Below are 56,138 nucleotides of genomic sequence, written 5' to 3'. Positions count from 1 at the left end.
GCGGCCGGGACCTCGGGCGCGGGCGCCCGCAGCTCCTCCAGCGCCGTGTGTGCCGCCTCCTCCAGCGCCACGGCGGCCCGCTGAGCGGTCCGCGCCGGGGACAGGCGGCGCCGCCGGCGTCGCAGCGCCAGCCCGGCGGACACCGCCAGCAGACACAGGACGGCCACCCAGACAGGGCGCCGCTCGGCGGCCGAGGCCGCTGTCCGGGCGGCGAATCCCAGGACGCACAGGGCGAGGGCGAGGACCGCGAAGAACAGGGCGGTCACGCGCAGATCGAACGGCCGGCGAGTCCAACCGGTGGGACGGCTCATGCGGCGTACGGGCATGGTCACGGTGGTGACGCCCCTCTCTCCCGGCTGGATACGAAGATCACCAAGCACGTGTGCCCGCGATCCGCCGGTTCATCAACCCCCGTGACGCCCGAGCGCGTTACGGACTTCGGGCTGATCAGACTGACGCCCTTCGGGCTCAGCGGCTCACGGCGGTCTCCCGCTCGACCCGTGACAGCTTCTCAGGATCGCGCACGGCGCGGAGCCCGGTGCTGAGGCCGTCGTCGACGCGCACCGGCAGGACGGTGTCGGGCATGCGAGACCGGTCGGGCGGCGGGCCGCCCGACCGGTCTCGTGCCCCGCTCAGGGGGCGTCACCGTCATGCGAGAGGGGTGGGCCGGCAGTGCCGTGCCCAGCCGACCGGATCAGACCGGACGGATGTTCTCCGCCTGGGGACCCTTCTGGCCCTGGGTGACGTCGAACTCCACCTTCTGGCCCTCCTGGAGCTCACGGTAACCCTGGGTGGCGATGTTCGAGTAGTGGGCGAAGACGTCGGGGCCACCGCCGTCCTGCTCGATGAAGCCGAAGCCCTTCTCGCTGTTGAACCACTTGACCGTACCGCTGGCCATCACTGTCTCCTTCGAGCGAACCGGGCCCGCGTTCTCGGGCCCCGGCAGGAGCCGCCCTGGTTCGGAAAGACGCTGAACAGCAAGAACGCCCGTGGTTTGCGATCACGGGCGAACGGGACTTCGGAACCACGACTGCTGGATTCCGACGCTACACCCGAGTCCCGTCCGCCGCCACCGCAAAGCGCCGACGCGCGTGTTGACGAACCGGACGGCCCCGTCCCGGGCCGACGTGCGGAGGCCGACCCCCTGTGCGCACGATGCACCTGTCGGCCGGCCCGGCACGACGGGTGCCGAGGCCGAAGCCCTCAGGACGGCAAGGAGACCGCCATGGCGAGCATCAGCCCGATCGACCTCCAGAAGGCCCTGAAGGGCGCCAACTACCCGGCCAGCCGGGACGACCTCGTCACGCTGGCCAAGGGCAACGGCGCGGACGACACCCTCGTCGAGAAACTGTCCGACGCCCCGACGGACGAGTTCGACGGTCCCAACGACGTCCAGAAGGCCGTGTTCGACAACGAGTAGTCCGCGCGGCCGTCCGGCCGGACGGGTGGTCCCGCCGGCCCCGGCGGTTGCCCTGCGCCCCACCGGGAACCCGCCCGCACTGTGCGCGGACAACTGCCGGGAACACCCCCGGACACACGCCGAAGACTGTTGCTGACCGGATGGTTCAGCTTCCTGCACGGCGAGGTGACCGCCGGGGACGTGCTGGCCCTGGACCGGGTCCGGGACGTGCTGGGGCGCGCGGGCGTCGCTCACGACGTCGCCTGGAGTCCCGGCTTCCGTCCCGGGGCCCTCCATCTGGAGGACGTGCGCCCGGAGGACTACTCCCACCTCGTCTTCGTCTGCGGCCCTCTGCACGGCCGGCAGATCGAGGAACTCCACCGGAGGTTCGCGCACTGCGTACGGATCGCCGTCGGAACCTCCGTGATCGCCCCGGACGGCCCCGCCGTGACCGGCTTCCACCGGGTACTGGCCCGGGACGCCGGCAACGCCGAGCCCGGCCGGGATCTGGCCGCCCGTGCCCCCGCGCTCCCGCCGCGGCCGGTCGTCGGCGTGGTGCTCACCCACGGCCAGCACGAGTACGGGCGGCAGCGGCGGCACGGCCAGGTCGCCGAGCAGGTCACCCACTGGCTCGCGGCCAAGGACTGCGCCCGGCTGGAGATCGACACCCGCCTCGACATCCGCGACTGGCGTCTGTGTGCGACGCCCGCCCAGTTGGAGGCCGTCCTCACACGGCTGGACCTCGTCGTCACGGACCGCCTGCACGGACTGGTCCTCGCGCTGCGCGCGGGCGTACCGGCACTGGCCGTCGACCCGGTCGAGGGCGGGGCGAAGGTCACCGCGCAGGCACGGGCCTGCGACTGGCCGGCCCTGCTGCCCGCGGAACGGCTGGACGAACCCCGGCTCGAACGCTGGTGGCAGTGGTGCCTGACCGCCGGGCGGGTGACCGCGGGCCAGATCGCCGCCGAGTTCCGCGCGGGCGTCGTCGGAGACGGCGCCGACCGCCTCCTGGAGGCACTGCGGACCCCCGTCGCCGACCGGGCCGGTCAGGCCGGGTGGTGAAAGTGCTGGTCACAGGGGCCCGGCGGTTCCCGTCGTCCGACAGGCGGCTGTGCTCTCGGGACCCTCCGGACGGGTGACAGTGTCGACGGCTGCGTGGCTGTCGCGGGCTCCGCCGCCATTTCCGCTCCCACCCTCCGAGATCACGGCACTGGATTATTGTGCACGTTCCGTGCTTATCTAATTACGCAACGTCACTATTTCGAAGGGGTCCGTCCATGAGCGAGCCGCAGGCCACCGAGCAGCAGATCCGCGAAGCCCTCGCCGCCGCGCCCATCATCCTGGCCCCCGGCCCCAAGGAGCAGCCCACCCGGACTCCGCCGGTCCCGAGCGATGTGTGGGACCTCCCGGGCGGCACCGCCTGGGTCTACTACGCCGAGGGCGGCGACCGGCTGACCAAGCCCGTGATCGCCGCTGACGGGTTCAACATGGGGCCGAGCAGCATCGACATGCTGTGGCAGGGCCTGGACTGGGGGGAGTACGCCTTCTTCAGCGAGCTGCGCCGCCGCGGGCATGACGTCGTCGTCCTCGGCTTCCACGAGCGCAGCGCCGCGATCCAGCGGAACGCGGATGCCGCGATCGAAGCGATCACGCGCGCCGGCGCCATGCGCCAGGGTGACCACCGGCTCGCCGTCGGCGGCTTCAGCATGGGCGGCCTCGTCACCCGCTACGCCCTCACCAAGATGGAGTCCCAGCGGATCGACCACCAGACCGGCCTCTACTGGTCGTACGACACCCCGCACCGCGGCGCCTGGATCCCCCTCGGCCTTCAGGCCTTCGCGCACTACTCGCGGGACCTCAATGACGGCTTCTCCCGCCAGATCAACAGCCCGGCCGCCCGGCAGTTGCTGGCCCGGCACCTCGATGCGTGGGACGGCAAGCCCCGCGTGGACGAACTGCGCGAACAGCTCCTCGCCGAGCTGGACCGGATGGGCGACTGGCCCGCGATCCCCTTGAAGATCGGCGTCGCCAACGGTGTCGGAACCGGTCAGGGCAACGGCATCAAGCCCGGCGAACACGCGGTCGACGGCAAGGGCCTGGCGATCCTGGGCACCGACCTCTACGCCCAGCGCGGCGGCGACAACCAGCTCGTCGCGAACCTGCGGCTGGTGACCCTGCCGCCGGCCAAGGAAGTACGGACCGACGACCTGCCCGAGATCGACGGGGCCCCCGGCGGCACTCTGGAGGGCTTCGGCATCCTGGCCGACAGGCTCAACGAGCAGCCGCCCATCCTCGGGCTCAGGACCGAGGCCCATATCCGGCACCACTCGTTCGTGCCTTCCGTCAGTGCCGTCGCCGTCCGCGACGTGATGACCGACGCCGACCTGTACGTCGAAATCGACGGCCTCGAACCGGAGACGAGCGACCTCGACGACTTCAGGCTCGCCTCGCAGAACCAGCCGCATACGCTGATGACCACGGAGCTCGGTGGCTGGATCATCGAGCAGATCGAGAACCTGGGCTAGGGTCTGCTGGAGAAATGCTGGTCACAGCCACTCGTTGGGGACTGCGACCAGCACGCTCGCCTCGTGGCGGACGGTGAGCCTGTCGCATCTCGTGGCCACGGCCCGGTGGCGCTCGGCCCGGTACCGTTCCGGCCCATCAAGCCGGCGAGCACCGGTCCGGGACCGCCACCGTATGCCGTCCATCGACTGCCGTCGCGTCCACATCGGCGGACGGCCCGGCCGACCGGCCGTTTGCCCCAGGGCCCGCAGGGGACCCGGCCGGCACAGGGGGCGTTGATCGTGCCCGAGCCCGGAGGGAGGCGTGCCGAGTCACGTGGGCCGGCCCGGATTCCATGCGGCGGCGGTCGCCGTACAGTGCTGAACTCTCCTCGCCTGCCTGCGCCGTGCGCGCTCCCGCACCCGGGGACAGCGCGGCCGAGGCCCCCGCAGGTCTGCGCAAACAGGTGTTTACAGGGCGCGATGGAGGCAAGTCGGTCCCGTGTCGTCGTACAGGATTCGTCGTACGGAAAAGGAGTCGTCATGACCGTTCCCGAGGAGAACCGGCCGAAGACCGGGTCGACCGATGAGGTCCTGCGGGACACGGACGCCACCAACCGGCCCGCCGCGGGCGCGACGGGCCGGACGGTCGAGGAGGCACTGGAGGAGGCGGGGATCAGCCCCGACGACTTCGAGGAGAAGTAAGCGCCGACGGAGGGGAAAGCGTGCATCTGTCCTCCCCGCGACCGCTCTTCCACCATCCCGGCCCGTACGCCACCGCCTGCTTCGTCCCGGCCCACAGCGACGGGTCGGGCGCCGAGGAGCCCGCCCCGGCCGGCCACGGCAGCCCGTGCGTACCGGTCCCCGGTGAGGGCGTCGCCCACGGCGGGTGGGGCGGACATCGCCGCACCGCGGCCCGCCGGCCGAGCACCGTCACCCCGCGGGCCGGCGCGGCGGGGGGTGTCGCGCGCCGGGCCCGGACCCGTTGAGCCGCTGGGACAGCCACGAGTTCACGGCCGCCGCCGGCACCCGCGTCCACGCCGCCGCGCTCGGGCCGTACGACGCCCCCGAGGTGGTGTGCGTCCACGGCCTCGGCTGCTCCTACCGCTACTGGCTGCCGTTCGCCCGGGCGCTCGCGCCGCGGACCAGGACCGTCGCAGTGGACCTGCCCGGCTTCGGCCGTACCCCCGGGCCGGACCAGGCCCTCGACGTGCGGCAGCTCTCCCTCGCACTGGCCGACTGGCTCCGCGCCACCGGCCGTGGACCGACGGCGCTCGTGGCCAACTCGATCGGCTGTCAGATCGTCGTCGACCTCGCCGTCCACGCACCCGAACTGGTGGGGCCCGTGGTGCTCAACGGGCCGACCTTCGACCGGGGCGCCCGCTCGCTGCTGACCCAGGCGGCCCGACTGCTGCGGGACGTCCCGTGGGAGCGACCGTCCCTCGCACCACCGCTGATCACGAGCTACGCCGAATGCGGCGCGCGCCGCGCCCTGCACACATGCCTGTACGCGCTGCGCGACCCCGTGGAGGACAAGCTGCACCGGCTGCGCACGCCCGCGGTGGTGGCCCGCGGGACGAGGGACCCCATCGTGCCGGAGGCATGGGCCAGGGAGCTCACCGCACTGCTTCCCCAGGGCCGTCTGGTCTCCGTACCGGGAGCCGGGCACGCCATGAACTTCTCGGCACCGGAGGCACTCGCCCGTATCACCCTCGACCTGCTGCGCGGGACGGGGTGGGGCGGGACGAGCGGGGCTGCCGGCACGTCGCCGTGAAGCCGGCGCGCCGGGCCGCCGCGCTCACCGGTTCTCCTGCCCCGCGACGCCGGGCCAGTCGGCGGTCATGGCGTCGGGCACCCCTGCCAGCGCCGCGCTGTCGGTCGTGGCATCGACTCGGGGGCCGAGCCATTCGCACAACAGGATCGTGGCGTCGTCCCGCAGCCGGCTGTGGTGCAGATGCGCCTGGATGAGCCGGCGCAGGGTCTCCGGGACGGACAGGCCGTCGATGTGATGGCGGACCAGGAAGTCGACGAAGCGGGCGAGCCCGAACTCCTCACCGCCGGGGACCCGGGCCTCGGTGATGCCGTCGGTGTACAGGACGAGGCGGTCACCGGGCTGGAGCTGCTCGCGGCAGAGCGTGCTCGGCAGCCGCAGATCGGTTCCCAGGGGATGCGCCGGCGGACACCGCAGCAGGGTGGACCAGCGCCCGTCCCGGATCACGACAGGCGGATGGTGGCCGCGGTTGACCCAGGTCAGCATGCCGGTTGAGGTGTCGAGGTCGGCGAGGACGCCGGTGACGAAGCGGCTCCGGCCGAACTGTTCGATCAGCACCCGCTCGATGGCGTCACCGAGATCGCCCAGGCCCGTTCCCTGCCTGCGGTGGTTGCGGCAGGCGCCCATGGCGAGGGCGGCGGTGAGACCGGCCGAGGTGTCGTGTCCCATGGCGTCGAAGATCGACAGATGGACGACGTCGGCGGCGGTGGCGTAGTCGTAGGCGTCCCCGCTCACCTCGTACGCGGGCTCCATCACGGCACCGATGACCACCCGGCTGTCGGCGTAGGTGCGGGGCGGCATCAGCGTCCACTGCATCTCCGCGGCGATGTTCATGGGCCGGATACGGGTCAGCCGGGCGTAGGAGTCACTGGTGTCCCGGCTGCCGGCCACCAGCATGGCGACCAGGGAGGCCAGCGCCAGCATGTCCTGGCGGACGTCCTCCCCGTCCTCGGCGGAGGCCAGATGCAGCACGCCGAGGCGTTCGGTGCCGTCCAGGAGCGGCAGCCACCATCCCGGGACCCCGTCCCCGGTGTCGGCGGCGGGCACGACGCGCCCGTACTGGAAGGCACGTCCGGCGACCGTCCCCTCCACGGACAGCACCGCCTTGCCCTCGGGCGCGCCCGCGTGGGCGTCCAGACCTCTGCCGGTGAGCAGCCGCAGGGCGTCGCGCCGCAGGTCGCCCAGGTAGATGAGCACGTGGGAGAAGCCGGCCGTCGCGGCGTGCTCGGCGACCCGTGACGGCAGGCGTTCGAACGAGAGCACATGACTCTCGGCCAGCAGCCCCGCCAGCATGCACCGCACCGCTCGGTCTCGCTCTGTCACGGCACACCTCCCTACGTCCCACCGGGTCCTGATATGTGCGCCCCCTCACCGCTGGCGAACGCCTCGTCGGCCCGGCAGTGCTGCCTGCCCATGATCACGTCGATCGCCTGGTCGATGACTGCGCGGGACTCCGTCGCGGTGTGCACTTCGTCGGCGTACTGCCGCGCGTCGGCGAGGCGCTGCGCGAGGGCGATGGCTCCGGTGGCCTGCGCGGCGAGCGCGCGCAGACCGGTGAGATCGGCGTCGGCGAAGCCGGGCACCTTCTGCGAGTACAGGTTGAGCGCGCCGGCCGTGTGGATGTGGGTGGCGATCGGCAGCGAGAGCGACGAGCGGATCCCGCAGGCGGCTGCGTAGGCCGGATACGGACCCCAGCGGTCCTCGTCCAGCATGTCCGTCACGAGGATCTCCTCGCCGGTGCGCAGCGCCTGGAGACAGGGCCCGTCGTCCTGCCCGTACTGGGCCTCGTCCAGGTCCGAGGCGCCGGCGCCGGAGCCGGCCACGGTCAGGTGTCGCCCCTGCCGCTCCAGGGTGATCCCGGCCCCCTGGGCGGCGGGCGCCAGGACCTGCGCCCGGTCCGCGAGCACCTCGAGGAAACGTTCCACGGAGTCGGTGCTCAGGAGGAGGGAGGCGACGTCGGGAGGTAGAGGCGGCTGTTCGGTCATGATGCTGTGTCCTTCCGGACCCGTGCCCGAGGGTCGGCATCGTGTGCGCCGCCGGGACCACGGGGATCCACCCCGAGGCGACACCTCCGGCGCAACCGGCCGGCCCGCCTCGGAGGAACGGAAGTTACGGCCTTGCGTCTCCCAGTATCCCCGCATTCCCGGCCCCGGGGTCCGGCCCCGCCGGCACACATCCGGCGGTCGGCATGAATCCGGGTGGCCGGTAGGCGCCAGGGCGGCCGGTATGCACGCACCCGTTCCGTCCGGTATACGTCCGGTCCGGACGGAGGCCGTCTGGGAGGCCGTGCGCCGGGGCGAGGCGCGCCTGCTGTACCTGTCGCCGGCGCAACTGGCCAAGGAGGAGGTGGCGGAGCGACTGGCAGAGGCGCGACCGGCCCTGTTCGTGGTCGACGAGGCCCAGTGCGTGTCGTCTTGGGGCCACGACTTCCGCCCTGACTACCTGCGCCTGGACCAGGCGGTACGCCGGGTGGGCAGGCCGCCTCTGCTCGCGCTGACCGCCACCGCCGCGCTGCCCGTGCGCAAGGAGATCGCCGAGCGGCTCGGCATGCGCCGGCCACGGCGTCTGGTGACCGGCTTCGACCGGCCGAACATCCGGCTGGAGGTCCGCCGCTTCCTCGACGACGACGACCGGCGCCGGGTCGTGGTGGAGCGGGCAGCCGCCGAGCCCAAGCCGGGCATCGTCTACGCCGCGACCCGTAAGGACAGCGAGTACTACGCCGCGGAACTCGCCTCCCTGGGCCTGGCCGCCGAGGCCTACCACGCCGGCCTGCGGCCCCCGAACGCGCCCGCATCCACGACGCCTTCCTCTCCGGCACGGCGGACGTCGTCGTGGCGACCTCGGCGTTCGGCATGGGGATCGACAAGGAGGACGTGCGGTTCGTCCTCCACGCCTCGCTCCCGGGGTCCCTGGACGCCTACTACCAGGAGATCGGCCGCGGCGGCAGGGACGGCCGCCCGTCTCTCGCCGTACTGCACTACCGGCCGGAGGACACGGGCATGCAGACCTACTTCGCCGGCCGCGCCCCGAGCCACGACGTCCTGTCCGAGGTGGCCGACGCCGTCCACGACCACGGGGACGACCCCGCCGACCTGGACGAGCTGCGCAGGGAGACCGGCCTGTCCCGGAACCGGGTCACCGCGGCGGTGAACCTGCTGGAGGAGGCCGACGCCGTCACCACGGGGGAGGAGGGCGAGGTCCTCCCGGCCCCCGAGCTGTCTCCCGCTGAGGCGGCCGAGCGGGCCGCGCAGACCGCGCAGGCGCATCGCCTGACCGACCGGACGCGGGTCGAGATGGCCCGGGCGTACGCCGAGACGACCGGTTGCAGACGGGACTTCCTGCTCGGCTACTTCGGTGAGGACTACGCGGCGCCGTGCGGGAACTGGGACATCTGCGAGGAGGAGGACGCGGAGCAGGAGCAGGAGCGGCCCGCCCACCCCGTGGCGGCGTCCTACCCCGTCGGGACGGAGGTACGGCACGGGCAGTGGGGCGAGGGCACGGTGCTCAGCGAGGACCAGGACCGCATCACCGTCCTGTTCGACCAGGCCGGATACCGCACGCTGGCCCTGGAGGCGGTGGCCGGGCGCGACGACCTGCTCACGGTGGTGCGCAGGCCGGGTGAGGACCGCTCCGCGGGCTGACGCACGACCGTTTCCGGTGGCCGCGCCAGGGAACCCGGCGGCAACCCGACGCCGAGGGGAGTGAGGAACATGACCGACCAGGACGATCACCGTGAGGACCGCTTCGACCGGGCGCGCAGCCCGGAGGAACCCGGAGCACACTCGGGCTCGGAGAGCCAGGCGCAGGAGCGGGTCATACCGGGCACGGCCAGCGCGAAGGAGGGCTACCAGACGGAACGCGGCACGACGGCGGGCAAGCCCCTGGAGGGTGTCGAGGCCGAGGATCACCCCGAGAGGGACCAGGACGCCGAGGACGGCGGACCGTCCGTTTAGGCCCTCGCGGGCCGGCGGTCAGTCAGGGCCTTCGGGAAGGTAGTAGGTCTGCCTCAGGAAGGCGGCCATGTCCTGGAGCGCCTGGGTGTACCCGGCTCTGTAGCGCGCGTCGGTGTCCGTGCGCCGGCTCTCGGCCTCCACCCACGCGTCCAGCCGCAGGGCGATGAGCAGATGGTTGCGGTACAGGGCGCCGTGTCTCCCGCCGAGGGCGGCCAGCGCACGCCCCTCGTCCCAGTCCTCGAGGCCACGGGTGTCGAAGGCGAGCAGCTCTTCGAACGGCTCTTCGTCCGGCTGCGGCACGGTGGTCCTCCTCGCTCGGAGTCCGCTGCCACGAGTACCCAGAGGTCCGGCACGGGCGAGGGGTGAGTGACCGCTCGGACGCAGGTACCGATACGGTCGGTGCAACCAGCCACGTGTCAGATCGCGTGAGAGGTCGGGGGACGGGTTGACGTTTTCCGGGTAAGCGGCTGGATGATGAAAGACGCTTCGGAAGTGAGGCGACTGTATGCACCTGTCTGAGGACGGTGAAGGCCGGCGGTCACGGCAGGATGCCGTCGGCTCGGTGTCCGCTGCCTTCGAGGGGAGCGAGGGCATCGCAGCGGCACGTGACCTGGCCCGTTCCTTCCTGTCCGATGTGCAGGCCGTGCACGGGTTGCCGGTGTCCGGCCGCGCGATGAGCATGGTGCAACTGGTGGTGAGCGAGCTGGTGACCAACGCCCGCAAGTACGCCCCCGGCCCCTGCCTGCTGACACTGACGGTCGAGGACGGCGCGGTCCAGGTGAGCGTGTGGGACAGCGCCCCGACGCTCCCGGCGGTCCTGGCCCCCGACCCGGACCGCATCGGGCAGCACGGCCTGGAGATCGTGATGGCGGTCAGCCAGAGCTTCGCCGTCCGCCGCGAGCCGATGGGCAAACGCGTCACGGCGACGGTCGTACTGGCCGACGATCCGGACGGAGGCGCGGCGGGCCGCCAGATGATGTAGCGGGGTCCGCTGTGAGAGAACCGACCCGACCCTGTCTCTTTGGTGGGCTCGTCAGTTGATCAGATGCGCCTGTCCGATCAGTGGCCGTGCGGGACAGCGAGAGCCCTCCGAACGGGACCGTGCCGCCCTCGCGGAGCGTCTCCAGCACAGTCGCTCGCTGCGCGCGCACCACCGCGTCCTGCATCCAGGGGCCCCAGACGTCGGGCTTCTCGTAGAACTCCGTGATTCGCACGGCCCCCTGGCCTTGAGCGCTTGCCGAGTAGACGCATTTGGTCGGCGCGGGGCGGCCGTTGATGACCAGTTGGATGATCTCCTGCTGGAGGCGCAGGGAGTCCCAGCGCAGGGCGACCGGTTCGCCGCCGGACGGACGTATTCTCCACGCCGGTTGCCGGCCGGCCCGGTGGCCGGCGTCCATGGTCGGCCGGCCGTGCTGTACGTCAGCGGCGAGGCCGGAAGGCGATGAGTTCACCTGCCGGACCAGGCGCCGATGCCGGTTTCGCCCGGACGGGCGGGGAGCCGGGGCGGTGTCAGTGGAGCCGGTTACCGTACCGGTCATGTCTGATGCTCCTCGGGATCACGGCCCACGAGAACTGGCCCTGGTGTGGGAAAGGCCGCCGGGCCGGGTGCGGCCTTCGGCGACGTCGCGTGGGTTCGGGGACGGTTTGGGTGTGGCGGTCGTCGTGCCCGTGGGGGAGAACCGCGTCCTGCTGGCCGCGTCAGGCGACGACGAAGAAGCCGACGTGGTGCGGCTGTGGGACCCGGTGACCGGCGAACAGATCGGTGGCGGGCCCATCACCGGCCGCGGGCTGCGTCCCGTTGCTGGCCACCGCCCATGGCCAACTCGTGGGCGAACTCACCGGCGGACCGATGGCCGCTGTCGTCCCGTCGGATGGGCATCCCCTGCTGGCCGTCGCCAGGCGGGGCGCGGTCGCGCTGTGGGATCCGCTGACCTGCCGATGGGCGGGCTCCCGTCTCCTTGAGCGACCGATCAAGGCCCTGGCCGGGGTCGGGTCGAATCTGGTCGTCGGATGTACCGACGGCCTCGGCGTCGTCGACGTCGTCGGCTGACACACCTGGGGCCACGGCGGACCGGAGAGAGGGAGGGAGCGGGGTCGCGCGCCGCGGCTGCGATGCCCTTCCCCTACCGCTTCGCGGTGGCCTGGTGGGCGAGGAACCTCCACGTGCCGTCGACCCGGGCCCACACTCCTAACGAGCGGTTCACCAATTCCCTTCGTGTTCCGCCGGCGGTCATGTCGACGCGCATTTCTCCGATCACCACGGCGGTGTCACCGACCACCGTCACACTCTCAACGAGGTGATCGATCCGGTGGTACGCGTAATAGGTGCTCTCGCATTTCTCGATGAATGAATCGAGCGTATCGAGGGTGCCGCTCGAGTGCGTGTAGGCGAGTTCGGGATGAGCGAGGTCGGCGAAGCCGTGGAAGTCGCGTTCCACGATGGTTTCGAAACGGCGCTTCTCCAGCTCGCAGATGACGTCCGCGTCGGTTGCGGTCACGGTTCTCCTCACCTCGGGCCCCGGCGTCGTCGCCGTGTCAGTCTGCCCGTCCATCCGGCTGCCCGTCCTGCGTATTTCGGCCTAGTCCTATCTGCTGACCGTCGTCCCGCCGGACAAGCAGAAAAGGCGACGCTGTCCGACTTTCTCCCTCCTAGGATTCCGTGGCAGGAATGTCCTGTCACTCGAAGGGAAGCCCCGGTGCTGAAGCGAGTTCTCCTTTCCGAGACCGATCTGCCCGACCGTTGGTACAACATCCATCCCGATCTGCCGGCTCCGCTCCCCGGTCCGCTCAACCCGCTGACCATGGCCCCGCTGCAGCCGGGTGACCTGGCCGATCTGCTTCCGCGGAAAGTCATCGAGCACGAGTTCACGCAGGAGCGCTGGGTGGAGATCCCGGAGCGGGTGCGGGACGTGTACAAGATCTGGCGGCCCTCCCCGCTGGTCCGGGCGGAGCGTCTGGAACGCGCGCTCGACACTCCGGCGCACATCTACTTCAAGTTCGAGGGCGTGTCCCCGTCGGGCTCCCACAAGCCGAACACCGCCGTCGTCCAGGCGTACTACGCCGCCGAGGAGGGTGTCCGCCGGCTGACGACGGAGACCGGGGCAGGCCAGTGGGGCTCCGCGCTGTCGTTCGCCGGTGCGCTGTTCGGGCTCGAGGTGAACGTCTACATGGTCCGGGCGTCCTTCGAGCAGAAGCCCTACCGCAAGTCGCTGATGCGGAGCTGGGGCGCCGAGGTCTACTCCTCGCCCACGGAGCGGACCGAAGCCGGGCGCCGGATCCTGGCCAAGGACCCGGACTCGCCCGGCAGCATCGGCATCGCCATCAGTGAGGCCGTGGCCGACGCGATGAGCCGGGACGACACCAAGTTCGCGCTGGGCTCCATCATGAACAACGTGCTGCTGCACCAGACCGTGATCGGTCTGGAGGCGAAGAAGCAGATGGAGATCATGGGGGAGTACCCCGACGTCGTGATCGGATGCGTCGGCGGCGGCTCCAACTACGCCGGGCTCGCCTACCCGTTCATGCAGGACCGGCTCAGCGGCGAGCGCCCGCGGACCCGGTTCGTCGCCGCCGAGCCCGATGCCTGCCCCACCCTCACCCGGGGCAAGCTGGCCTACGACTACCCGGACACCGCGGGCCTGACCCCGCCGCTGTACATGCACACCCTCGGACACGACTTCATCCCCGGCTCCATCCACGCCGGCGGCCTGCGTTACCACGGTGACGCGCCCAGCCTGTGCCTGCTCAAGGAGCACGGTCTGGTGGAGGCCCGGGCGTTCCCGCAGACGGATGTCTTCGACGCGGCGGTGACCTTCGCGCGGAGCGAGGGCTTCGTCATAGCTCCCGAGTCGTCGCACGGGTTGAAGGCGGCGATCGTGGAGGCTCTGGCCGCTCGTGCGGCCGGACAGGAGCGGGTAGTGCTGTTCAACATCTCCGGGCACGGCAACTTCGACCTGGCCGCCTTCGACTCCTACCTGGCCGGGACGATGGAGAACCCGACGGTCACGAACGAGCAGATCGCGGAGAGTCTGAGCGTCCTCCCGTCGCCTGCCTCCTCGGTCTGAGGAGGCCGTGGTGGTGACGACCCGTCCCGAGTTGCGGGGCACCTTCGGCGCGGTGTCCTCGACCCACTGGCTGGCCTCGGCGGCGGGCATGGCCACGCTGGAGGCCGGCGGGAACGCCTTCGACGCCGCCGTCGCCGCCGGCTTCGTCCTGCAGGTGGTCGAACCCCATCTGAACGGGCCCGGCGGCGATGTGCCGATTCTCCTCTTCGACGCCGCCTCGGGCCGCGCCCAGGTGATCTGCGGACAGGGCCCGATGCCGCAGGCGGCCACGCCTGCGGCGTTCCGGGCGCTCGGCCTGTCCCGGATCCCCGGCTCGGGGCTGCTTCCGGCCACCGTCCCCGGGGCGTTCGGGGCCTGGCTGAGGCTGTTGGAGGAGCACGGCACGATGCGCCTCGGTCAGGTTCTCCACCACGCCATCGGCTATGCGGCGGACGGCTACCCGGTGCTGCCGAAGGCCGCCGAGGCCATCGCGGTCCTGGCGGAACTGTTCCGTGGCGAGTGGGCGGAGTCCGGCCGCACCTACCTGGTGGACGGCGCCCCGCCCCGCCCGCGTTCCCGGCTGCGCAACCCGGCGCTGGCCGCGACCTACCGGCGGATCCTCAAGGAGGCCGAGGCCGCCGGACCCGGCCGCGAACAGCAGATACGCGCCGCCCACCAGGCGTTCTACGGCGGCTTCGTCGCCGAGAGCATCGACGCCCATCTGCGTGGCACCGACGTACTGGACGCGACCGGACGGCGTCACCGCGGACTGCTCACCGGCGACGACATGGCCCGCTGGGAGCCGCGTACGGAGGCCACGGTGAGCCGCCACTACCGAGGTCTGGAGGTGCACAAGCCGGGCCCGTGGTCGCAGGGCCCGGTCTTCCTCCAGCAGCTCGCCCTGCTGGAGGGGTTCGACCTCGGGGCGATGGGCCTGGACAGCGCCGACCATCTGCACACCGTGATCGAGTGCGCCAAGCTGGCCTACGCAGATCGCGAAGCCTGGTACGGCGACCCGGACTTCACCGACGTACCCCTGGCCGCGCTCCTGGCCGACGACTACACCGACGACCGCCGCCGGCTCGTCGGAGACCTGGCCTCCGCTACCCTGCGCCCCGGCGCTCCGGCGGGCCGGCCACCGCGCATCCTGCCGCCGGACCGGGCGGATCCACCCGTCGGACCGTACTGGCAGGGGCAGTTGTACGACGGGCTGCCCACGGTGGTCCCCCCTGTCGTGGCGGCGACCGAGGCACGCGGCGACACCTGTTGTCTGACGGTCACCGACCGGCACGGCAACATGGTGGCCGCCACTCCCAGCGGCGGCTGGCTGAAGAGTTCCCCCGTGGTCCCCGGTCTCGGCTTCCCGCTGGGTACGAGGGGTCAGATGGCCTGGCTGGAGGAGGGGCACCCCAACTCCCTGGCACCGGGGAAGCGGCCCCGTACGACGCTGAGTCCCACTCTCGTCGTCCAGGAGGGCCGCGCGCGCCTGGCGTTCGGCACACCGGGCGGAGACCAGCAGGACCAGTGGACGCTGGGCTTCTTCCTGGCGCACGTCGACTTCGGACTCGATCCGCAACGTGCCGTCGAGACCCTCGCCTTCCACTCCGAGCACGTCCCGTCCTCGTTCACGCCCCGCACGCACCGGCCGCTCACCGTCCGGATCGAGAGCCGTCGCCCGGACGAGGTCGCCTCGGACCTGACCCGCCGCGGGCACACTCTCGTGTCCGTTCCGGACTGGTCGCTGGGCAAGGTGTGCGCCGTGGGCGTCGAACCGGGCGACGGCCTGCTGCTCGCCGCCGCTTCGCCGCGCGGCGAGCAGGCGTACGCGATCGCTCGATGAACCACCCTGGAAAGGATCCACACCCGTGTCCCTCCCTGCGGACGAACCCAAACCGCCCGGCCGCGTCCCACGGGCCGGACTGCACCACCTGGCGGTCGAAACGGCCGACCTCGACAACTGCGTCGCGTGGTACACCGATTTCTTCGGCGGCACCGCCGCCTGGACCCTCGACATCTTCTCCGACCTGACCCGCGGCCGGCTGCCCGGAATCACCCGGCTGACCGAGGTGACAGCCGCCGGTACCCGGTTCCATGTGTTCACCCGTTCCGCCGCCTACGCTCCTCCGCACCCGGACACCCTCCAGTTCCAGCACGTGTGCATGACCGCCGGGTCCGCCTCGGAACTGACGGAGTGGCGGGACCGCTGGCAACAGCTCTTCGCCTCCGGCAACTACGTCTTCGCCCGCCCCGAACCCCCGACGGAGATCGTCGTGGACGACGACGGCGTGAGCAGCTTCTACGCCTACGACGTCAACGGGCTGGAGTACGAGTTCACCCACATACCGGCGGAAGCCGAGGGCCGGTGAGCGCGCTGGACGCAGGCTCGGCCACCGGCCTGCTGGAAGCCGTCGTCCCCGAGTACGGCGGCCGGGCCTACGGGATCGAGCCCCTGATGCTGCCTCCCGACCCGGTGCACTGCAACGCCGACGATGAGCTGACCCGACGGTACGCGGAGCTCCTCGGCCAGGGGCCGGACCCGGGTGCGGAGCCCTCGGGCGCCCCGGCCGCCGCCGGCTCCGCGGAGCAGTTGTTCTGGTTCCGGTGGATCACCGGCCACCAACTCACCTTCATGCTCTGGCAGGAACTGGGACGGCGGGCCGCCGAGGCAGCCGGCCCGGCCCCGCCGGACGAAGTGGCCGCTGTCGGGCGCCTGGTGCGCGGCTACTCCGCCATGCTGCTGTACACGGCCTCCTGCACGCGGGACGTCTACCTGCGGATCATCAGGCCGAGCATGGCGCTGCACCACCCCGCCTTCAGCGGCGCCTGGGCCCGGGACTACGGGCCCGTGCGGGCACTGTTGCGGGGCCGGCTCCCCGCCGCCTGGGACGGCCGGGCCGACGCCCTCGTCGAGGAATGCGCGCTCAACGAGAGAGTGCACGAGGGCATCGCCGCGAAGCTGGTGCCGGACGCCCCCTCACTGCTCCAATCGGCGACGGGCACCTGCCGTCCCCTGCCACGCGACGTCCGGGCGGCCCTGTTCGACACCTACTTCATCACCCTTCGCGCGCCCTGCGCCCCAGAGGAAGGCGCCGCACAACTCCTGCGCCGGATGAGGGCGGTGCGGGACGATCTCGCGGTCAACGGCCTGTACCCGGCGTCCGCCTCCAGCCGAGCCGAGAAACCGGAGGCGTTGCGGACGCCACAGGTCGAGGAGATCGAGCGTGCCGTCCCGCAGCTCCTCGGGAACATCGCCCGCGACTTCGTACGGCATTCCTCTGCCGAACCCGCCTCCCCGTCTCCCCCCACCCGCACTTTCGAGCCCTCGATGGAAGGAAGCGGATCCCATGGCGCATGACGTGATCGTGGTCGGTGGTGGCATAGCGGGCTGTGCCGCCGCCGAGCGGCTGGCCGAGCGGGGGCTGAGCGTGCTGCTCCTGGAGCGCGGCGCCCTGGCCGGCGGTGCGACCGGCCGCAACCAGGGCGGTCTGCTGCCGAGCCCGTTGCCCGCCTGTGGCGGCCTGTTCGCCGAGGCGGTCGCCTACTACGCACAGGCCGACCGGGAGAGCGAGGTGCCCTTCCGGTTCCGTCCGCACGGATATCTGCTGGTCGCGGCCGACGAAGACGGCATGGACCGGGCGCGCGGCCACGGCCACGCCCTGGCCGAGAACGGGTTCCCGGCCCATCAGATCGGCCCGGGTGAACTGCGCGAGCTGGAGCCCGGCCTCGCCCCCGACCTGGCAGGCGCGGTGGTGGTCGAGGGCGCGCACGCCCTCCACCCGGTACTGACGGCCGCGGCCCTGGCTGTCCGGGCCGCCCGTGCGGGCGCCGAGATCCGCACGCACACGATGGTGCGGGGGCTGCTGACGGACAGTGAGCGAGTCACCGGGGTGGTCACGGACGGCGGCCCGCTGGCCGCGGGCGCGGTGGTGCTCGCGGCCGGGCCGTGGTCGCGAAGCCTGGCCCAGCAGGCGGGCACCGATGTGCCGGTCTTCGGGGCGCGTGGCTGGCTGCTGCGCACCGCGCCGGTCACGGGTGCGGTGTTCCGCCACACACTCATGCAGTCCACCTGGCACGGCCCGGTCGGACTGAAGCGCAATGGGCCTCCGCTGCTGGCCGACGTCGCCGCTCCCGCGCCGGCGGGAGGCGCCCAGGTCGTCTTCTCGCTGCAGCCGTTGCCGAGCGGGGAGGTGGTGCTCGGCTCCAGCAGCGGCCCGGCGCTCCAGCTCGACGACGTACGGGACGGTGAGGAGGCGGTCGCGATGATCGCGGCGGCGGCGGCCCGGCACGCCCCGGTGCTGGCCAAGACACCGGTGCGCGCGGCGTGGTCGGGTGTGCGCCCGATGTCCCCCGACGGTCTGCCCGTCGTCGGCCCGGCGCCGGGGGCTCCGGGGCTGTGGCTGCTCACCGGCTTCGGTATCGACGGCATGCCGTTGGCGCCCGGGACGGCCAGGCTGCTGACGGAGTACCTGGTGGCCGGGCGCTGTCCGGCGGGCGCCGAGCCGTTCGTCCCGGAGCGGTTCGACGCGCGGGGGGACCGGCACGACTGACCCGACACACGGGGAGGCGGAAGGCGGTGTGGTCCGGCTGTCCCGGCACACACCGCCTTCCCGGTTCACGAGGAGAGTTCCTCGATCCTCGGAGCCACCAGCTCGATCAGCCGCCCGGCCTCGATCCGTACGGTCCGGTCGGCACGTCCGCTGCCGCAGTACACGATGTCCATGCGCGTCACCGACGCGTCGAAGACGACCACGGCGTCCGGCACGTCGCACACCGGGCTCGCGCCGCCCGGTTCCATGCCCAGCAGGCTCAGCTCCCCGGGCTCGGCCTGCCGGAGCTTGGAGCGGGACACGCCCGCCGCCCGGGCCAGCCGGCCGTAGTTGACGCGGCCGGTGACGGGCAGGGCGGCGAGCACGAAGCCGCCGTCGGCGGTCCTGAAGACCATGGTCTTCAGTAATTGCTCGGTGGCGAGGCCGAGTTTGGTCTCGGCGTCCTGCTGTCCCACGATGGGGACGTGGTCGAGGACCGTGAACGGCACCCCGGATGCGCGGAGCACCTCCTCGGGCGACAGGACACCGGTGGGCTCCACGGGCTGCGACATCTCACTCCTCGTCGGCTGGGACCGGCCGGGGCCGGCCGGGCTCCGCCACGCTACTGGTCGACGGCCATGCGGCGTACCGGCGCAAACCGTAGAGCAGTGGGGTCCGTTCGGGTCCGGTGCCGACGCTGACCCGGGTCACGCGGCCGAAGACGACGGTGTGGTCCCCGACCCGCCGCACGCTGTCGACCCGGCAGTCGCCCACGGCGTGCGCGGCGTCCCGCAGGTGGGGGCCGGCCGCCGCGTCGGGCAGATGCCAGGCGGTCCGCCGGAAGCGGTCCGGGGCGCCGGAGCCGAACAGTTCCGCGACGTCCCGGGCGGAGTCGTGCAGCAGGTTGACGCTGAACGCCCCGGTGCTCTCCAGCGCGTCCAGCGTGGGGCTGGCACTGCGCACGCACACCAGCAGTGTGGGCGGGCTGAGGGAGACGCTGCACAGGGACGAACAGGTCATGCCCCAGGGCCGGCCGGCCCTGTCGAGGGCCCCGATCACCGCGACGCCGGTGGGGAACAGGGACATCAGGTCCCTGAAGCCCCCTTCACCCGCGGTCGCATCCTGAGTGGCCGTGTCAGACCTCGCCATGGGACAGCTCCTGGGACGCGGGGCGTGGCGGTGCTCCACGAGCGACAGCAGCGGTCCGGTGACGACCGTGGTCACGGAGATTCCGTCCAGCCCGCCGGCGGACACCTGGAGGCCGGCCGTCACGAGGGACGCCGGGACGAGCAGCAGCCGGCACCGGTCCGCGGGCCGTGCGCGGACGCTGCTCGCGGTCCCGGGTGACGGCGAGCGCCGGGGCCCGGAGGGCGAGCACCATCAGCGCAGCCTTGAGAGGTACTCCACCTGGCTGGGCAGCGTCTCCACGAGCTTGCGCGCCTGTTGCCGTACCCGGGTCAGTTCGTGCCGTGCCGCACGGGTGTCGACCAGGTCCAGCGCGGGCGGGTGGCGCAGCGGGATGCCGCCGAGACCGAGGGCCATGCAGACGTAGCTGTAGGGCTCGAAGGCGTGGTAGTAGGGGTAGGTGGTGTCGTTGTCGGGGAGTTTGCTCTGCCACTGTTCCAGGCGTATCGCCATGTCGTCGGGCAGTCGGCGCTTCTTCGCGTCGCGCCAGTAGTCGTTGTCCACGCGGGCGGCGCCCCGGTAGTGCAGGATCAGGAACTCACGGACGCCCTCGATGGCCCTGGCCGTGCTGAGGTTGTAGGTGTCGCGCAGCACCGGGTCGCGGTTCGTGCCGGGGAAGTACCGGACGAGTTGTTCGATCGCGTGCTGGATGAGGAAGATCCCGGTCGACTGCAGCGGTTCGACGAACCCGGCTGACAGCCCGATACCCACGCAGTTGTTGACCCAGGCCCGGTTGGAGCGGCCGATCCGCATGCGGATGTGGTTGGCCTCCAGGTCCGCGGCCGCGGGTCCGACGAAGTCGCGCAGGACCCGCTCGGCCTCCTCGGGTCCGCAGTAGTCGGCCGCGTAGACGTACCCGGTGCCGATCCTGTCGAACAGGGGGATGGTCCAGATCCATCCCGCCTCCTGGGCGGTGGCCGTGGTGCACGGCCTGATGCCCTGTACGGCGGTGTCGACGGGGACCCGCAGGGCCACCGCGCGGTCGTTGGGGAGGGAGTCCTGGAACGAGATGAACGGCTCCTCCAGGGCGTCGCCGAGCAGCCTGCTGCGGAAGCCGGAGCAGTCGACGTAGAGATCGGCGGTCAAGTCGCCGTGCTCGCGGGTGACGAGGTGTTCGATCCAGCCCTGCTCGTCGAGCCTTACGTCCACGACGTCGTCGATGACCCGGCGGACACCTCGCTCGACGGCGTAGCGGCTCAGGAATCCGGCGAGGAGGGAGGCGTCGAAGTGGTAGGCATAGGGGAACTGGGTGTTCTGCTCGGCGAGGGTGGTCCGGTAGAGGGGGCGGTCGGGGTCCTCGTCGAAGTCCTGCTCGAAGAGCCGGTGGTCCAGGTACCTGGGGGACGCCTTCGCGTCGCAGAGCCAGGGGATGAGGAAGCAGTCCCGGTCGAAGTGGTCCGTCTCGCCGACCTTCTGCCACCAGTCGGTGAGGGGCACCCCGTCGACGACCCGCATCCGTTCGAACGGATGGTAGAAGTACGTGCCGGGTGCCCGCCAGTTCTCCAGCCGTACCGCCAACTTGTAAGTGCCGTTGCACTCCGGCATCCAGTCGGCCTCGCTGAGACCGAGAGAGTCGAAGAAGTGGCGGACCGTGCTGAAGGTGGCCTCCCCCACCCCGATGGTCCCGATCCGCCCGGACTCCACCACGGTGACGTCGACGCTGTCCGCGAAGGCCGCCCGTAAGTAGGAGGCGGTCATCCACCCAGCCGTTCCACCACCCAGAATCACCACGCTCTGTGTCATGTCGGGTGACCCTAGGCGTGATCGCCCGGCGGCGTCTTCGGCAGATCGGACGGATCGCGGCAGGACCTCGCGTCGAACGGACTAGGCCGAAGTGTCGAAGTAGCCAATTTCCGCCTTCATGCACTTGCTAATCGGATATGGCGAAAAAACACGCACTCCGAGCTGAGGCTTTGGGGAAAGATGACGCCTTGTTCGATTCGGTCCAATGCCGTGGCTCGCGGCACAGGAGGGCCTCGTGGGTGACGCTCGATCCGACCAGAATCCAACATCGGACGGCCTGGACGGCGCCGAGAAGCGGGAACCGCTGCGGATCTTCCTCATCGACGACTCCAGCCTTGTGCACGCGGGGCTCGTAGATGTCCTGCGGGCATACCCCGACCTCACCCTCATCGGCAGCGCCCGGGACAGTGCGACGGCGTTCGAAGCCACTCTCGACTCGTCGTTGGACGTGGTCGTGGTCAACACCGCCTGCCGGTCCATCGACGTCGTGCACCTGATGCACCGGGCCGTCCACTATGCCGGTGCCGGTGTCTCGCGCATGCTGCTGCTGAGCAACGACGCGAACAACCCCATCAACACCGAAGCGGACGAACTCGGGGCCGGGGGAGTGGTGCTGGCGTGGGAGGAGCCGACATTCCTGGTATCCGCCATCCGGCTCGTCTCCGGGGGATACCGCATCGGCGTACCCGAGCAGGGGGAGCCCGACCGCTCACCGTCCCGCAGGTACTCCGTCCGCCATACGGCGCTCGACCTGCTCACGCTCCGCGAGCGGCAGGTGCTCAAACTCCTGGCGCGCGGCCTGAAGAACGCCGAGATCGCCGGAGAACTCGTGGTCAGCGAGAGTACGGTCAAGACACACGTACAGAACCTGCTGGTGAAGCTCGGCCTGCGGAACCGGGCCAGCGCGGTCGCGGTCGCGTACGAGTTGGGCCTCACCCGGGCGGAGTGGGCCAGTTGATCCGGACGACCGCGCCGGCCCGCATCCCGCCGGCGTCGACCAGCGCCTCGCTCACCGCCTGCACCCCGGCGAAACCGCAACGCCATAAGCTGTCTGACCGGCGGCATCCTGGGCGCCCGACCCGCAGAGGCGGGACAGGCTGATTCCTGTCCCGTGCCCGATTCATTCCCGGCCGCTGAACGCCAGCCGGACCCCCAGGCCGACCATCACGATGCCCGACGTCCCGCCGATCCAGGACAGCCGCCGTGGTGAACCGGCAAGCCAGTTGCGGGCAGTTCCAGCGAGGAGGCCCCATGCCGCGTCGGAGACCAATGCGATCAGGACGCAGATCAGGCCGAGCAGCAGCAGTTGCACCTGTGCGTTACCCGCCGACGCGTCGACGAACTGCGGCAGCACCGCACCGAAGATCAGCAGTCCCTTGGGATTGCTCACCCCGACGATGAAGCCCTCCCGGAAGATCCGCCCCGGACGGTCCGACGCCGAAGCGGTCTGATCCTTCACCATCAGCAGCTTGCGTTGCCGCCAGGCCTGAACACCGAGATAGACGAGATAGAGCGCACCGGCGAACTTCAAGATCGAGAAGACAAGGAGGGAGCGGGCAAGAACTTCCCCCAGCCCGAACGCCACCAGCACCACCTGGACGAGCAGCCCCGCTTCGTTCCCCACCGCCGTCGACACAGCGGCTTTACGGCCCAGCGCCACCCCACGGCTCACCACGAACAGGACACTCGGCCCCGGCACAGCGATCAGCACGGTCACAACGGTCAGGAACACAGTCAAACGCTCTGGTCCGATCACCTCCACAGAATACGCACCACGAATCCGACTCCTCCGCGGTTTCACCGAATGCGGTGAGCGGTGCCGAGACCGCCCTGCCCTCGTCGGTCGGCTCCTGTCCGCTCCGCTTGTCGGCATCGCGCCCAATGGAGGGCCCCTGGTCGGGGCAGGAACGCCGTCGTCAGAATGACGAGATCGTCCAGGTCGACGCGTGTAATACGGAACCAGAAAGAAGATCGGTATCGCTTCCGTCCCGGCACGATTCCGCCGCCGGCGCCTGGGTACCCGACCGTCCCACGCGCCCGACCTCCAAGTCTGTCGGCGGGTCGCCGCTCGACATGACGTGTGCCGCCCGCGGGACTAGGCTCTACGAGTGAAAGCTGCAGCGCACGGCACGCCCGGCCGACGAGGTTCTGGAGCCTCGGGAACCTCAGCCGCAGCAGCCGCCCGCGAGATCACGTACGGGTGGCCTGCAGGCGTCGGCGGTCCCGCCGTGGCGCACATGGTGCGGTGACACCTGAAGACCGCCCCGCACGGTTCGTCCTTTCTGCGGCGGCGGCCATTCGCCTCGCGTCTCCGACCAGGGGTCGTGAGGGACGATGGAACGGAAGGTTTTTCCCATGCGACCACAACGGGCGAGGCGTGTCCTCGCCATGTCGGCTGCCGGTCTGCTGATGGCCGGCGGGGCGGCGGTCGGCGCGGCCGGCACCGCCTCGGCATCCGACCACCAGGGCAACCACAGCAGTTACAGCAGAGACTGTGACGACAACTGGTGGGGCGACAACTGCGACAACGGCTACGGCGGCGACCACAACGGCTACGGCGGTGACCACAACGGCTACGGCGGTGACCACGGCGGCTACGGCGGTGACCACGGCGGCTATGGCGGTGATCACGGTGGTGGCGGTGACCACGGTGGTGGCGGTGACCACGGCGGTGGCGGTGACCACGGCGGTGGCGGTCACGGTGGTGGCGGTCACGGACGCTGATCTCCCAGAGCACTGAACGATGTGTGCGGCTCCGTCCAGGAGCCGCACACAACTACGCCGGCCCCCGTCTCCGCCAGAAGATCCGTCGTCATTCAAGTAGCCCTTCCGGGCGTCTGGCCCCACCAGGAAAAGCGGGTTCCACTACGCCTTGCCGTCATCCCCAGTGGAATGATCATGCGGTGACTGGTGTGATCACGGCGTCGTGACCTTATGAGCGTCCAAGCGTGCCGTGGGGCGAGTGATGTGGAGGAGGTGTGTGTAGCGGACGACGTGTGATCGTCCGTATATACACTGCGTGTTAGCCTGCGCGCGGTCATGATCGAATGTATGCGGGGGAGGCACATGGTGGGCTCGGATGGCTACCAGGTCAAGGCAGGTATGACCGGCCAGGCCCAGCAACTCGAGGACGCCGGCACGGACATGGACGGCGTCAGCTCCGCCGTCAAGTCCCGCACGAGTTACTCGTACGGCGACGTCGGCGGCGATGACGCCGCGTCGGCGCTGAACGCGTTCGTCAAGGCCTGGGAGGCGGAGGCCAAGACGCTGGCGTCTGCGTTGCACGAGCTCGGTGGCAAGGTGCAGTTGGCCAAGAGGACCTACCACGGCACCGACGGCCTGGTGAAGACGCACGCGGACAGCGTTCCCGCCGGTGGCACAAGCAGCCTCACCGACGCAGCGGCGCAGGGCGGCCGCACCTCGGCCCTGTCGAGCTACTGAGGAACGGGCCGGTGTCGTTCTTCTCCTCTCCCCTCGACTCCCCCTCCCTCCGCCTCGCGTGGCTCGCCGGGCTGTCCGAGAAGATACTCGGCGCCGGGAGCAAGAACGAGCTCCTCGACCTGATCGACGACGCCCTCTCGGTACCCGAACCGGGCGGCGACCAGGGCGTGCTGGAGAGCGTGGCAAGTCTCTACCGCGGCCAGGTCGGCCAGGTCGGCAGCGTCTTTGACCAGGTCGACCGGGTGGGCCGCAAGGGTCTTCCGCAGGTGTGGGTCGGCGACACGAGCGTCCTCGCCTCCGACGTGGTGAACGCCGCCGGGCGGTCCGTGACCCAGATGAGCGAGGCGTTCCAGGGCTGCGCGACGGTGCTGGTGACGCTGGCGGACGCGATCGGTGCCGCGCAGCGCAAGGACGAACAGGGCCGCGGACAACTGCTGGAGCAGAAGAAGACGCTCGGCGGCAAGGACGGCTTCTTCGACGACCTGCACGAGAACGACGAGGAGGAGTGGGACCGCAAGAACGCCGCCCACTTCGGCTCCTACGCGGTCGACCTGATGCACGCCGCCGTCTCCGACGCGCAGGAGGCCACCCGCGTCGCGGCCCGGGACCTGAACAAGTGGGCCGCCGAGGCGCGGGCCGGGACGATGGAGACCAGCGAACTCACCGCCGTCGACAAGCTGATGCTCGCCGACACCGGCGTCGCGGGCGCCGACACCGAGCTGAACGAGATCCTCACGGCCGGCGACCTGGCGCGCGCGTCGACGCGTATGGACCTGCTGAGCTTCGACGACGAGATGGCCATGGAGCGGATGCTGGCCAAGTCGGACGGCCCGCAGGAGCGGGCCTACCTGATGAAGGCCCTCGCCGCCGGCCACAGCGTCGCCGAGATCGGGAAGTTCCAGGACAAGATCCACGGCAAGGACCCCGACTGGCTGCGCCGGCACCTCACTCCGGTGGTCACCGCCGCGGACAGCATGAACGACGAGGGCCTGGCGCCGGACGGCTCGAACAACAACAAGGACTACGTCACGTTCGACGGCCAGCGGTGGATCCAGGGCGGCGACGGCCACGAGGGCACCTGCGTGGCCTCGTCCACCGTCACGTCCCGCGCCATGGTCGACCCCCTCTACGCGCTCGACCTCACCGGCGGCCCCGACGGGCAGCAGGACGACCCCGACGCCTTCAAGCAGCGCCTGGTGGCCGAACAGCACCGGCTGCACACCGAAGGCGACGGCGGCGAGAACTGGGGCGGTATGGGGCCCGAGGGGCAGGAACGGATCAACGACGCCGCCGTCGGCAGTGCCACCGGCAGTGACTACGAGCGCCAGGACCTGAACAGCGCTGCCGACCGCAGGGCGGTCCTCACCGACGTCGAGAAGTCGGTGGCGCAGGGGCGGCCGGTGCCGGTCGACGTCTCGGGCGAGGAGGGCGCCCACGCCATGACCATCATCGCCCAGGAGGGTGACATGCTTCAGGTGTACAACCCCTGGGGCTCGACCACCTGGGTCAGCGAGGACGACTTCATCAACGGCCACATGGGCAAGGCTTCCACCAGTGATCTCCCCAACGCGTACAGTGTCTATCTTCCGCGGTAGCAGGGGCGGTGCCGTGATCGCGGTGACCGCGCTCCTCGCTCTCGCCACGGGCTGCGGCTCGGGCACCGACGAACCGGCCGGCGGCTCCACGAGCACCGCGAGTCGCACGACGAGCCACCCGGTGAAGGACACCAGCATCGCTGCCGAGCCGGGCGAGCGCTTCACGCTCACCGTCGACCAGAACGCCTCCACCCGCGAGTACTGGTACCTGGTCGACCCCGAGCCCGACAGCTCGGTGCTGGTCAGCCGCGGCCACGCCTACGCATCGGACTCCGGCGACGAGCCGGTGGACGGTGCCGGCGGCCGGCTCACCTTCACCTTCGAGGCCAAGGCCAAGGGAACCACCCGGTTCACGCTGCTGCACTGCACCTTCACCACCTGTCAGGGCAACACCTCCACCCTGCCCCCCGAGACGACCGGCCCCTCCGCCACCCCGACCACCCCCTCCCAGGCCCCCGAGCGCATCACCTACACCGTCACCGTCGACTGAGCCGCAGCGGACCGGTCGGATGAGACGAGACACCTGAGGCCCCGCCATGAACGACGACGCCACGTACCCGCCGGACCGCACGGACGACGAGCTGGCCCGGCTCGACATCACCGTCCTGCTGCGTTACGGCCTCACCGCCGAGCCCGGCACCCGGCGCACCGCCCTGTTCGGCGACGGCGCCGCGGCCGCAGCCGTCCTCCTCGACCGCCTCGGCACCGAGCCGCGCTCGGTCGCCTTCCTCGCTGACACCGTGCGCGCCGGCGGACTCGCCCGCGCCGCGGAGCTGCCCGAGCCCCTGCCCCGCCGGGAGGCGTCCGTCCTCGTACGGGAGTGGCTGCGGGCCGGCACCGAACTCGTGGGCGGAATCGCCGCCGACGACACCGCGGCCACCTGGCTGCGCGCCGTCGCGACCATCATCGAACTGAAGCAGCTGACCCGGGCGCGGGGCCGCAGTACGTGATCCGAGTGGCCGATCCAAGTACCCACGTCACCCGTACCGCCGGCAGCCGCTCCTCACGGCACCTCCGACGCGCGCCGCAGCTCCTGCCGGAGCACCTCGTCGAGGTCACGGAGCCGATCCAGGCCCTGTACCGCGCGCCGCATGCGGGCGTTGCCGGACAGCAGCCGCCGGTGCCGGTGCAGGAAGGCCCAGTACCCGGCAGCGTAGGGGCACGCGTGCGGACCGGTGCGGTCGGTGGGCCGGTAGGCGCAGCCGTCGCACAGGTCGCTCATGCGGTGGATGTACGCGCCGCCCGACGTGTACGGCTTGGTGGTCATCCGGCCGCCGTCCGCGTACTGGGACATGCCCACCACGTTCGGCACCATCACCCAGTCGTAGCCGTCGACGAAGCAGCGGTGGAACCAGTCGGTCACCGCGGCCGGATCCCAGGCGCGCTGCAGGGCGTGGCTGCCCAGCACCATCAGCCGGGGAATGTGATGCGTCCACCCGGTGTCGCGCACCTGGGCGAGCACGGTGGCCAGGCAGTTCGCGGTGACCGCGTCCGCGTCCAGTTCGGTGAAGTACTCCGGCAGCTCTTCCGTGTGCCCGAGCGCGTTGCCGTGCCGGTAGTCCTCGCCGAAGTGCCAGTAGAGCTGCCAGACGTACTCCCGCCAGCCCGCGACCTGCCGGACGAAGCCCTCTGCGCTGTTCACCGGGACGGCGCCCTTCCGCCAGGCCCGCTCGGCTCGCTCCACGCACTCCGCCGGGTGCAGCAGCCCGAGGTTCAGCGAGGACGACAGCAGACTGTGGCTCATCACCGGATCACCGGTGAGCATCGCGTCCTCGTACGGCCCGAAGGACGCCAGCCGGCGGTCCACGAAACGGCGCAGGGCCGACAGCGCCTCCCGTCGCGTGGCGGGGAAGCGGCGGGGCCCGTCCCGGCCGACGAACCGCACCCCGTCCTCGCGTTCCCACCGGTCGAGGTCGTCGCGCACCCCGGCATCGATGTCGTCCTCCCGCGGCACGTACGGGCTTGGCACGTCCAGCTCCCGGGTGCCGCTCGGCGGGGGCTCGCGGTTGGCGTGGTCGTGGTTGAACCGGCCGCCGGCCGGGTGGCCGCCCTCCATCAGCAGGTCGTGCTCCTGGCGCACCCAGCGGTAGAAGTCCTCCTGGAGCAGCCGTCGCCCACCGCGCCCCTCGGCCCAGCCGGCGAACTCCTCGCCCGATACCAGGAAGCCCCGGGCGGGGAGCACCTGTACCCGGGGCAGCGATCGCACGAGCCGGAGCGCCGCGTGGGAGGTGGGATGGCACACCGTGACCGACGTGCCGCCCACCGCGCGGCGCAGCCCCTCGCGGTAGGTCTCGGCCCGGACGTACGTCACCCGTCCGCCCAGTTCCGCCGCACGGTGCCGCATCGCGGACAGCACCAGGTGTGCCTTGGCACGGTGGTAGCGGCGCCGCCGGAAGACCGACCTGGCTTCGATCATCACCACGGGCGCCCCACGGTCGGGCCCGTCCTTGCCGGCCGGCGTGAGGAAGTGCGGGCCGAGCTGGTCGCCGAAGATCCAATGAGGGGTGGTCATGGACGGGGCACCTTCCGTGCGATGCGGGAATGGCGTACACGTACGAGTTGTCGCGTGTGGGGCGGCGGCCCGGCGGATGTCCTCCCGCCGGACCTCAGGAGCGCCCGGGCTCCCTCGAAGGGGTCCAGCCCCCCGCCAGTGACACCACCGGTGGTCGCGCGCTCCTGTGTCGGACGTTTCCACGGCACGTGCACGACGGCACCCTTACATCCGCCGGTTCCGCCACCAGGCGCCGCACATATGCTCCGTCCGGGTCGTACCGCTTGCCAGTGACCCGGCCGGTGCGTCGGGGGAACCGTGAAGCCCCGCCGGGAGTACGGTCCAGAACGCCCGAGTGACGGTGATCACGGACGCCGTTCGGAAGGTGCTGCGCAGGCCCGGACCGTCGTCGTGGTGGGGTCCGGGAGAGCGGGTGAAGCCCTCCGGTATTCGCCTGACGATGCGTCAGGAAGGTCGCCAAGTGGTCGGCCCGAATCCTGGAAAACCTGAGGAAAGCTGCCCGGACATGCGACGAGCACTGCATGCTGCGCACCATGTTCCAAGATCTAGTGTTCGGGCGTTTGCGCAGGTCAGATCCATGAACGCCGCGTCCGGGTCAGTAAATGGTCAGCATGAGGCTGGACGGTGCCCCGGCTTGCTGACCTGCACCCGCGCCTTACGCAGATCTACGCGGAGAAAGAGAAGACGGCGCCGTCCGTTGCCGCGGCCCGCGGAACTCGGAAGGCAGACGGTCGCGGATTGGCGAAGCAGTGGTGGCCGCGGCAGCGGAGGATGACGGAGTACTCCACGGGCTGGCACGTCGACAGCTCCATCAACGTGCACATCACTCCCCGTCTCGGATCAAGAAAGCTTGAACCAGGTGAACATCTTCCGCACTCTGAAGGCGATCTTGCGGGACGCCTATGGCAAGGGAGCCATGGCGGACGATCTGGCCACGTATGGCTCGTTGGCGCCGTCGGCCCGGGAATGGCCCGGATATTGTCCTTGGCGAGACAGGCCTGGTCATCTGTCGACGCCGCATCCCTCGGCTCGTGCACTGCTCCAAGTGGATGTGTTGGCCCGCCCAGTGCTACGGCGCGGTGTGCAGGTGAGGGGAGCGGAGGACGAGCAGGGTGATCTCGCTGGGGGCGAAGACGCGGAAGGGCGGGCCCCAGAAGCCGGTGCCGCGGCTGGTGTAGAGCAGCGTGCGGGTGCCGTGGTGGCTGAGGCCGGCGAGGGCTGGCTGGTCGATGCGGACCAGGTGGTGGAAGGGCCAGATCTGGCCACCGTGGGTGTGGCCGGAGAGTTGGAGGTCGATGCCGTGGGCTGCCGCGCGGTCGATGAACTTGGGCTGGTGGGCCAGGAGCAGGACGGGCAGGCCGGGGTCGGCGCCGTCCAGGGCTCCGGCGAGGTGGGCGCGGTGGCCTGCCAGGCCGGAGGACTCGGCAGTGACGTCGTCCACGCCGGCCACCACAAGGGTGTCGCCTCCGCGTTCGAGCAGCACATGGCGGTTGCGCAGCGGCTCCCAGCCCAGCTCGTCCATCAGGTCGACCCAGCCCTGGGCCTCGCTGTAGTACTCGTGGTTGCCGGTGACGTACACCCGGGCCCGGGTGGCCCGCACGGTACCGAGGGGGGCGGCCTGGGCGCGGCGGCGTTCGGCCGTGCCGTCCGCGATGTCGCCGGTGTGGCAGACCAGGTCGGCTTCCAGGGTGTTCACCGTCTCGCACACCCGTGCCGACCAGCGGGCGCGGTCGAGCGGGCCGTAGTGGGTGTCGGTGATGAGGACGACGCGGGTGCCGTCCAGCCCGGCACCCAGTCGCGGGAGTCGCACGTCGAGCCGCCGCACGCGTGGCACGCGGCGCGCCTCGGCGTACCCCCAGGCGAGGAGTACGGCGGTTGTGCCCAGGACGGCCCAGGTGACGATCCGGGCACGGTCCTGACTCCCGCCGACGCCGGCCACGGTCAGGGCGAGCCGCAGGAGGACGCCGAGCAGAACGGACCAGGTGAACAGGATCCAGCCGGCGCCCAGCAGGGTGTCACCGATGATCGCCGCCCGGTCCTGCTGGCGCCGGCCGTGACCGCGCATCATCGCGAGCGGCATGCCTACGAGGCCGAGGGCGAACAGGGCGGTGCCGGCCAGCCTGACGGGGAGCGACCAGTGCTGGCCGGTGTGCAGGAGCACCCAGCAGGGCACGGCCCACAGCAGGACAGGGGCGATCAGGGGGATGTAACGCATCAGGTGGTGCAGCCGGCTCGGCCGCGGCACTTGCGCCTCACCCTCGGCGGGCCGGGTGTTGCTGGTGTCGGTCACGCTTCCCCTCCCTGACCGGGCTGCCGTCCCGCGCACTGTATCCGGACGCCTCCGGCCCGGCAGCGTTGTCCGTGTCCGCCATGCAAGACCCCTCCGGGAAGTCCTTGACCAGCACGACGGACCTCTGCTGAACTCCGGTCCCATGAACCCGCGCGTGGACCTCACTCGGCGGCGCCACATCGACCCGGCGCACGTCTCCAGCGCGTTCTGTTGTCGTTGAGCCGGCACGTCGCCATACGGTGCTCCGCGAGACCCTCGTCCTCACCTTCTGCCTTCTGAAGGTCTCCGTCTCGGGCTCTTCCCCGCGTCCCTCCTCGCTGGAGAGGGCGGCCCGAGGCCCTCGTTGACGACCGGATGAGCGGTCGGCCGGGCTTCGGAGCCATGAACGGCCGTGCCGGTGGACCAGCCGCGGCGGTGCCTGCCCACCGGTCGCCGGACCTGCGTCAGATGCCCTCGGCGTCGTCGTTCCCTCCCTGCCGCGTCGCGTACTGACGACCACCGCGTGCCTGGTGGGCCGCCCCTTCCGGGTCGCCCCCTCACTCCGCTCTTCGCCACCGCGCACCCCTGTGGTGCGCCCGCCTCCTCGAGAAGGACCTCCGCATGCCTCCGTCCATCCGCAAGCTGACCGGCCGTATCGGCGCGGTCGTCGACGGCGTCGACCTCGCGGCACCGGCCGACCCCTCGACGGTCACGGCGCTCCGGCAAGCCCTCAACGAACACAAGGCCATCGTGTTCGACCGGGTGAACCTCGACAACGCCGGCCAGGAGCGGGTGGCCGCGTGGTTCGGCGAACTCACCACGGCGCACCCGAACGTGCCGGCCGCCGACGGTACGAGGAACGTGCTCGCCGTCGACAGCGAGACGTCCAAGGCCAACGAGTGGCACACGGACGTCACCTTCGTGGTCAACCCGCCGCAGCTCACCACCCTCCGGTCCCTCACGGTTCCGCCATACGGAGGCGAGACGCTCATCGCGAACGCGGCCGCCGCCTACCGGGACCTGCCCCAACCCTTGCGCGTCCTCGCGGACTCCTTGCGCGTCGTGCACACCAACCAGTACGACTACGCCCGCCCTTCCGCCACGACAGCGGTGCGCCAGGAATACGACCGGGTGTTCGTCTCTACCCCCTACGAGGCCGAGCACCCGCTCGTGCGGGTGCATCCGCTGACGGGCGAACGCGGCCTGTTCATCGGCGGGTTCGCCAAGCGGATCGTCGGCCTGACGAGCAGCGACTCGGCCGGTCTGCTGCGCGTCCTGCAGTCGTACGTGACACGTCCGGAGAACGTCCTGCGCTGGACCTGGTCGCCCGGCCAGGTACTGATCTTCGACAACCGGATCACCCAGCACTACGGCGTGGACAACTACGACGACCGCCCGCGCCTCCTCAACCGGGTGACCGTGGCCGGAGACGTGCCGGTCGGTGTCGACGGCCGCCGCAGCGAGCAACTCGTCGGCGACGCCTCGCACTACACCGGCGTCCTGGAGACGGCCGCATGACCGACATCCGCATCGCGGCGCCGGCCGTCAGCAAGGCCGCCGACGCCGAGCCGACAAGCGCGCGGGAACGCGAGGTCTTCCTGCCGCGCGACGCCCGCCGCCGGACACCGCTCAGCACACTCCGCGAGCGCCTGCGCTGGCCGCTCGGGATCTATACGACTCCGGTCGTGATCCTGCTCGCCTGGGAGGCTCTCGCCAGGGCCGGCGTGCTGGCGAAAACATATGCTCCGGCGCCGACCTCCGTCGTGAAAGCCGCCGCCGACCTGTGGCAGCAGGGCGTGCTCGGGCCGGACGTGGCCATCTCGCTGCAGCGGGCCGGCATCGGACTCCTGATCGGACTGACCGCGGGCATCGTCACCGGGGTGCTCGGCGGACTGCTGCGCAGCGGTGAGTACCTGTTCAACGGCCTGGTGCAGGTCCTCAACACGATCCCGCTGCTGGCGGTGCTGCCGCTGATGATCGTGTGGTTCGGCATCGACGAGCTCACGAAGGTGCTGCTGATCTCGTTCGGGGCCGGCGTCCCGATGTATCTCAACCTGTTCGCCGCGATCAGGGGCGTCGACCAGCGCCTGATCGAGATGGCGCGCACGACGGGCGCGGGCACGTGGCGCATCGTGACGCGGGTGCTGGTGCCCGGAGCCCTGCCCGGGTTCCTGGTCGGACTCCGGTTCTCCCTCGCATACAGCGTTCTGGGCCTCGTCGCCGCCGAGACGGTCAACGCCGACAAGGGACTCGGCTTCCTCATCACTCAAGGGCAGACCTATCTGCAGACCAACCAGGTCTTCGTGGGCCTGGTGATCTACTCGCTCCTCGGCCTGCTCGCCGACCAGCTCGTCCGGATACTCGAGCGGGTGCTGCTGCGGTGGCGCCCCGGATATGAGGCGTCATGAGCAGCACGATCGGAACACAGACCCGTCGGCGCACCGGAGTCGTCGTCGAGCAGGTCGTGCGCCGGTTCGGCGACCGCGTGGTGCTCGACCACCTCGACCTCACCATCACCGACGAGGAGTTGGTGATCCTGCTCGGCCCCTCCGGCTGCGGCAAGAGCACCCTTCTGCGACTGCTCGCCGGACTGGACCGGCCCGACGGCGGGCGGGTGGAGGTCCCGGCGAGGCGAGCGATCGTGTTCCAGGCCGACCGGCTGCTGCCCTGGCAGCGGGTGCTGCGCAACATCACGCTCGGACTGTACGGGCCCGACGCGGAGCAGCGAGCCCGCGACGTGCTCGCCGAGGTGGGACTCGCGGGACGGGAGAGGGCATGGCCCAAGGAGCTCTCCGGCGGCGAGGCCCAGCGGGTTTCGCTCGCGCGGGCACTGGTCTCCGAGCCCGAACTCGTCCTGCTGGACGAGCCGTTCGCGGCGCTCGACGCGATCACCCGGCTGCGCATGCACGACCTCGTGCGGGCGCTGCGCAGCAAGCACCACGCGGCCATGCTGCTGGTCACCCACGACGTGGACGAGGCGATCGCCCTGGCGGACCGCATCCTCGTGATGTGCGACGGGCGCATCGGCGCCACGCATCCCGTCCAGCTCTCCGCAGCGGACCGTGAGGCGAGCGTCGCCCGCGAGGAACTGCGCTCCGCGCTCCTGAACGACCTCGGCATCGCCGGTCACCACTGACGTCCTCCACCACTGCACAGAAAGCCGGAAACAAGCCATGTACAGAAGAACCACCCGCCTCCTCGGCGCCGCCGGCCTGCTCACCCTCACGGGCACCCTTGCCGCGTGCGGCTCGTCGTCGCAGGCGGCGCCGCTGGGAAAGTCGAGCGGCAGTGCGTCCGCGCACCCCGAGTGGAGGAAGTACACCTTCACCATCGGAGACAACGGTGGTGACGGCAGCCAGGCCCTGGCGAAGATCACCGGTGCGTTCGACGACGCGCCGTACAAGGTGAAGTTCGCCCGGTTCACCTACGGCCCGCCGCTGGTGCAGGCCGCCGCCTCGGGCGACATCGACCTGGGCTCCGTCGGCGACGTGCCGCCGATCACCGGCGCGGCGAAGGAGTACGGCTTCAAGATCGTGGCCGTCAACCGCTCGCTCACGCCCAGTCAGTCCAACGAGAACATCATCGTGCCGAAGGGGTCGAAGCTGAAAACGCTCGCCGGCCTCAAGGGCAAGAAGATCGCCGTGCCGCAGGGCAGTTCGGCGCACGGTCTGGCGCTCAACGCGCTGAAGAGCGTCGGCCTCAGCCCCAAGGACGTGCACCTGGTCTTCCTCGACCCGGCGGCCGGCGCCACGGCGTTCAACACCGGCAAGGTGGACGCCTGGTCGATCTGGAACCCGCAGTCGGCGATCGCGGTCAAGAACGGGGCACGGATCCTGGCCAAGGGCCTCCCGCCGATCGACCAGACGGGCAGTTACTACGTCGCCAGTGCGAAGTCGCTCGGTGACGCCACGAAGCGGGCGGCCCTGACGGACGTACTGCAGCGGCTGGCACGCGAGTTCGCCTACGCGATCAAACACGAGGACACCTACGCCCGGGCCGTCTCCGAGGAGGAGGGCATCCCGTTGGCCGACGCCAAAGCGTCCCTGGAGACATTCGAGACCCGGGTGACGCCGATCAGGAAGTCGGACATCGCCGCGGAGCAGAAGCTCGCCGACGCCTTCCTGGAGGCGGGCCAGCTCACCAGGAAGGTCGACGTCCCGTCGATCACCGACAACCTCCTCCCGGCCGGCTACGACAGCTCGAAGCTGACCTTCGGCTGAGTCGGCTCCCCCTCCAGGAAGACGAACTCCTCACCAGGAAAGGAGAGCGCGCGTGAGCGCGAGACAGCGGCGACTGCACCTCAATGCCTTCCTCATGGAGGCGGGTCACCATGAAGCGGCATGGAGGCTCCCCGACAGCAACCCGCGGGCCGGCTTCGACCTGCAGCACTGGATCGAACCGGCCCGGCTCGCCGAGAGCGCCAAGTTCGACTCGCTGTTCCTCGCGGACGGCCCCGCCCTCACCGGAACCGGCGAGTTCCGGCCGCCGGGCCAGCCAGAACCGCTGACGCTGCTGACCGCGCTGTCCCAGGCGACCAGCAGGATCGGCCTCATCGCGACCGTGTCGTCGACGTACGACGAGCCGTACAACCTGGCCCGTCGGCTGGCGTCCGTGGACCACGTCAGCGGGGGCCGCGCCGGCTGGAACATCGTCACCTCGGCAGGGGCCGACGAGGCGGCCAACTTCGGCCTCGACGACCGTCCCGGCCACGCCGAACGCTACGCCCGGGCCGACGAGTTCCTGAAGGTCGCCAAGGCGCTGTGGGACAGCGGGGAGTCCGAGGCCGTCGCCGCGGACAAGATCACCGGGCGTTACGCCGATCCGGCGCGGCTGCACGGACTGGGCCACCGTGGCCGGTACTTCAAGGTGGCCGGGCCGCTCAACGTCGAGCGTCCGCCGCAGGGCCACCCCCTGCTCGTCCAGGCCGGTTCCTCCGAGGACGGCAAGGACTTCGCGGCCCGTCACGCCGAGGCCGTCTTCACCGCCCACACGACGTACGAGCGTGCGGCCGCCTTCTACGCGGACATCAAGGCACGGACCAGGGCCGCGGGGCGCGACCCGGACGCCGTGATCGTCCTGCCGGGGATCGTCCCGTACATCGGGTCGACCGAGGCCGAAGCCCGTGCGCTGGCGAAGCGGTTCGACGACCTGCGCATCCCGGAGTACGGGCTGCGCCGGCCGCGGTCTTCGAGACGGAACCGTCGGTCTTCGAGCTCGACGCGGCTCTGCCGGACTTCATCCTGGCGCGGCCGAAGCTGGAGGGATCGCAGAGCCGTTCCGAGCTGATCCTGGAGCTCGCGGTGCGCGAGAAGCTCACGGTGCGGCAGATCATCTCCCGGCTCGGGGGCGGACGCGGTCACTTCGAGTTCGTCGGCGCACCTGAGCAGGTCGCGGACACGATCATCACCTGGTTCGAGGGCGGCGCCGCGGACGGGTTCAACATCATGGCGCCCGCCCTGCCGTCGGGCCTCGCGGCCTTCGTCGAGCAGGTGCTCCCCATCCTGCGCGGCAAGGGGCTGTTCCGCGAGGAGTACGAGGGCACGACCCTGCGCGAGCACTACGGGCTCCCCGTACCGGCGAACCAGTTCCACACCTGACCCGCGCGCTGTTCCCGCCGCGTCCTGGGGTGGCGAAGCACCACTGGCGCTGCTCGTCCCCGGGGCGACGGAGGTGGATCCATCGGGCGCGGCGATCGCGGGAGATGCATCCGGAATCGCTCCGTATGCCGGACTGTGTGCAACAGCAACATGTCGACCTCATGGCGCCGCCAGGCAAAACCTGGTGCCGCGCCGAAGTACGGACCAGGCTGACGTGTACATCCCCACGCCTTCCTTCCGTACCCGCAGAAAGCTTCACCGCGCATGCATGTGACCTGTCTCCCCGGTGCTTCAGCAGCACACATCCCGTGTGTGGCGAGGAGGTGCCGCGCGTGGCGCGCTATGTGATGCGCAAGGCGGTCGGCTGGCTCCTGATGATCGTGATCGCGACGAACGCGACCTACTTTCTGGCCGGTTGGTTCCTGGACCCGAGGTCGAACTACAAGGAGCTGCGGCCCGTCCGCACCGAGGCACAGATCGGCCGGGCCCTCGCGCCGTACAACCTGGACCCCAGGGTTTCCCTGGTGCATCGCTGGTGGGACTGGCTGACGTCGGTGACCCTCCACTTCGACTGGGGAAAGTCCCCCACCGGCGTCTCCGTCAACGGCGAAGTGGGCTACCGGGCGCTGGTCAGCGCGGAGTTGGTCGTCGTCGCGACCGTGCTGTCCGTCGCGCTCGGCGTCGCGCTCGGCGTCTACACCGCCGCACGGCAGTACGGCTGGGCCGACCGGGTGTCGCAGGCCGTGTCCATCGTGGTGTTCAACGTCCCCACGTCCGTCGCCGCCCTCGCCGTGGTCTTCGTCGCCATCTGGCTGAACCAGCACGCCGGGCTGCACTTCCTCTACGTCGCCGGGGAGAACTCACCGGGCGCCGAAGGACTGCTCCCCACGATCGGTGACCGCCTCCTGCACCTGATCCTGCCCACCCTGACGCTCACGCTGATGGGCTACGTCGGCTACCACCTGACGCAGCGTTCACTGCTGCTCGACACGCTCCACGCCGACTTCGTGCGAACCGCCCAGGCCACCGGGCTCACCCGCAGCCAGGCCATCCGCAGGCACGCCCTGAGGGCCGCGCTAATCCCGACGGCGGCTTCCGTGGCGTTCAGCGTTCCGGCCGTCTTCACCGGTGCCGTCATCACGGAGACGATCTTCGGCTGGAACGGCATGGGCCGCTACTTCATCCAGACCATCAGCAAGAACGACGTACACGGCGCGGTCGCGACGGCCGCCTTCGCCGCGGCCCTGACCGCGATCGGAGCGATCCTCGCGGACATCGCCACGGTCCTCCTCGACCCGAGAGTGCGGGTGAGGTGACGTGACCACCGACGCGACGACCCACGCGCCTCCGGGTCCGACCGCGGAGCAGACTCCGGAGACGGCGACCATCGCGCGCAAGCACACGAACCTCGGCCTCGGCCGGCTCTATCTGCGGCGTTTCCTGCGCAACCGCCTCGCCGTCGTCGGAGTGGTGATCTTCGTGCTGCTGGTGCTGTTCGCTGCCGTCGGCGGCCGCTTCACCTCCTACGCCTACACCGACGCCGACTTCACCGCACTCACCCAGCCGCCGAGCGACCTCCACTGGTTCGGCACCAACCAGGGCGGCAACGACATCTACGCCTGTGCCGTGCACGGGCTCCAGCGCTCCCTGGTGATCGCCGTGAGCGTGTCGGTCCTGACGATCGTCCTGGCCGCGATCATCGGCTCCGGCGCCGCCTACTTCGGGGGCCGGGTGGAGCGGGTGACCCTTGCCGTCATCCACTTCCTCCTGATCGTCCCCTCGTTCCTCATCCTCGCTCTGGTCTCCCACCGGCTGGCCGGCGACTGGCGCGCCCTCATCGTCGTGCTGACCGTGTTCGGCTGGATGTCCACCGCGCGGGTGATCTGGTCCGTCTCCACCTCACTGCGCGAGCGGGACTACGTCAGGGCGGCCGAGTTCATGGGAGTCGGTCCGCTGCGGATCATCTTCCGCCACATCATTCCCAACCTCGGCTCCCTGCTGATCGTCAACCTGACGCTCGGAGTCGTGGCGACCGTGCTCAGCGAAACCGCCCTCTCTTTCCTCGGGTTCGGCGTCCAGACCCCGGACGTCTCCCTCGGCACGATGCTCGCGGACGGCGCGAGCACCGTCACGAGCGCCCCCTGGCTCTTCGCCTTCCCCGCCGGGCTGGTCGTTCTGCTCACCGTGTCGATGACCTTCATCGGCGACGGCCTGCGCGACGCCCTCGACCCCACGTCGGTGACCGGCTCGGCAGGAGGCCGACGATGACCCTCGCGAGCCCGCTGCCCACCCCGGCACCACCCACCGACGCGGTACCCGTCCTGTCCGTGCGGGATCTGCGGATCTCCTTCCCCTCCGAGGCCGGCACCGTCGAGGCGGTGCGCGGCGTGAGCTTCGACCTGCTGCCCGGCCGGACCCTCTGCATCGTCGGCGAATCCGGCTCGGGCAAGTCGGCCACCGCCATGGGCGTCATGGGCCTGCTGCCGCCCACCGCCGACCTGCGTGGCCAGGTGCTGCTCGGTGGAAGAAACCTCGTCGGCCTCGACGACCGAGTGCTGTCGAAGATCCGTGGCAACTCCATCGGCATGGTCTTCCAGGACCCCTTGTCCGCCCTCACACCGATTTTCTCGGTGGGCAGGCTGCTCTCCGACGCCCTGCGGGTCCACCAGGACCTGTCGAAGCGAGCGGCCTGGGAACAAGCCGTGCAACTGCTCGATCTGGTGGGCATCCCCGACCCGCGCGGCCGGGCCGCCGCCTTCCCGCACCAGTTCTCCGGCGGCATGCGCCAGCGCGTGGTCATCGCCATGGCCATCGCCAACAGGCCGTCCGTGCTCGTGGCCGACGAACCCACCACCGCACTCGACGTCACCGTGCAGGCCCAGATCCTCGACGTGCTGCGGCTGGCACAGCAGGAGACAGGCGCCGGTCTCGTCCTGATCACGCACGACCTGGGAGTCGTCGCGGGCCACGCGGACGACGTCGCCGTCATGTACGCCGGCCGGTTCGTGGAACAGGCGGGCGTCGGGGAACTCTTCCGCCGGCCGACGATGCCGTACACCGCGCGGCTGCTGGCCGCCGTGCCGACCGTGGACGGCGGGTCCCGCCGCCCCTTGGTCCCCATCGGCGGAGAGCCACCCGCCCTGGTGAACCTCCCCGACGGCTGCCCCTTCGCACCCCGCTGCGCCGTCGCCCTCGACGCGTGCCGCTCCGACGAACCGGAACTGCGTCACGTCACCGGGCACGGACACGTAGCCTGCCTCCGCGCCGCCGAGATCGCCGACGGATCCCTGGACCCGGCGGGCGATGCCGCGCCCGTCGCCCGACCGGCGGCCTCGCGTCGTGCGGAGGCCGGCGAGGTGGTGCTCCGTGTCGAGGACCTCGTCAAGACCTTCCCGGTCACCAAGGGCGCCCTCCTCAAGCGCCGGGTCGGCACGCTGCACGCCGTCAACCGGGTCAGCTTCGAGCTGCGCGCCGGCGAGACGCTCGCCCTGGTCGGTGAGTCCGGCAGCGGCAAGACCACGACCCTGATGGAGATCCTTCGGCTCGGACGGCCCGAAGGCGGCCGGATCGAGGTCGCCGGCATCGACGTCGGCACGGTCGCGTCCGGCGCGCGCCCACGGGAGCTGCGGCAGGACGTGCAGATCGTCATGCAGGACCCCCTGGGGGCTCTGGACCCTCGGATGCCCGTGTTCCATTCACTGGCCGAACCTCTGCGGGCGATCGGGCGTGATCGCGAGGCGATACGGGCACGGGTCCACGAACTGCTGACCCTGGTCGGTCTTGACGACTCGGTGTCCGACCGCTTCCCGGCCGCACTCTCCGGAGGCCAGCGCCAACGGGTCGGTATCGCCCGTGCCCTGGCGACGGAGCCGAAGCTGCTGGGGCTCGACGAGCCGCTCTCCGCCCTGGACGTCTCGGTACAGGCCGGGGTGATCAACCTGCTGGCGCGGCTCAAGCGTGAACTCGGCCTCGCCTACCTCGTGGTCGCCCACGATCTGGCCGTGGTCCGGTACATCTCCGACCGCATCGCGGTGATGTACCTGGGGCACATCGTCGAGACCGGGGACACCGAGGCGATCTTCTCCGATCCGAAGCACCCCTACACCCGTGCGCTGCTGTCGGCGATCCCGATACCCGACCCCGAGCGGGAACGAACCCGCGAACGCGTCGTGCTGGAGGGAGAGCAGCCGAACGCCGCGCGCATGCCCGCGGGGTGTGTCTTCGCCGACCGCTGCCCGCTGTACCGCCTTGCCGACGAGGAACTGCGGCACCGCTGTCGCACCCAGGCCCCCGTGCCGACCTCGGCAGCCGGACTCCCCGGCCATCAGTACGCCTGCCACGGCGTCTGAACACCGGCCCGGCGATGTTGTCCCCCACCCGCCCTTTTAAGGAACCCCCACCATGCGCACGAGACTGGCCCTGCCCGTCGCTCTGATCGCCGCCGCCTCCGTCACCGCCACCGCGTGCCAGTCCACGTCGGGGAAGGACTCCGCGCAGCCGGACGCGAAGAACGCTCCCTCGGCCGCATCGTCCGTCGCCGACTACAACCCCACGCCGTACGGCCGGATCAAGGAGGGGGGCACGTACACCACGGTCGGAACCTTCGACGACCAGGGCAATCCGTTCAACGTCAATGCCACGCTGACCGCTTCCCGTGTCTGGGCCTGGTACAACGCGGACGCGATCACCTACTCGCCGACCGGCGAGGTGCAGTACAACCCGGACTACCTCAGCGACGTGAAGGTCTCCGTGGCAGGCGGGAAGCAGAAGGTCACGCTCACCATCAACCCCAAGGCCGTCTTCAATGACGGCACACCCATCGACTGGACCGCGATCAAGGCCACGTGGAAGGCCAACAACGGTTCCGACAAGGCCTACGCCGCCTCCTCCACGGACGGCTACGACCAGATCACCTCGGTCGAGAAGGGCAGCAACGCCAAGCAGGCCGTGATCACCTTCAGGGGAGTGAACCCTTCCTGGTCGAGCCTGTTCACCACCTTCCTGCATCCCAAGGCCGCGACGGTCCAGAACTTCAACAACGCCTACGTCAAGAAGGCGCACCCGGAGTGGGGCGCGGGGCCGTACACCGTCGGCACGTGGGACACCCACTCGGGCGGCATCACGTTCGTCCGCAACCCGAAGTGGTGGGGCAGGAAGGGCAAGCTCGACAAGCGCGTCTACGTCAACCTGGAATCGACGGCGGCGGTCAACGCCTTCAGGAACGGGCAACTGGACTACGTATCCGCGGTCGACGCCGAGAGCCTCAAGCAGATCAAGGGGCTCCGGGGCACGGAGATCCGCAGTGGCGGAAGCCCCTTCGAGTACTCGCTCTACTTCAACACCAAGTCCTCCGTCCTCGCCGACAAGGCGGTGCGCAAGGCCATCGAGGAGAGCATCGACCGCACCCAGATCGCGAAGATCCAGTTCCAGGGCCTCGACTACCGCGAGCCGCTGCCGGGCTCCGCCATCCTGTACAGCTTCCAGAAGGGCTACGAGGACAACGTCTCGGCCGTGCTGAAGTACGCGCCGGACGAGGCGCGCAAGGCACTCGACGCAGCGGGCTGGAAGCCCGGGGCCGACGGTGTACGGGTCAAGAACGGCAAGAAGCTCGAAGTCGGCTACACGCTCCTGGGTGACGACCCGCTGGACAAGGCGACCGCCGGAGCCTTCGCGGCGATGCTGAAATCCGTGGGCGTCCGCCTCGACATCAGGAAGGCCGACGAGGCGGACTTCTCCAAGATCCTCAGCGACCGCACGTTCGATCTGTTCCTGTCGGGGAACCGCTCGATGGACCCGTTCGGCGCCCGCTACCTGTGCGACTTCTACTGCTCCGACCGGGACTCCAACATCACCGGTGCGGGTTCGCCCGCGCTGGACAGGGAGATCCGTGCCACCACCACGATCGCCGACCTCGGCAAGCAGGCCGCGGCGGCCAACCAGGTCGAGCGCAAGGCACTCCAGGAGTACGCCTTCCTTCCCCTGTTCAGCGGCCCCTCGACCTACGGCGCGAAGAAGGGTCTCGCCAATGTCGGCGCGACCATCTTCTACAACCCGCTCCCGGAGACGGTCGGCTGGGAGAAGTGACCACCCCGCAGGCCGGTACCGGCGGACGGGTACCCGCCGTCCGCCGACCTGTCCTCCGGGTGACCGCCCTTGCCGACCGCGGCTTCGTCGAACAGCGCTCACACATGCATGCGGTAGCGTCCGGGCGCGCACGGCCCGTCTAACAGGGCCCAAGGGGGGCAGGGGACACGGTGGCACCGCGGCTGGGTGGCGAGACGGACAAGTTCGGCAACCGCTATGAGGGAGCCTGGACGATCAGACATGCCCTGTACGTCCTCCTGGGCTCGGGCACGTCGCTCTGCGTCGAACCGGGTGGGCCGCTGGGTGACGGGGTGGAGTTCGTCTACCGGCACGACCACGGGACGGAGGTCCACCAGGTCAAGCGGCAGAACCGCAACGCGAACAGTTATGTGGCCTCTCTTCGCGACAAGGGAGTATGGGAGAGCCTGCGTTCGCACGTTGAGGCTGGCCGGGCGTTCCACTATGTCTCAGTACTCCCCGCCCGTGCGCTCGACGAACTCGCCGACCGCGCCCGTCGCTCCGACGATCTCGTCTCCTTCGAGACCGAGTGACTGACGGACGAACTCCGGGGCCCCTTCAACGCCCTCGCCTCGAGGGGCATCTACGGCTCGACCGCGACGGCCTGGAGGATGTTGCGAGGGCTTCGGGTGGAGTGGCACGACGAACGGGATCTCGTGCACACCAACGCGGTCCTGGCCGAACAGGCCTTGGTAGGAGCACCGGGCCGCCTGGCGGCGCTCGCCCTCGGCCAAGTCCTGCTCGACAACCTGGGAACCACACTCGACGCCGCGGCCCTCACCACCCGGATGGCACCGTACGGACTGCGGGGCGTCGTGCGGGCCGATGCTGTCGCGGTGTCCGACGCTGTGAGAACGGTGACGCGCCGGTGGGCAGCGAGCGTCGAACGTACGTTGCTCCGGCCCACAATCCCCCGGGAGGAGACCGCCTGTCTCGTGGCAGAGGTCAGGGAAGGCACCCGGCGGATCGTCCTGCTGACCGGGACCGCGGGCGGCGGGAAGAGCGCCGTGCTGCACCAGACCTTCACCGTCCTCGACGAGGCGGCCACTCCGGTGCTCGCTTTCCGTCTCGACCGTCTGGAACCCTTCGGCTCGACCCATGAACTGGGGCAGCGTGTCGGCCTGCCCATGTCCCCGGTCGGTGCTCTCGGCGCCGTGGCGGCCGGGCGGTCCTGCGTCCTCGTCGTTGACCAGCTCGACGCCGTGAGCATGGCGTCGGGACGCATCCCGGAAACCTTCGAAGCGGTGGCCGACCTGGTGGACGAGGCTGCGGCGTATCCCGGCATGCGGGTGGTCCTGGCCTGCCGCGCTTTCGACGCCGAGGCCGACGCCCGCATCCGCAGACTCACCGCCCCGGACCACTGCACACGCGTCACGGTCGGGGCGCTCTCCGACGCCCAGGTCGATACCGCCGTCACCAGCCTGAACCTGGACGTCTCCCGACTGGCTCCGCCGCAAAGGGCGTTGCTGCGCTCACCGCTGCATCTGGTCCTCCTCGCCCAGGTAGCGGACCAGGAGGAGGCCCTCCTCTTCCACACCACCCGCCAGCTTTTCGATGCCTTCTGGGACACCAAGCAGGAGGCGTGCGCCCGGCGTCCGTCCGTGCGCCTCCACGACGCGGTCTCGGCCGTCGTCGCCGCCATGAGTGCGCGCCGGCGGCTGTCCGTGCCGCACAGCGTGCTCGACACGGACGACCTCGCCGCCAGCCGGAAGGTACTGGAGTCCGAACACGTCTTTGTGCGCGACGGCCGTCAACTGGCCTTCCTTCACGAGAGCTTCTTTGACTACGCCTTCGCCCGCGAATGGCTCCGGCGGGAAGAGAGCCTCGTCGCCTTCCTCACCGGCGGGGAGCAGGAGTTGTTCCGCCGCGGGCAGCTCCGGCAAGTACTCGATCACCTGCGGGATCTCCACCCGGAACGGTTCGCCGAGGAGGTCGAGGCACTGCTGACCAGTCCGGACATCCGCTACCACCTCAAGCACCTGACCATGGATGTGCTGCGCGGCCTGGACGCTCCCACCGCTGCCGAGTGGGGCGCCGTCGCCCGTGTGCTGGACACGCGCCCGCCCTTCCGCGACCGCCTCGTCGACATGCTCGGCACGCCCGCCTGGTTCCGTCGCGGGGACGACGAGGGAGTCTTCGAGGACTGGCTCGACAGCGCCGACACGAGGGAACAGGAATGGGCGGTACGGCTGTTGGTAGCGGTCGCCGATGCCCTGCCCGACCGGGTGGCCCGCCTTCTGGAACCGCACACCACTGACTCCGGGTACGGTGCGTGGCTGCTCCGGATCGTTCCCCGCGCCCGCCTCGCCGGCAGCCGCCCACTTTTCGACCTGCTGCTCGGCGGCGTGCGCGCGGGCCTCTTCGCCGGCCTCGAACACGCCCTTTGGGACCCGGCGGGCGATCTGGCGGCCGAAGAACCCCTTTGGGTGGTCGAGTTGCTGGGAGCGCTGCTGGCGGAACGCCCGGACGCCCTCCAGCTCGACGACCAAGGCAGGGTGGCGGTACTGCTGATCCGGGACTACACGGCACTCAAGACGGTGACCGTCGCCGCTGTGGGCGCACCGGAGGAGTTCTGCGTCCGGTTCCTGCCGGTCCTCCTGGCCGTCATGAGCCTGACCGCTTATCCGGTTCGGACGGGGTGGCCCTGTCCAAGACCGCCACTTCTCGCACCGCCATCCCGGAGACGACCTCGGCGACCTCGAGGGCGATCACGCACAGGAGTTGGTGGTCCTCTACGAGGGTTTGGTCAAGGTGACCGCCCGGCTGGACCGTGACCGGGTGTTGCTGAGGGACATCAGGATCGCCGGGGACATCGTGGGCGAGGTGGCGGCGATGGGTGTCGGACCGCGATCGGCCACGGTCACCGCCTGCGGCGATGTGGCCGCCACCGTCGTCCCGCGCAATGACCTGGAGCACCTCTTCCTTGCTCACCCCGAGGCGTCGCTGGCCCTCAACCGCATGCTCTCTGCGGCAGATTGCGCCGAGCCGACCGCCTACGGCTGGAGCTGGGCGCATACCCCGTCCCGGTCCGGCTGGCGCGCGTCCTCGTCGAACTCGCGGAGTCGTACGGGAAGCCCAGGCAGACGCTTAGAACTCCTAACGAAATGATCTTCGAGGTGGTTGGATCACTCCGAGACCGTTGATCCGGGGGTGTGGGGTGGCTCGGCCGAAGCCGTGGGAAGCCGATGACGAGTTGTGGGCGGTGGTCGAGCCGCTGTTGCCCAAGGTTGAGCGTCGGACCCGGCATCCGGGACGCAGGCGGCATCCGGACCGGCTGGTGTTCCAGGGCATCCTGTTCGTGCTGCACACCGGGATCTCCTGGGAACACCTGCCGCAGGAACTCGGCTTCGGGTCGGGTATGACCTGCTGGCGCCGTCTGGCCGAGTGGACCGAGGCAGGAGTGTGGCCCCGGCTGCATGAAGTCCTCCTTGCCGGGCTCCGCTGCGCGAACGCCCTGGACTTCTCCCGTGCCACGGTCGACGGCTCCCACATCCGGGCGTTGAAGGGGGAGCCAAGACGGGACGAAGTCCCGTCGGCCGGGGCAGGACGGGCAGCAAGCATCACCTGATCACGGACGCCACGGGCATCCCGCTCGCCGCAACCGCGACCGGCGGCAACCGCAACGATGTCACCCAGCTGATCCCACTCCTCCAAGCCGTGCCGCCCGTGCGGGGCAAGCTCGGCCGGCCCCGGCCCCGGCCCCGGCCCCGGCCCCGGCGCCGCCCCGACGCGGTGCTGGGTGACCGCGGCTACGACCACGACAAGTACGCCGAATCGTATGGGACCTCGGCGTGAAGCCTCTGATCGCCTGCCACGGCACCGAGCACGGCTCCGGCCTGGGCACCCAACGCTGGGTCGTGGAACGCGCCTTCGCCCACCTGCACTGGTTCCGCCGCCTGCGAATCCGCTGGGAGATACGCGACGACACCCACGAAGCGTTCCTCAGCCTCGGATGCGCACTGATCTGCCGGCGGCGCCTGAAGTCATTGCGTCAGGAGTTCTTAAAGGGGGACGCCCCGTCCGACAGGGCGTCCCCCTTCGCTGTGACCACGGACGTCTCAGCCGCCATCACAGCCGACCGTAGGCAGACGACGTCCGCCTACGGCCGTCACCCGCGGTGACCTCACGACCCGCCCTCTCAGATGAGGCCGCCGGCGGCCGCGATCGTCTGACCGGTGACCCAGCGCGCGTCGTCACTCGCGAGGAAGGCGACGACATCGGCGATGTCTTCTGGGCGCCCGAGCCGTCCGAGAGGGGTCCGGGCGATGAACGCGTCGGCGTTCGCCCGGAATTCCGGTGACAGGCCGTCGGTGTCGGTCAAGCCCGGAAGCACGACGTTGACCGTGATCTTCCTGTTCCCCAGTTCCTTAGCCAGCACGTGGCCGAAATACTCCATCGCGGCTTTGCTGCCGCCATACGCGGCGACGCGTTGGCTCGGTTCCTTGGTGTGCCCCGTGGAGATGTTGACGATACGACCCCCGTCGCGAACGAGGTTCGCCGCCTGCTGCAGCGCCAGGAAGGTCCCCTTGACATTGACGGCCAACAGCCGGTCGAGGTCCTCGACAGAGAAGGTGGATATGGAACCGAAGGCCCGCATGCCAGCGTTGTTGACGACGATATCGAGACCACCGAACGCGGCGACCGATTCCTCGAACAGGCGGGTGACATCGCCCGGCACGGCGAGGTCGGCCTGCACAGCCACGGCCTTACTGCCCCATTCCTCGATCTCCCTGACGACATCCCGCGCGGCGGCCTCATTCGAGTGGTAATTGACCACTACATTTGCGCCGTCCCGCCCCAGACGCGACGCAATGGCCCGGCCGATTCCCCGCGAAGAAGCCGTGACGAGCGCCACGCTTTGATCCAGACCCACAGCACATCTCCTTTTAATTTCCACGCCTCATATCGGCTTCCGACGTCGTCGGGCCCAGAGAGAAAACTATGAGCGAGCCCTCTCCCCGTTGTCCAATCATGTTCTGACATTGCCGTGATAATATTTTGTTATGGATATCTCGATGAAAGGGCTACGCTGCTTTGTCGCGGTCGCCGAGGAAAGGCATTTCGGCCATGCGGCCGAACGGCTGGGGATCGCGCAGCCCGCGGTGACCCAGCAACTGCAGCGGCTCGAGGCGGCGCTGGACATGAAGCTCGTGCACCGGGATGGCCGCACAGTTCTGCTCACCGAGGCCGGAGCGGCCTTCCTCTCGCACGCGCGTGACGCCCTGGAGTCCAGTCAACTGGCAGTCCAAGCGGGGAAAGCGGCAACCCGGGGGCAGGGGGGCATGCTCACGATCGGACTGGCCCCCGCGGTTCCACCTGCGCACCTGGCCGATCTGCTGCGACGGTTCGCCACCGACCGGCCCCGCATCCGACTCCAGATCCGGGAGACCCGTCTCGAAGACACTCTTGCCCAACTGGCGCAAGGGACGATCCAACTCGCGCTGGCGAGCGGATTCGCCGCACCATCGCGTCCCCCGCAGATCGAGGCGATACAGCTTGCGGAAGAAACCCTTGCCGTCGCGCTGCACCGCGACCACCCTCTCGTCGGGCGCGCGGTACTGCACTTGGCGGACCTCGCGGACGAGCGTTTCAGCGTGATCACCCGGGACGCCGTGCGAGGGCAACCCTTCGGGATCCACGGCCTGTGTCAACGGACCGGATTCCAGGCACTCAAGTTCGCCGAGGTCCACGACGTCACCCTGCAACTCGCGATGATCGCGACCGGCCTGAGCGTGGGAGTGCTGCCATCAAGCATGTCCCGGTATGCACCCGCCGAGGTGGCCTTCGTTCCGTTGGCGCACGAGGACCCACTCCGCACGCTGCTCCTCTACGACCGGCGGCACGTACCTGTGGGAGTCCGCGAGATTCTCCGACTGGCCACACCGACCAGCCCGCCACCTTCTGTCGGCAAGCGTGAGTTGCAGCAGTTGAGTAAGACGGAGCTGTATCAGCGGGCCGGTGAGCAGGGCATCGCCGGCGTCCGCGCCCACCAGCACGCTGCCGCCACCGGCCGAAAAGGGGCCGGCAGTGCCCGGACGATCCGGACGATCACGCCCTCGGCCGATCCCGAGGAGGAGTGACCACCAAACTCCACCTCGCCTGCGACGGCCGCGGCCGGCCCCTCGCGATCCTGCTGACTCCCGGCCAACGCCACGACAGCATCGGCGCAGGCCCCCTCCCTGAACGCATCCACGTCCCGCGCACCGGCCCCGGCCGGCCACGCCACAGACCCGACCAGGTCATCGCCGACAACGAGATACAACAAGACCGCCACCTCATACGAGGCAGCGGTCAGTCTGGCGTCATTCCTGCTTTGAACAAGATCCGTTTGACGACGGGCCCTAGACTAGCCCGCGTCTGACGGTCAGCGGCGCGAGTGGATGATGTGGTGGTCGCGCAGGCTCTGTCCGGTTTCCCGAAGGGTCCGCGCGGCAGGGCGTGCTGTCCAGCCCAGCTCGTCGATCGCCTTCTGGCTGGACAGCCGCTCGGGGCGGCCGACGTAGCCGAGGGCCAGGCGCAGGGCGGGGTCGAAGCGGGCGGCGAGCCACATTGCCCAGTAGGGGAGGCGCCGGGTGGGGACGCGGAAGCCCGCGGGACCGAACTCGGTGGCGAGGACGCGGGCCATGTCGAGCATCGAGGTGTACGTACCGCCGCAGAGGTAGCGGTTGCCGGGGGCTCGCGGGTTCTCCATGGCCAGTCGGTGCGCGGTAGCGATGTCCCGGACGTCGACGAGGCTGAAGCCGAGGTCGGGGACTGCCGGCATGGATCGGTCGAGCAGTCGTTGGACGACCGCGTTGGAGGTGTTCACTTCGGCGCGCTGCAGAGGGCCAAGGACGAGTGCGGGGAGCAGCGTTACCAGGTCGAGGCGGCTCTTGTCGGGCAGGTCGTCGTAGAACTTCCAGGCGGCGCGCTCGGCGAGGGTCTTGCTCTTCTCGTAGGGCGAGCAGTTCTCGATGCGCGACCAGTCGTCCTCGGTGTGGTGGCCGTCCTCGGGTTCGGCGCGGCCAGCGTTGACCGCCAGGGATGACGATGTCAGGACCACGCGGCGGACGGTGTCGCTCGCGGCCGCGGCGCGCAGTACGCGCAAGGTGCCGTCGACCGCGGGGCGGACGACCTGGTCCTCGGTGCGCGGGACCGAGGGTGGGTTCGGTGAGGCCACGTGCAGTACGAAGGTGCATCCGTCGACCGCTTCGGCCCAGCCCTCGTCAGTGTCCAGGTGGGCGGCGACGAAGTCGACACGCCGGCCGAGATCGGCTGCCAGAGCGGTCAAGTGGGTGACCTTTTCGGTCCGTGCGGGGTCGCGGACCGTGCCGCGGACGGCGTATCCATGCCGGAGCAGTTCCTCGATGCAGTGCCCGGCGACGAAGCCGGAAGCGCCGGTGACCAGGACGGTGTCGGGCTGGGGGAAGCTCATGAGTTTCCTGTCGAATGTTCTTTTTGCCCATGATCTGGGCGCTGAACGGAGATGTGGCCGGTGAGGTGTGGGTGTCATGACCAGGTGGATCACGCGACGGGTCCCACGGGTGGTGTGGGCTGTCGCGGGTGGGAGCGCAGTGCCGCACGGGTCAGCCGTGCCATGGCCGGGGGGAGCGGGATCGGTCCATGCGTAGTCCTCCGCTGAGGAGGGCTTGTTCTGGAGGTGCCGACCGCGAGCCCGGGCCGCATCGGGTAACCACATGCTGGGGCGCTGCCCGCCGGTGCACGTCATCGGTGATGCCTGTCCGGGCTGCGGTGCGACGATCCTGGCGATCATCGGGCCGTGCGACGGTTTCAGATCTGGTTCTCGCCACCGTCGACGTACAGGTTGGCGCCCATTATGTAGCTGCTGTCCGCGGAAGCGAGGAAGGCCACGGTGGCGGCGGCCTCCTCCGGGCGTCCGATCCGGCCGATCGCGACTTCGGTGCCGAGCTTCGCCTTGAAAGCGGCTGCGCTTTCCTCGCCGACGAGGTCAGTGATGCCGGAGGTGTCGATCGGCCCGGGCGAGATCGCGTTGACACGAACGCCCCGGCTGTTGAGTTCGTTGGCCCAGGTCCGTGCGAAAGACCGGACAGCGGCCTTGGACGCCGCGTACGCGCCGAACGCCGGTGTGCCGTGGTCGGCGGCCGTGGAGGCGATCAGGATGACCGAGGCGCCGTCATTCAAGAGCGGCAGCGCCTTCTGCACAGTCAGGAGCGTGCCCTTGACGTTGACCTCGAAGATGCGGTCGAAGTCCTCGCCGGTGATCTGCTCCAGGGTGGCGAACGAGGCGGTGGCCGCGTTGGCGAACAGCGCGTCCAGGCCCCGCCCCCGCTCGCGCACCACGTCGTACAGCGGGTCCAGATCGGCCGGGTCCGTGATGTCGCCCGGCACCGCGGTGACCGAGGAGCCGACGGACTCGACCGCCTCCTTCAGTTCGGCCTAACGCCGGCCGGTGATGAACACATGCGCTCCCTCGGCCGCCAGCCGCGCAGCGGTGGCTCGGCCGATGCCTCGCGTCCCGCCGCCCGTGACGACAGCCGTCTTGCCATCGAGTGTTCCCATGATGTGACCTCTGTCTATTTCTATTCCGACTGGGACAGAAATAGACTGTAGCACTTCTGGTCCGGTCGGGACAGAAAGGGTATGGTCTGGAGCATGGAAGCTACGAAGAGGACACCGATCGGCCGGCCTCGAGGGTTCGACACCGACGAGGCCCTGCAACGGGCCATGGTCGTCTTCTGGGAACACGGCTATGACGCCGTCAGCCTCACCGACCTGACCCGCGCCATGGGGATCACCAAGACCAGCATGTACGCGGCCTTCGGCAACAAGGAGGACCTCTTCCGAAAGGCCCTGGAACGTTATGCCGAGGGCCCTGCCTCCTACAGCGCCCTCGCACTGCGGGAGCCCACCGCCCGGAAGGTGGCCACCGCCTACCTCACCGGCTCCGTCCATGCCTCCACCCGGGCCGGCTGTCCGGCCGGATGCCTCGGGGTCCAGGGTTTCCTGGCCGCGGGCCGCCTCGGACGGAGCGCCAGCGACGCGCTTGTCGCGTGGCGCAACGACAACCGGGCACACCTTCACGACCGCTTCCGACGAGCCATCGACGAGGGCGACCTGCCCGCCGGCACAAACCCGGACACCCTTGCCCGCTACCTCATGACCATGGCGAACGGCATCGCGGTCCAGGCGGCCATGGGCGCCACCCGCGACGAACTCCAACAGGTCGCAGACGCCGCCCTCCACACCTGGCCCCCCGCCTGACGGGCTGCCGCACGATTGATCCTGGGGCCGCGTCGGCCTATGGGTTCGTCCGGCTGGTGCTCACTCGCAGACCGGCCCATTAGCGCCTGACGCTGTCGAGGATCCTGGCCAGGGCCAGGGATTTGGGCCGCCGCTGGGTCATCGAGCGGACGATGTCCTGGCTGTCCGCCTACCGACGTCTGAGCCCTCGCTATGAGCGCGATCCCCGCAACTACCTGGCCTTTCTCGGACTGGCAGCCGCCCTGTGTTGCTACAAACGACTCGTCCGCCTCACCACGTAGGACACGGTCTTAGAACTCCTGACGCAATGACTTCAGGCGCCGCCGGCAGATCGGTGCGCATCCGAGGCTGAGGAACGCTTCGTGGGTGTCGTCGCGTATCTCCCAGCGGATTCGCAGGCGGCGGAACCAGTGCAGGTGGGCGAAGGCGCGTTCCACGACCCAGCGTTGGGTGCCCAGGCCGGAGCCGTGCTCGGTGCCGCGGCAGGCGATCAGAGGCTTCACGCCGAGGTCCCATACGAGTCGGCGGTACTTGTCGTGGTCGTAGCCGCGGTCACCCAGCACCGCGTCGGGGCGGCGCCGGGGGCCGGGGCCGGGGCCGGGGCCGGCCGAGCTTGCCCCGCACGGGCGGCACGGCTTGGAGGAGTGGGATCAGCTGGGTGACATCGTTGCGGTTGCCGCCGGTCAAGGTTGCGGCGAGCGGGATGCCCGTGGCGTCCGTGATCAGGTGATGCTTGCTGCCCGTCCTGCCCCGGTCGACGGGACTTCGTCCCGTCTTGGCTCCCCCTTCAACGCCCGGATGTGGGAGCCGTCGACCGTGGCACGGGAGAAGTCCAGGGCGTTCGCGCAGCGGAGCCCGGCAAGGAGGACTTCATGCAGCCGGGGCCACACTCCTGCCTCGGTCCACTCGGCCAGACGGCGCCAGCAGGTCATACCCGACCCGAAGCCGAGTTCCTGCGGCAGGTGTTCCCAGGAGATCCCGGTGTGCAGCACGAACAGGATGCCCTGGAACACCAGCCGGTCCGGATGCCGCCTGCGTCCCGGATGCCGGGTCCGACGCTCAACCTTGGGCAACAGCGGCTCGACCACCGCCCACAACTCGTCATCGGCTTCCCACGGCTTCGGCCGAGCCACCCCACACCCCCGGATCAACGGTCTCGGAGTGATCCAACCACCTCGAAGATCATTTCGTTAGGAGTTCTTAGCAGGGTCGGTGACTGGCGCGGTGGCCTGCGAAGGCTCCGTTTCCGGCCCCCGACCCTGCTTGTCCCGGCACCCGCCCGAGGAAGCCGCGCAGGTATCCCGCGACGACGTCCAGGTGGCTCTCCAGCAGGAAGTGACCGCCGTCGACCAGGTGCACCTCCGCGTCCTTGGCGTCGCGGGCGAAGGCCCGCGCGCCGGCCGGGCCGAAGATTTCGTCGTTGCGGCCCCAGATGGCGAGCACCGGGACCTCGCTGGTGCGTAGGAATTCGTGTAGCAGCGGGTAGAGCGGGCGGTTGTTCTGGTAGTCGCGGAACAGCGCGAGCTGGACCTCGTCGTTGCCCTCGCGGGAGACTAGGGCGAAGTCGTGCCGCCAGGTGTCCGGGCTGACCAGGCTCGGGTCGGGCACGCCGTGCACGTACTGCCAGCGGATGGCGTCGACGCTTAGCGCGGCGCGGACGGCGGGTTCGGTGTCGCGGCCGGGGTTCGCCCCGTAGGCCCAGACGTCGGTCCAGAACGACTCGACGAATCCGTCCTCGTAGCCGTTGCCGTTCTGGGTCACGAGGGCGGAGATGCGTTCGGGGTGCTTGAGCGCGAGGCGCCATCCGATGGGGGCGCCGTAGTCCTGGACGTAGAGGGCGTAGCGGTCCTGACCCAGTTGGTCGAGCAGTGCGGAGGTGAGTTCGGCGAGGGCGTCGAAGGTGTAGGTGAACTCCCCTACGAGGGGGGCGTCGGAGTGGCCGAAGCCGAGGTGGTCCGGCGCGATGACGTGGTAGTCGTCGGCCAGCAGCGGGATGAGTTCGCGGAACATGAACGAGCTGGTTGGGTAGCCGTGCAGCAGGACGATTACGGGGGCGTCGGCCGGGCCGGCTTCGCGGTAGAAGATCTCATGGCCGTCGACGGTGGCGGTCCGGTGATGCACCGAGCTCATTTCTAACCCCTTCGAACGTTTGATCCGGTTAGTTCCTCGTCAGGCAAGCACGAGATGAACTAACCTGTCAAATAAGTTGATCTGGTTAGAGGGGGAGCGGTAACCGATGGACACGCTGCTGGACCTGCTCAACAGCAGGCCACTGGTCAACGGCGAGGAACGGGACGCGCTCGGCGACCCGGCCGGAGGCAGGCGCTGGGCGCGGGAGCACGGCGGCGAAGGCAGCCTCGCGGAACTGGCGCTGCTGCGCGAGACGCGGGACATCCTGCGGGACATAGTGCGCGGAGAAGGCTCGCCCGCCGCGTTGAGCCCGCTGCTCGAAGGGGTCCACCAGATCCCGGAGATCACTTCGGATGGTCTTCAGTGGGCAGTCAAGACTCCCCAGCACGCCAGGCTGGCCGTCGAGGCGGTTCTCGCCTGGGCCGCTACCGAGAAGCAACTACCCGGCCGGCTACGCCCCTGCGCCAACGACGAGTGCCGGCTGTTCCTGCTCGACCGCAGCCGCGCCAACCGTGCCCGCTGGTGCTCGATGGCCGTCTGCGGCAACCGCGAAAAAGCACGTCGCCACTACGAACGCACCCGCTGACCCGTCCCCCACGCACCGTACGCGGCTAGCGTTCTCAGAGACCGTTCTCTTTCCGAATCTGGTGTGGCATCTTCGCTGGTCAGGCATGAAGTAGCTGCTGCCGCGGGAGCCTCGGCTCGTTGCCGGGCGAGATGTCGTGGGGGTGGCGGATGCCGTCGATGCGGGCGGTTCTGTAAGCGCGGCAGAAGGCCGCCGCTGTGCAGGTGAAGCAACTCGAAGCTGAGTTGGAACGGGTGCGGGCGGCCCTGGCGGACGCCGAGGAGGTGCACCGGCGCCGGGTGATCGGCCTTGAGCAGTACGTGGAGGCGCTGGCCGAGGAGGACGCACCCGCCGGCGTGGCTGGTGAGGTGTCGCGGAGGAAGCCGGTCGGACCGCGCCGGGCGGTGCCTCACCGGCAACACGCGACCGAGGTGAAAAAGCTGTCGCCGGACTATCAGGCGTTGATGACCGCCGCGGTCGATGCGGGAGGCGACGGGCTCGGTGCCCGGCGGGCGGCGGTGGTGCTGGGCTGGGACAGTGCGTCCGCCTCCCGCGTCGAAGGCGCGAGGGCACGGCTGAAGCGGCTGGTGGAACGAGGCTGGCTGGTGGAGCGGAAACCGGGCAGGTTCACGCTGCCTCCCCCGCCCTCGGGGCAAGACGCTGCTGGTGCCGGGCGGCCAGGCGGCGGCTCATGAGCATGGTCATCGACCACAGGACGACGCCTTCACTGGTGTCGGTGCGCCGCTCGTAGTCACGAACCAGGCGCCGGCTGCACAGGCACCAGGCGAAAGACCGGTCCACGACCCAGCGGCGGGGCAGCACCTCAAAGCCGCGGGTGTCGTCGCTGCGGCGGACGATGTCGAGGACGACTCCGAGCTGTGCCGCGCTCCAGTCGACGAGGTGGCCGGTGTAACCGCCATCGGCCCAGACCCGTGTCAGCCGCCCGAAACGACTCCTGGCCCTCGGCGGCAGGATGCGGGCGGCGTCCCGGTCGGTGGTCGAGGCCGGTGTGACCAGCACGGCCGGCAGCAGGCCGAGCGTGTCGGTGAGCAGGTGCCGCTTGCGTCCGTTGACATCCGGGTCTTGTCGCCCAGGATGGAGCCGTCCGTGCGGGTGGAGGAGGGGTCGACGGCGAGGACCGCCACCCCAGTACGCCGACCTGCCCGATGCGTCGGTGGTCACCACCCGGGCCCTGCTCACCGCCCGGGACAACATCACCGACACGGTCGCCGCACGCGCGATGATGTGCATCCACGGCGGCACCGGCTTCGGCAAGACCCTCGCCGTCAACATCTGCCTGCGAGGCCTCGAACCGCACGAGGACGTCCGCAAGATCACCTTCCGTGCACGTCCTACGGCCCGCGCCGTGCGCTACGAGTTGTTCACCGTGCTCGACCTGGCCGGCGAACCACCGCGCCACCCCAGCGAGTTCGACCGCCTGCTCAAAGCCGCCCTGGCCGAACGCCCCCGCACCTTCCTCGTCGATGAGGCCCAGTCGCTCAACGGGGAGGCGTTCGAATACTTCCGTTACCTGTGGGACGAACCCTCAACCCAGCTCGCGATCATCTTCGTCGGCGGGGAGGG

The 56,138-nt window shown here is 70.1% G+C and carries 54 protein-coding genes and 7 pseudogenes (2 of these 61 cut by a window edge); 41 read left to right on the top strand and 20 right to left on the bottom strand.

The features are described 5' to 3' along the window. The 3 genes and pseudogenes from D9753_RS04125 to D9753_RS04115 all read right to left on the bottom strand — a co-directional run. Window positions 1-311, bottom strand: partial view of a restriction endonuclease gene (locus D9753_RS04125; RefSeq protein WP_240468030.1) — the beginning only. 475 nt of this gene lie to the left of the window's left edge; only the first 311 of its 786 coding nucleotides appear in the window; the start codon lies at window positions 309-311; its stop codon lies off the left edge, out of view. A 157-nt stretch (window positions 312-468) separates the two neighbouring features. Next, window positions 469-579, bottom strand: a pseudogene (locus D9753_RS04120) (RNA polymerase subunit sigma-24); the annotation flags it as partial. A 115-nt stretch (window positions 580-694) separates the two neighbouring features. Next, window positions 695-898 (bottom strand): cold-shock protein, encoded by a 204-nt coding sequence (locus D9753_RS04115; protein ID WP_121785754.1) that lies wholly within the window; start codon window positions 896-898, stop codon window positions 695-697. A 327-nt stretch (window positions 899-1,225) separates the two neighbouring features. Here D9753_RS04115 and D9753_RS04110 point away from each other — a divergent pair, with 327 nt between their 5' ends. The 6 genes from D9753_RS04110 (at window position 1,226) to D9753_RS04085 (ending at window position 5,674) form a co-directional block, all read left to right on the top strand. Continuing rightward, window positions 1,226-1,420 (top strand): DUF2795 domain-containing protein, encoded by a 195-nt coding sequence (locus tag D9753_RS04110; protein WP_121785753.1) that lies wholly within the window; start codon window positions 1,226-1,228, stop codon window positions 1,418-1,420. Window positions 1,421-1,552: 132 nt separating this feature from the next. After that, window positions 1,553-2,461, top strand: coding sequence for a polysaccharide pyruvyl transferase family protein (locus D9753_RS04105; protein WP_121790893.1), 909 nt, complete (start codon window positions 1,553-1,555; stop codon window positions 2,459-2,461). 215 nt (window positions 2,462-2,676) lie between these two features. Then, complete coding sequence (locus tag D9753_RS04100) at window positions 2,677-3,924, top strand: esterase/lipase family protein (protein WP_121785752.1); 1,248 nt, start codon at window positions 2,677-2,679, stop codon at window positions 3,922-3,924. Between the two features lie 519 nt (window positions 3,925-4,443). Further along, window positions 4,444-4,605, top strand: coding sequence for a hypothetical protein (locus D9753_RS36350; RefSeq protein WP_163010614.1), 162 nt, complete (start codon window positions 4,444-4,446; stop codon window positions 4,603-4,605). A 20-nt stretch (window positions 4,606-4,625) separates the two neighbouring features. Continuing rightward, window positions 4,626-4,889, top strand: coding sequence for a hypothetical protein (locus D9753_RS36955; RefSeq protein ID WP_205614048.1), 264 nt, complete (start codon window positions 4,626-4,628; stop codon window positions 4,887-4,889). Continuing rightward, window positions 4,886-5,674 carry an alpha/beta fold hydrolase gene (locus D9753_RS04085; RefSeq protein ID WP_121785751.1) on the top strand — a complete coding sequence of 263 codons (789 nt, stop codon included), beginning with the start codon at window positions 4,886-4,888 and terminating at the stop codon, window positions 5,672-5,674. The genes D9753_RS36955 and D9753_RS04085 overlap by 4 nt, the downstream gene beginning before the upstream one ends. Window positions 5,675-5,698: 24 nt before the next feature. On the opposite strand, the gene D9753_RS04080 is transcribed toward D9753_RS04085, so the two are convergent. Both D9753_RS04080 and D9753_RS04075 read right to left on the bottom strand, forming a co-directional pair. Next, the gene (locus D9753_RS04080; protein WP_121790892.1) at window positions 5,699-6,964 is read right to left on the bottom strand and encodes a PP2C family protein-serine/threonine phosphatase; all 1,266 of its coding nucleotides are present in this window, start codon (window positions 6,962-6,964) and stop codon (window positions 5,699-5,701) included. Window positions 6,965-7,005: 41 nt separating this feature from the next. Beyond that, on the bottom strand, window positions 7,006-7,656 hold the full coding sequence (locus tag D9753_RS04075) for a GAF and ANTAR domain-containing protein (RefSeq protein WP_121785750.1): 651 nt from the start codon (window positions 7,654-7,656) through the stop codon (window positions 7,006-7,008). 846 nt (window positions 7,657-8,502) lie between these two features. On the opposite strand from D9753_RS04075, the gene D9753_RS37565 reads away from it, so the two are divergent. Both D9753_RS37565 and D9753_RS04065 read left to right on the top strand, forming a co-directional pair. Further along, complete coding sequence (locus tag D9753_RS37565; protein WP_240468029.1) at window positions 8,503-9,312, top strand: RecQ family zinc-binding domain-containing protein; 810 nt, start codon at window positions 8,503-8,505, stop codon at window positions 9,310-9,312. A 69-nt stretch (window positions 9,313-9,381) separates the two neighbouring features. Next, window positions 9,382-9,624, top strand: coding sequence for a hypothetical protein (locus tag D9753_RS04065; protein WP_121785749.1), 243 nt, complete (start codon window positions 9,382-9,384; stop codon window positions 9,622-9,624). Between the two features lie 18 nt (window positions 9,625-9,642). Here the strand turns inward: D9753_RS04065 and D9753_RS04060 are convergent, their stop codons facing one another. Next, the gene (locus D9753_RS04060) at window positions 9,643-9,924 is read right to left on the bottom strand and encodes a hypothetical protein (RefSeq protein WP_121785748.1); all 282 of its coding nucleotides are present in this window, start codon (window positions 9,922-9,924) and stop codon (window positions 9,643-9,645) included. A 205-nt stretch (window positions 9,925-10,129) separates the two neighbouring features. On the opposite strand from D9753_RS04060, the gene D9753_RS04055 reads away from it, so the two are divergent. After that, window positions 10,130-10,606 (top strand): ATP-binding protein, encoded by a 477-nt coding sequence (locus tag D9753_RS04055; RefSeq protein ID WP_121785747.1) that lies wholly within the window; start codon window positions 10,130-10,132, stop codon window positions 10,604-10,606. Between the two features lie 867 nt (window positions 10,607-11,473). Beyond that, the gene (locus D9753_RS04050; protein WP_121785746.1) at window positions 11,474-11,674 is read left to right on the top strand and encodes a hypothetical protein; all 201 of its coding nucleotides are present in this window, start codon (window positions 11,474-11,476) and stop codon (window positions 11,672-11,674) included. 73 nt (window positions 11,675-11,747) lie between these two features. On the opposite strand, the gene D9753_RS04045 is transcribed toward D9753_RS04050, so the two are convergent. After that, window positions 11,748-12,122, bottom strand: coding sequence for a nuclear transport factor 2 family protein (locus D9753_RS04045; protein WP_240468028.1), 375 nt, complete (start codon window positions 12,120-12,122; stop codon window positions 11,748-11,750). 198 nt (window positions 12,123-12,320) lie between these two features. On the opposite strand from D9753_RS04045, the gene D9753_RS04040 reads away from it, so the two are divergent. The 5 genes from D9753_RS04040 to D9753_RS04020 are packed head-to-tail and all read left to right on the top strand — an operon-like array spanning window position 12,321 to window position 18,214. After that, complete coding sequence (locus D9753_RS04040) at window positions 12,321-13,688, top strand: TrpB-like pyridoxal phosphate-dependent enzyme (RefSeq protein WP_121785744.1); 1,368 nt, start codon at window positions 12,321-12,323, stop codon at window positions 13,686-13,688. A 13-nt stretch (window positions 13,689-13,701) separates the two neighbouring features. Next, window positions 13,702-15,507 carry a gamma-glutamyltransferase family protein gene (locus D9753_RS04035; RefSeq protein WP_205614047.1) on the top strand — a complete coding sequence of 602 codons (1,806 nt, stop codon included), beginning with the start codon at window positions 13,702-13,704 and terminating at the stop codon, window positions 15,505-15,507. Between the two features lie 25 nt (window positions 15,508-15,532). Next, on the top strand, window positions 15,533-16,033 hold the full coding sequence (locus tag D9753_RS04030) for a VOC family protein (protein ID WP_121785742.1): 501 nt from the start codon (window positions 15,533-15,535) through the stop codon (window positions 16,031-16,033). Beyond that, a complete protein-coding gene (locus tag D9753_RS04025) occupies window positions 16,030-17,022 on the top strand; it encodes an L-tyrosine 3-hydroxylase (RefSeq protein ID WP_121785741.1) in 993 nt (330 codons plus the stop codon). Before D9753_RS04030 ends, D9753_RS04025 begins: the two co-directional genes overlap by 4 nt. Next, entirely contained in the window at window positions 17,012-18,214 is a 1,203-nt protein-coding gene (locus D9753_RS04020) for an NAD(P)/FAD-dependent oxidoreductase (RefSeq protein ID WP_121785740.1), read from the top strand. The genes D9753_RS04025 and D9753_RS04020 overlap by 11 nt, the downstream gene beginning before the upstream one ends. A 65-nt stretch (window positions 18,215-18,279) precedes the next feature. Here the strand turns inward: D9753_RS04020 and D9753_RS04015 are convergent, their stop codons facing one another. From D9753_RS04015 to D9753_RS04005, 3 genes are all read right to left on the bottom strand, one after another. Continuing rightward, on the bottom strand, window positions 18,280-18,765 hold the full coding sequence (locus D9753_RS04015) for an aminoacyl-tRNA deacylase (protein ID WP_121785739.1): 486 nt from the start codon (window positions 18,763-18,765) through the stop codon (window positions 18,280-18,282). Window position 18,766: 1 nt separating this feature from the next. After that, window positions 18,767-19,342 (bottom strand): flavin reductase family protein, encoded by a 576-nt coding sequence (locus D9753_RS04010; RefSeq protein WP_121790891.1) that lies wholly within the window; start codon window positions 19,340-19,342, stop codon window positions 18,767-18,769. A 231-nt stretch (window positions 19,343-19,573) separates the two neighbouring features. Next, the gene (locus tag D9753_RS04005; protein ID WP_121785738.1) at window positions 19,574-21,121 is read right to left on the bottom strand and encodes a tryptophan halogenase family protein; all 1,548 of its coding nucleotides are present in this window, start codon (window positions 21,119-21,121) and stop codon (window positions 19,574-19,576) included. 235 nt (window positions 21,122-21,356) lie between these two features. Between D9753_RS04005 and D9753_RS04000 the strand changes: the two genes are divergently transcribed. Beyond that, on the top strand, window positions 21,357-22,079 hold the full coding sequence (locus tag D9753_RS04000) for a response regulator transcription factor (protein ID WP_240468026.1): 723 nt from the start codon (window positions 21,357-21,359) through the stop codon (window positions 22,077-22,079). 162 nt (window positions 22,080-22,241) lie between these two features. Here D9753_RS04000 and D9753_RS03995 read toward each other — a convergent pair whose 3' ends face one another. Then, window positions 22,242-22,877, bottom strand: coding sequence for a LysE family translocator (locus tag D9753_RS03995; protein ID WP_240468025.1), 636 nt, complete (start codon window positions 22,875-22,877; stop codon window positions 22,242-22,244). A gap of 599 nt (window positions 22,878-23,476) precedes the next feature. On the opposite strand from D9753_RS03995, the gene D9753_RS36345 reads away from it, so the two are divergent. The 5 genes from D9753_RS36345 to D9753_RS03970 all read left to right on the top strand — a co-directional run bounded on the left by D9753_RS36345 (window position 23,477) and on the right by D9753_RS03970 (window position 27,107). Then, complete coding sequence (locus D9753_RS36345) at window positions 23,477-23,845, top strand: hypothetical protein (RefSeq protein WP_163010613.1); 369 nt, start codon at window positions 23,477-23,479, stop codon at window positions 23,843-23,845. Window positions 23,846-24,187: 342 nt separating this feature from the next. After that, window positions 24,188-24,562, top strand: a complete 375-nt coding sequence (locus D9753_RS03985; protein WP_240468024.1) for a hypothetical protein — start codon at window positions 24,188-24,190, stop codon at window positions 24,560-24,562. Window positions 24,563-24,573: 11 nt separating this feature from the next. Then, window positions 24,574-26,157, top strand: a complete 1,584-nt coding sequence (locus tag D9753_RS03980; RefSeq protein ID WP_121785737.1) for a peptidoglycan-binding protein — start codon at window positions 24,574-24,576, stop codon at window positions 26,155-26,157. Between the two features lie 13 nt (window positions 26,158-26,170). Next, window positions 26,171-26,647 carry a protease inhibitor I42 family protein gene (locus tag D9753_RS03975; RefSeq protein WP_240468023.1) on the top strand — a complete coding sequence of 159 codons (477 nt, stop codon included), beginning with the start codon at window positions 26,171-26,173 and terminating at the stop codon, window positions 26,645-26,647. 46 nt (window positions 26,648-26,693) lie between these two features. Further along, window positions 26,694-27,107, top strand: a complete 414-nt coding sequence (locus tag D9753_RS03970) for a hypothetical protein (protein ID WP_121785736.1) — start codon at window positions 26,694-26,696, stop codon at window positions 27,105-27,107. A gap of 53 nt (window positions 27,108-27,160) precedes the next feature. Here the strand turns inward: D9753_RS03970 and D9753_RS03965 are convergent, their stop codons facing one another. Next, complete coding sequence (locus tag D9753_RS03965; RefSeq protein ID WP_121785735.1) at window positions 27,161-28,669, bottom strand: cryptochrome/photolyase family protein; 1,509 nt, start codon at window positions 28,667-28,669, stop codon at window positions 27,161-27,163. Window positions 28,670-29,738: 1,069 nt separating this feature from the next. Continuing rightward, window positions 29,739-30,959 carry a metallophosphoesterase gene (locus tag D9753_RS03955; protein ID WP_121785734.1) on the bottom strand — a complete coding sequence of 407 codons (1,221 nt, stop codon included), beginning with the start codon at window positions 30,957-30,959 and terminating at the stop codon, window positions 29,739-29,741. A 600-nt stretch (window positions 30,960-31,559) separates the two neighbouring features. Between D9753_RS03955 and D9753_RS03950 the strand changes: the two genes are divergently transcribed. The 13 genes and pseudogenes from D9753_RS03950 to D9753_RS03895 all read left to right on the top strand — a co-directional run. Next, a complete protein-coding gene (locus D9753_RS03950) occupies window positions 31,560-32,456 on the top strand; it encodes a TauD/TfdA dioxygenase family protein (RefSeq protein WP_121785733.1) in 897 nt (298 codons plus the stop codon). Beyond that, complete coding sequence (locus D9753_RS03945; protein WP_121785732.1) at window positions 32,453-33,346, top strand: ABC transporter permease; 894 nt, start codon at window positions 32,453-32,455, stop codon at window positions 33,344-33,346. Before D9753_RS03950 ends, D9753_RS03945 begins: the two co-directional genes overlap by 4 nt. Beyond that, entirely contained in the window at window positions 33,343-34,074 is a 732-nt protein-coding gene (locus D9753_RS03940; protein WP_121785731.1) for an ABC transporter ATP-binding protein, read from the top strand. Before D9753_RS03945 ends, D9753_RS03940 begins: the two co-directional genes overlap by 4 nt. Before the next feature lie 37 nt (window positions 34,075-34,111). Next, complete coding sequence (locus D9753_RS03935) at window positions 34,112-35,158, top strand: aliphatic sulfonate ABC transporter substrate-binding protein (RefSeq protein WP_121785730.1); 1,047 nt, start codon at window positions 34,112-34,114, stop codon at window positions 35,156-35,158. A gap of 94 nt (window positions 35,159-35,252) precedes the next feature. Beyond that, a pseudogene (locus D9753_RS03930) lies at window positions 35,253-36,535 on the top strand (LLM class flavin-dependent oxidoreductase). Between the two features lie 332 nt (window positions 36,536-36,867). Continuing rightward, window positions 36,868-37,851 carry an ABC transporter permease gene (locus D9753_RS03925; RefSeq protein WP_121785729.1) on the top strand — a complete coding sequence of 328 codons (984 nt, stop codon included), beginning with the start codon at window positions 36,868-36,870 and terminating at the stop codon, window positions 37,849-37,851. A 70-nt stretch (window positions 37,852-37,921) separates the two neighbouring features. After that, window positions 37,922-38,803, top strand: coding sequence for an ABC transporter permease (locus tag D9753_RS03920; RefSeq protein ID WP_121790886.1), 882 nt, complete (start codon window positions 37,922-37,924; stop codon window positions 38,801-38,803). Beyond that, window positions 38,800-40,884 carry a dipeptide ABC transporter ATP-binding protein gene (locus D9753_RS03915; RefSeq protein WP_121785728.1) on the top strand — a complete coding sequence of 695 codons (2,085 nt, stop codon included), beginning with the start codon at window positions 38,800-38,802 and terminating at the stop codon, window positions 40,882-40,884. Before D9753_RS03920 ends, D9753_RS03915 begins: the two co-directional genes overlap by 4 nt. Window positions 40,885-40,936: 52 nt before the next feature. Beyond that, window positions 40,937-42,619 (top strand): ABC transporter family substrate-binding protein, encoded by a 1,683-nt coding sequence (locus D9753_RS03910; protein WP_205614046.1) that lies wholly within the window; start codon window positions 40,937-40,939, stop codon window positions 42,617-42,619. A 170-nt stretch (window positions 42,620-42,789) separates the two neighbouring features. Continuing rightward, entirely contained in the window at window positions 42,790-43,170 is a 381-nt protein-coding gene (locus D9753_RS03905) for a hypothetical protein (RefSeq protein WP_121785727.1), read from the top strand. Between the two features lie 96 nt (window positions 43,171-43,266). Further along, on the top strand, window positions 43,267-45,411 hold the full coding sequence (locus tag D9753_RS36340) for a hypothetical protein (protein ID WP_163010612.1): 2,145 nt from the start codon (window positions 43,267-43,269) through the stop codon (window positions 45,409-45,411). Continuing rightward, window positions 45,362-45,745, top strand: coding sequence for a Crp/Fnr family transcriptional regulator (locus D9753_RS03900; protein WP_163010611.1), 384 nt, complete (start codon window positions 45,362-45,364; stop codon window positions 45,743-45,745). The genes D9753_RS36340 and D9753_RS03900 overlap by 50 nt, the downstream gene beginning before the upstream one ends. A gap of 49 nt (window positions 45,746-45,794) precedes the next feature. Then, a pseudogene (locus tag D9753_RS03895) lies at window positions 45,795-46,623 on the top strand (IS5 family transposase); the annotation flags it as partial. Window positions 46,624-46,775: 152 nt separating this feature from the next. On the opposite strand, the gene D9753_RS03890 reads toward D9753_RS03895, so the two are convergent. Beyond that, window positions 46,776-47,492 carry an SDR family oxidoreductase gene (locus D9753_RS03890; RefSeq protein WP_240468022.1) on the bottom strand — a complete coding sequence of 239 codons (717 nt, stop codon included), beginning with the start codon at window positions 47,490-47,492 and terminating at the stop codon, window positions 46,776-46,778. Between the two features lie 148 nt (window positions 47,493-47,640). Between D9753_RS03890 and D9753_RS03885 the strand changes: the two genes are divergently transcribed. Both D9753_RS03885 and D9753_RS39225 read left to right on the top strand, forming a co-directional pair. Next, a complete protein-coding gene (locus D9753_RS03885; RefSeq protein WP_121785725.1) occupies window positions 47,641-48,717 on the top strand; it encodes a LysR family transcriptional regulator in 1,077 nt (358 codons plus the stop codon). Then, entirely contained in the window at window positions 48,714-48,998 is a 285-nt protein-coding gene (locus D9753_RS39225) for a transposase (protein WP_121785724.1), read from the top strand. Before D9753_RS03885 ends, D9753_RS39225 begins: the two co-directional genes overlap by 4 nt. A 3-nt stretch (window positions 48,999-49,001) precedes the next feature. Here the strand turns inward: D9753_RS39225 and D9753_RS03875 are convergent, their stop codons facing one another. Both D9753_RS03875 and D9753_RS03870 read right to left on the bottom strand, forming a co-directional pair. Beyond that, window positions 49,002-50,051 (bottom strand): SDR family oxidoreductase, encoded by a 1,050-nt coding sequence (locus D9753_RS03875; protein WP_121785723.1) that lies wholly within the window; start codon window positions 50,049-50,051, stop codon window positions 49,002-49,004. 356 nt (window positions 50,052-50,407) lie between these two features. After that, window positions 50,408-51,157 (bottom strand): annotated as a pseudogene (locus tag D9753_RS03870) (SDR family NAD(P)-dependent oxidoreductase). Between the two features lie 93 nt (window positions 51,158-51,250). Here D9753_RS03870 and D9753_RS03865 point away from each other — a divergent pair. Both D9753_RS03865 and D9753_RS03860 read left to right on the top strand, forming a co-directional pair. Further along, window positions 51,251-51,859, top strand: coding sequence for a TetR/AcrR family transcriptional regulator (locus D9753_RS03865; protein ID WP_121790883.1), 609 nt, complete (start codon window positions 51,251-51,253; stop codon window positions 51,857-51,859). A gap of 128 nt (window positions 51,860-51,987) precedes the next feature. Beyond that, a pseudogene (locus D9753_RS03860) lies at window positions 51,988-52,140 on the top strand (transposase); the annotation flags it as partial. A 9-nt stretch (window positions 52,141-52,149) separates the two neighbouring features. Here the strand turns inward: D9753_RS03860 and D9753_RS03855 are convergent. Both D9753_RS03855 and D9753_RS03850 read right to left on the bottom strand, forming a co-directional pair. Continuing rightward, a pseudogene (locus D9753_RS03855) lies at window positions 52,150-52,992 on the bottom strand (IS5 family transposase). Window positions 52,993-53,059: 67 nt separating this feature from the next. Next, window positions 53,060-53,989, bottom strand: a complete 930-nt coding sequence (locus D9753_RS03850) for an alpha/beta fold hydrolase (RefSeq protein WP_121785722.1) — start codon at window positions 53,987-53,989, stop codon at window positions 53,060-53,062. Window positions 53,990-54,095: 106 nt separating this feature from the next. Here D9753_RS03850 and D9753_RS03845 point away from each other — a divergent pair, with 106 nt between their 5' ends. Continuing rightward, complete coding sequence (locus D9753_RS03845; protein WP_121785721.1) at window positions 54,096-54,575, top strand: CGNR zinc finger domain-containing protein; 480 nt, start codon at window positions 54,096-54,098, stop codon at window positions 54,573-54,575. Window positions 54,576-54,772: 197 nt separating this feature from the next. Then, a complete protein-coding gene (locus D9753_RS03840) occupies window positions 54,773-55,249 on the top strand; it encodes a hypothetical protein (protein WP_240468021.1) in 477 nt (158 codons plus the stop codon). On the opposite strand, the gene D9753_RS03835 is transcribed toward D9753_RS03840, so the two are convergent. Then, window positions 55,182-55,583 (bottom strand): transposase, encoded by a 402-nt coding sequence (locus D9753_RS03835; protein WP_338058004.1) that lies wholly within the window; start codon window positions 55,581-55,583, stop codon window positions 55,182-55,184. The genes D9753_RS03840 and D9753_RS03835 overlap by 68 nt on opposite strands. A 44-nt stretch (window positions 55,584-55,627) precedes the next feature. Beyond that, a pseudogene (locus D9753_RS37555) lies at window positions 55,628-55,699 on the bottom strand (hypothetical protein); the annotation flags it as partial. 29 nt (window positions 55,700-55,728) lie between these two features. Between D9753_RS37555 and D9753_RS03830 the strand changes: the two are divergent. After that, on the top strand, window positions 55,729-56,138 hold the 5' portion of the coding sequence (locus D9753_RS03830; RefSeq protein WP_121785720.1) for an ATP-binding protein. Its footprint extends 169 nt past the window's final position; only the first 410 of its 579 coding nucleotides appear in the window; its start codon is at window positions 55,729-55,731; the stop codon falls past the right edge of the window.

The sequence above is a fragment of the Streptomyces dangxiongensis genome (assembly GCF_003675325.1).
Taxonomy (GTDB): Bacteria; Actinomycetota; Actinomycetes; order Streptomycetales; family Streptomycetaceae; genus Streptomyces; species Streptomyces dangxiongensis.
The sequence above is the reverse complement of the archived record's forward strand: the minus strand, read 5'-3'. Positions and strand labels throughout refer to the sequence as shown.

What these genes read in the sequence shown, in the direction of transcription:
- D9753_RS04115 (WP_121785754.1), bottom strand. Translation starts at nt 898, where the DNA reads ATGGCCAGCGGTACGGTCAAGTGGTTCAACAGCGAGAAGGGCTTCGGC.
- D9753_RS04110 (WP_121785753.1), top strand. Translation starts at nt 1,226, where the DNA reads ATGGCGAGCATCAGCCCGATCGACCTCCAGAAGGCCCTGAAGGGCGCC.
- D9753_RS04100 (WP_121785752.1), top strand. Translation starts at nt 2,677, where the DNA reads ATGAGCGAGCCGCAGGCCACCGAGCAGCAGATCCGCGAAGCCCTCGCC.
- D9753_RS36350 (WP_163010614.1), top strand. Translation starts at nt 4,444, where the DNA reads ATGACCGTTCCCGAGGAGAACCGGCCGAAGACCGGGTCGACCGATGAG.
- D9753_RS04080 (WP_121790892.1), bottom strand. Translation starts at nt 6,964, where the DNA reads ATGCTGGCGGGGCTGCTGGCCGAGAGTCATGTGCTCTCGTTCGAACGC.
- D9753_RS04075 (WP_121785750.1), bottom strand. Translation starts at nt 7,656, where the DNA reads ATGACCGAACAGCCGCCTCTACCTCCCGACGTCGCCTCCCTCCTCCTG.
- D9753_RS04065 (WP_121785749.1), top strand. Translation starts at nt 9,382, where the DNA reads ATGACCGACCAGGACGATCACCGTGAGGACCGCTTCGACCGGGCGCGC.
- D9753_RS04055 (WP_121785747.1), top strand. Translation starts at nt 10,130, where the DNA reads ATGCACCTGTCTGAGGACGGTGAAGGCCGGCGGTCACGGCAGGATGCC.
- D9753_RS04050 (WP_121785746.1), top strand. Translation starts at nt 11,474, where the DNA reads ATGGCCGCTGTCGTCCCGTCGGATGGGCATCCCCTGCTGGCCGTCGCC.
- D9753_RS04020 (WP_121785740.1), top strand. Translation starts at nt 17,012, where the DNA reads ATGGCGCATGACGTGATCGTGGTCGGTGGTGGCATAGCGGGCTGTGCC.
- D9753_RS04015 (WP_121785739.1), bottom strand. Translation starts at nt 18,765, where the DNA reads ATGTCGCAGCCCGTGGAGCCCACCGGTGTCCTGTCGCCCGAGGAGGTG.
- D9753_RS04010 (WP_121790891.1), bottom strand. Translation starts at nt 19,342, where the DNA reads ATGGCGAGGTCTGACACGGCCACTCAGGATGCGACCGCGGGTGAAGGG.
- D9753_RS04005 (WP_121785738.1), bottom strand. Translation starts at nt 21,121, where the DNA reads ATGACACAGAGCGTGGTGATTCTGGGTGGTGGAACGGCTGGGTGGATG.
- D9753_RS36345 (WP_163010613.1), top strand. Translation starts at nt 23,477, where the DNA reads ATGCGACCACAACGGGCGAGGCGTGTCCTCGCCATGTCGGCTGCCGGT.
- D9753_RS03985 (WP_240468024.1), top strand. Translation starts at nt 24,188, where the DNA reads ATGGTGGGCTCGGATGGCTACCAGGTCAAGGCAGGTATGACCGGCCAG.
- D9753_RS03970 (WP_121785736.1), top strand. Translation starts at nt 26,694, where the DNA reads ATGAACGACGACGCCACGTACCCGCCGGACCGCACGGACGACGAGCTG.
- D9753_RS03965 (WP_121785735.1), bottom strand. Translation starts at nt 28,669, where the DNA reads ATGACCACCCCTCATTGGATCTTCGGCGACCAGCTCGGCCCGCACTTC.
- D9753_RS03950 (WP_121785733.1), top strand. Translation starts at nt 31,560, where the DNA reads ATGCCTCCGTCCATCCGCAAGCTGACCGGCCGTATCGGCGCGGTCGTC.
- D9753_RS03945 (WP_121785732.1), top strand. Translation starts at nt 32,453, where the DNA reads ATGACCGACATCCGCATCGCGGCGCCGGCCGTCAGCAAGGCCGCCGAC.
- D9753_RS03940 (WP_121785731.1), top strand. Translation starts at nt 33,343, where the DNA reads ATGAGCAGCACGATCGGAACACAGACCCGTCGGCGCACCGGAGTCGTC.
- D9753_RS03935 (WP_121785730.1), top strand. Translation starts at nt 34,112, where the DNA reads ATGTACAGAAGAACCACCCGCCTCCTCGGCGCCGCCGGCCTGCTCACC.
- D9753_RS03915 (WP_121785728.1), top strand. Translation starts at nt 38,800, where the DNA reads ATGACCCTCGCGAGCCCGCTGCCCACCCCGGCACCACCCACCGACGCG.
- D9753_RS03910 (WP_205614046.1), top strand. Translation starts at nt 40,937, where the DNA reads ATGCGCACGAGACTGGCCCTGCCCGTCGCTCTGATCGCCGCCGCCTCC.
- D9753_RS03885 (WP_121785725.1), top strand. Translation starts at nt 47,641, where the DNA reads ATGGATATCTCGATGAAAGGGCTACGCTGCTTTGTCGCGGTCGCCGAG.
- D9753_RS03875 (WP_121785723.1), bottom strand. Translation starts at nt 50,051, where the DNA reads ATGAGCTTCCCCCAGCCCGACACCGTCCTGGTCACCGGCGCTTCCGGC.
- D9753_RS03865 (WP_121790883.1), top strand. Translation starts at nt 51,251, where the DNA reads ATGGAAGCTACGAAGAGGACACCGATCGGCCGGCCTCGAGGGTTCGAC.
- D9753_RS03850 (WP_121785722.1), bottom strand. Translation starts at nt 53,989, where the DNA reads ATGAGCTCGGTGCATCACCGGACCGCCACCGTCGACGGCCATGAGATC.
- D9753_RS03845 (WP_121785721.1), top strand. Translation starts at nt 54,096, where the DNA reads ATGGACACGCTGCTGGACCTGCTCAACAGCAGGCCACTGGTCAACGGC.